Raw genomic sequence first — 51,574 nt, 5'->3', positions numbered from 1 at the left:
ACCAGGCGCTTTTGAAATAACTCCGGCAGGTTCATTCCGATTAATTTTGAGCACTAAAGGGAGAAAATCAAATTAATCGGCCAGTTTTATCTTGATTTTCATACTTGTTCAAGATAAGAAATTGCTTCGCTGGGATCTATGGGTAGTGATCAAGAGGAGGAAGTCAGGGAACCGTAACGCTCAATGACATGGAAGGTAGGCATGGATAAATTCCACGACCAAAGCAATCTGACTCACATGACACCTTGTGTTCACGCTTTATAAGGACTAGTACGAATACAAGATTCGTCCCTACACAATTATGGGATCGAAAAATTGTTGTCGTAGAGACGCATAACAATGCGTCTCTACATTAGTTACGTCGTCCGGAGAATAGAAAGGCTACTTGAACGAATATAGTTAGGAAAGTGCTTGCATAGCAAACATAAAAAGTACAACCCGATTAAAAAAATGTTCTTATCTGTCTAAAAGCCTTCTTTTACAGGAACGGATTTATTGCTTTCTAATTATTTTGGACAGCAGCAAGTCTCTATTTTACTTTAAAACCTCTCACCCCTAGAATATAATTGAAACACCATGAAAAAGAATAGAGAGATTGCCGAGATATTCGAGAGAATAGCGGACATACTCGACCTACTCGAAGAAAACCCGTTCAGGATTAGGGCCTACAGAAATGCGGCGCGGAGCATATCCGACCTTAGCAGTGACATCGAGGATATGGCCAGGAGGGACGAGCTTTCCAAGATCCCCGGGGTGGGAAGCGACCTCGCCGGAAAGATCAAAGAATACATAGAGCATGGAAAGATACGCGATTATGAGGAACTGAAAAAGAAAGTACCCGATGGGCTGGTAGAACTTTTAGGCATTCAGGGGCTCGGCCCGAAGACCCTCTCTAAGTTAAACAAGGAACTCGGTATTAAAAACCTGGACGACCTCAGGGCAGCCTTGGATGGAGAGGAGATTTTGAAGCTTCGGGGCATGGGCGAGAAGAAGGTTCAGGATATAAAACGGGGAATCGAGATCTTCCAGCAAAGCACGGAAAGAATACTCCTGGGAATAGCGCTCCCACTGGCAGAAGAAATAATTGAGGAGATCAGCAAGATTCCGGGGACTGAAGGAACCATTGCCGCCGGTTCGTTGAGACGGATGAGAGAAACTATAGGAGACATCGACATACTGACCATGGCCGACGACGGAGAGAAGGTGGTGAAGGCATTTACTCAACTCACCCTGGTCAAAAACGTGCTGGCGGCGGGCGATACCAAGGGGAGTATAATCACCAAGGATGGGATCCAAGTTGACCTTCGCGTCGTCGCACCCGAATCCTACGGAGCCGCGCTTCAATACTTCACCGGGTCAAAAGCACACAACGTGAAATTGAGGACCATAGCCCTCCGTAAGGGTTTTAAGATAAACGAGTATGGCTTATTCCGGGGCGAAGAAAGAGTAGCCGGTGAAACTGAAGAGGAGATTTATAAGATACTGGGCATGCCCTGGATTCCACCGGAAATTAGAGAGGATAACGGAGAGATAGAAGCAGCTTTGAATAAAACCCTGCCAGACCTGGTGGAGCTGGATGATATAAAAGGAGACCTCCAGATGCATTCCAAGTGGAGCGACGGCAAAACCGGCGTCGAGGAGATGGCTCTTCGGGCAAAAGAGCTTGGATATCAATACATCGCCATAACCGACCACTCCCCTTCCTCCCGGATTGCCAGGGGGCTTTCTATAGAAAGACTATACGAGGAGAAAAAAGAAGTTGAGCAAATAAACAAAAAACTTAAAGGAATCAGGATACTCATGGGAGCGGAGGTGGACATAAAGAGCGACGGCTCTCTCGACTATCCCGACGAGGTTCTAAAGGATTTAGATATGGTGCTGGTATCGGTGCACAGCGGTTTTAAGATGGATAGAAATTCCATGACCAAGCGGATAACAACGGCACTAAAGAATCCCCTCGTACATATACTCGGCCACCCAACCGGAAGGTTGATCGGAGAGAGAGACCCCTATGAAGTGGATATAGATGAGGTCATTAAAACGGCTAAGGCTTACGGTAAGGCAATCGAGGTGAATGCCTCCTACTTCCGGCTTGATTTAAACGATATCAACGCCAGAAAGGCGGCCGACTCCGGGGTTAAAATAGTTATTTCGACCGACGCCCACCACCCGGACCAGCTCTACGCCATGAGATTTGGCGTGGGTACTGCCAGGAGGGGTTGGGTGGAAAAGAAAGACGTTATAAATTCTCTTGGTTTAAATCAACTAATGGGTTGGTTGAGTAAGGTCAGAAACAAGTGAAGCTCCCTGCGGCACGCGCAGGGTATCCGAAAATTTCCCTCCCTTGATGGGAGGGGGTTCAGCCCATGAGATATGATTTATCTCACGGGCTAAAGGGGAGGGTGAATAATGCGATTTTATCACCCCCACCTTAATCCTCCCCCATCAAGGGGGAGGATTGTGTTATGTTAGGACGGGGACCTTTTATTATTACTCCTGAAACTCGTTTCCGAACCTTTCAATTAGGAATCCAGAATAGTATGAACATGGATTCCCGCGTCCGCGGGAATGACAGGTAGCGAGCTACAGAACTAAGCTGGTTCCGTCAAGGAATGAAATACCTGTTCATAAAATGGTTTTCTTTTTTGATTGGGAATTATCGCTACGATTTAACCATCATCGAGTCATTGTTATCATGCATCACTTCACTTCCACCCATCCTCCCCGGCGGTAATGGAAGGTTTGGCGGTCATGAGAGTTAAGAACCCGATCTTCGTCAGTCAAGACGCTCAACAGTTTTTCTATTATCTTTTTGGAGCCTTCTTTCAGGCTTTTTTGATTCTTCGACTTGATCTTGAATTCGAACGACCTAGTGCCACCCTCAAAAACAAAAATTAAGGAGGGTGTTTCTTTAGAGTTAGCACTGATGAAGGCGTTGAAGAAATCGTTGCTGCTCACCGAATCGCTGAGGTCTTCGCCAAGCGCAGTAAACAATATCTCCGGGATCACACCCTTGGTCAGCTTTATGTAGATTAACGTCTCCGGAGAATCGGGTTTAAATATTATCTCAAGATCCTCATTCTGTGTGGTAATGAAGTTCTTGTTAAAAATCCTTTCCATTATGTCGATCTGCTCTGCCGGATAATTGGCTTTGTCGGTAATAAAAGTTATCTCTATCATGCGACACCCCCAAAATCTTTATCCATCCTGCTGCTTAATTCAAACCAGATAGCCACCCAGCCATCTTCCGTGAATTCTCTGATAAGACCAAATCCGGCTTCTTTAAAGCCAGATATAGCCTTCTCTCTCTTTAGCTCCGATATGCCGGAGACAACCAGAACACCATTTTCCTTCATTACCTTTTTAATCCCCTCGGCCAACCTCAAAAGCTCGTCGGTAACTATATTTGCCATGACCAGGTCATATCTTTCTTTAGCCCCCTCCAACGATGCCCGTAGAACTCTAACCTTTGTACTTACCCCATTTCTCTCCACGTTCTTTATGGCCTCTTCAACCGCTATCGGGTCGATGTCCATAGCCAGGACGCTGTCCGCACCTAATGCTGCGGCAGAGATTGCCAGTATACCGCTGCCACATCCCAAGTCCAAAACCTTTTCCATCTTCCCCGCCTTTAGTACTTCTTCGATCGCCCTCAGGCAAAGACGCGTCGTATTGTGGTTGGAGCCGAACGAGGTCCCCGGGGCTATTTCTATAAACCTTTCCTCTCCTTCGGGGAACCGCAGAAGAATTCTGGATGGAGAAGTGCGATATTCGATGTATGGTTCGGGATAAGCCATGGCAATGCTAAGAACCATAATATATAAATTAACGATGATCCAGGGGTTGGTTTAAAACATCTTATATCCCGGCGACTATCGTCTCTTGAGGTAAAGCTCGGAAAACCGATCAATGTCCGCTAATGGTTTGGGCAAGGCTCGAATACAAACAACTCAAGCTAATAGAACGTGCTTATGAACAATTGGTCAAGACGCCGGCTCGTCTTTGATCAAAGACCGGATATTATCTTTCATCTCCGGTGTTACTTTCTCTACCTTATGATCCCACATTATGTGCTGTATAGCCTTCATCAAGACTTCGCCTTCGTTGTAGCCGGTGAATTTCCTCTTACAGTCCTCGTTCCCCAGCTCCTTACAGGTTAATAACTTTCTGGCCATAGAACTTTACGCAATTAATCGCCACGACTGAACTCGCTGCCCTGAGCTCCTGTCTGCCGAGAGATTGCGCTTCCTCCTTGCTCGAATGATTTTGGTAATACTATACACGAACCCGGAAAGGTTACAATTACAGGACCGGGGGAAAAGTAGATTTATTTTAAGCTTGGTTGCTTTGACCGGGGCAGCCTAACTAACGTAGACTGCCCTTGATGCGCTAGCTTAATCGGTTCTCTCCGGGAGACCGGCCATCCTAGAGAGCATGTTAATCTCTTGCAGGCGTTCGGGCGTCAGCGAAGCCTCGGGTTGAAGCATCTTCAATTCCTTCAGCATCTCTACCGCCTTAGGGTCGCTCTTGAAAGGAACGCCATATTTGTCTTTGAAGTAGATTTGCTCGAATGGTTTACGCTTTCTCTGTCCGCCGGTTAATGGGTCTTCTGCCGGATAACCAATTGCCATACCCCAGACAAAACGACAATGGTCGGGAAGGCCGAAGATCTCCGCTATCTTTGGTCCAACTCCGGCAAATGAACAAACCCCCAAGCCCAGTGCAACTGCGGTCAATTGAGCCTGAGCCATGGCCATACCAGATTCGCAAGACAACATAAAATCTACTACCTCGGTTGGGAAACTGGTGAGACGGGGTTTGGCTGAGTTTTGGATGAACTCTACGCTCCAGCCGTGGGACGGATTAACCGCGCCCCACTTGTACAGGTCAGTGAGATGGTCGGCAATCTCTTTATACCAGGCATCTCTCTCGATAAACCAAATGAGGATAACCGGAGCCATCTCTATGAAGGCCACGTTAAAGGTAGAAACTACCGGTTTGAGCTTCTCCTTTAACTCTTTATCGGTGAACACTATAGCCTGTACCGCATTTACATTTCCCATGTGTGAAGCAATGCGAGCCGCTTGAAGGATTGCTTCCAGCTTCTCCGGCTCTACCGGCTTCCAAGGTTTGAAATACCTTATGGAACGTCTGCTTCCCACAACCTCAAAAAAGTCTCTCCGTGCTATATCGAGCATAATTCATACCCTCCTTTTATTATATAACTTCTAATTGTGGACTTAATCTTTGAAGCTGATGTTAAACTTGAGCATATTGAGATATAATATGATTTCAAACTATAATATTCTGATAATTTTGTCAATATCGATTTTAACGGTTTCAAAAATGACGGTAATGATTCTTACTCCTGATGGGTCGGAACATCTATGATACAGACTGACCCAAATAATAACCGCAAGTCATGTCTTTGAAGAAAACTGAATCCGTAACCATAGGCATACTTGGAGGAGGCCAGCTAGCCCGGATGACCGCAAATGCCGCCTACAAGCTCGGCCTTAAAATAGCGATTCTAGACCCGGAGCCGGACAGCCCGGCACAGCAGATTACCAACCTTAGGGTAGTAGGCTCTTTAAACGATGTGCGCTCCCTGGAAAACCTAGCCCAGATATCCGATTTAATAACCCTGGAGAACGAGTTTGTCGATGCGCCGTTATTAGAACATCTGGAGTCCAAGGGGATGACGGTGTATCCAACGGCAAAAACAGTTGGCCTTGTACAGGATAAGCTACTTCAAAAGCAATTGCTTCGGGCAAATGGAATAGGGGTTCCCCCCTTCGCTGCTGTTTCTCGTAGCGAAGATATACTGGAAGCCGCGGAGAATTTTGGCTGGCCACTTGTATTGAAAGCCCGGCGAAACGGCTACGACGGTCGAGGAAACGCACTGGTTGAGGGGTCTAATGATGTTCTACCGGCCTGGAGAAAACTTAGGGGTGAGGAACAGGGCCTGATGGTCGAGGGATATGTTGAATTCAGGAAAGAGCTTGCGGTGATGGTGGTAAGAAGCACTAGGGGAGAGGTGGTCACCTACCCGGTAGTAGAGACGGTACAAAAGGACCACATATGCCACACGGTAAAGGCACCGGCTGAGGTGAACTCCGCAGTCAAAGAAGAGGCATCCCAAATAGCCAGAGGGTGTATAGAAACCTTTGACGGCGTGGGGATATTCGGTATAGAAATGTTCCTACTCCGCGATAACCGCGTACTGGTTAATGAGCTTGCCCCCCGTCCCCATAACTCCGGGCATTATACGATCGAAGCCTGCATAACATCGCAGTTCGAGAACCACCTCCGAGCAATCCTGGGCTATCCCCTGGGCTCAAGCTCCATGGTTCTTCCGGCAGCGGTGATGGTCAACCTGCTTGGCAATAGAAGCGACGTTGCAACCGTCCGCGGGGTGGAAAAAGCACTGAGCATCCCTGGGGTGAACCTGCACCTCTACGGCAAGAAACTCACCCGTCCCAGCCGCAAGATGGGGCATATCACCGTTTTGGGCAAGACCATGGAGGAAGCCCTAGAGAAAGCGGTAGAAGCGGCAGGTTCTATTTCATTCTAATGCAATAAGCCGGAGGTAAACAATGACCAAACCCTTAATCGGAATAATCATGGGAAGCGATTCCGACCTGCCCACTATGAAAGCCGCTGCCGAGGTATGCGCGGAATTTGGAGTGCCTTACGAAATTAGCATCGTCTCTGCTCACCGCACCCCTTTAGACATGACCAATTATGGACAGGAGGCACATAAACGGGGATTGCGGGTGATCATTGCCGGAGCGGGAGGGGCGGCGCACCTCCCCGGAATGATTGCGGCCAACACCCCGCTTCCGGTAATCGGCGTGCCCGTCCGCACCGAGTCTCTAAGCGGGTTGGATTCCCTCTTGTCCATCGTACAAATGCCTCCCGGCGTGCCGGTGGCCACGGTAGCAATAGGCGGGGCTAAAAACGCAGCCATACTGGCTGTAGAAATCCTGGCCGCAACCGACCCATCTCTCTTGGAGAAGGTTATAAGTTATAAGGAAAAAATGGCCACGGAATCACGTGAAAAAAATAAAGGTTTAATGGAAAAGCTTCGTGAGAAGTGAAGCCCACAAAAAACCTGGTTTTCTGGCTTGAATCAACCTAAAAAAGAGAACAGAGCCAAATGACCACCACTCAAAAGAAGACTTCCCCGGAAAAGGCAAAGAAAAGAATCGAAGAGCTCAAGCGGGAGATCGAGCGCCACGATTATCTCTACTACATAGAAAGCAGGCCGGAAATCTCCGATGCCGAGTACGATGCGCTCATGCAAGAGCTGAAGAGACTCGAATCCGAGCACCCGGAGCTGGTCACTTCGGATTCTCCCACTCAACGTGTAGGCGGCCTTATAGCGGAAGGCTTCAGACCGGTGGAGCACCGGACCCCCATGATGAGTATAGATAACATCCTGACCGAGGAGGAGGCATTAGAATTCGACAAAAGGGTAAAGAGATTTCTCGGAATCGCAGAGGATATCGAGTACACGGCGGAGCCCAAGTTTGACGGGGTCTCCGCTTCCATTACCTACGAGAACGGGGTACTGACCCAAGGTGCAACCCGCGGCGACGGCCGGGTTGGGGAGGACGTTACCGCGAATATCAAGACGGTGAAAGCCATACCGCTCAAGTTTCGGGCTTCTGACGGAATCCCAAAGAGAATCGAGGTAAGGGGAGAGGTGATAATGCCGAAAGAGGCGTTCCGAAAGCTGAATAAAGAGCTGGGCGAGGCGGGCGAGCCTATATTCGCCAACCCCAGAAACGCAACCTCCGGCTCGCTCCGGCAACTGGACTCCGGGATTACCGCCAGGCGGCAGCTCGACTTTTATGCCTGGGGGGTTGGAGAGGTCGTTGGATACGAATTTAAAACCGAATGGGAGGTCATGCAGAAATTGAAAGCATGGGGATTCAAGATAGAGAAAAGGATGATGCATTGCCAGGGCATCAACCAAGCTATTTCCTACCATCACGAGATGGAATCGGTACGGGATGAGCTCCCTTATGAAGCCGACGGCGTGGTGATAAAAGTGGACAGGAGAGATTACCAGAGGGAGCTGGGAACAACGGCCAAGTATCCCCGCTGGAGCGTGGCGTACAAATTCAAGCCCCGCCAGGCTACTACCAAAATACGGGATATAGTGGTCCAGGTGGGAAGGATGGGGCTTCTCACGCCGGTGGCGAATCTCGACCCGGTCAAAATAGGGGGGGTCACCGTCAGCCGGGCCACCCTGCACACCGAGGACATAATAAAGGAAAAAGACCTAAGAATAGGAGACATCGTCCTGGTGGAGAGAGCGGGAGACGTCATTCCCGAGGTCGTCCAGCCCATAGTGGAGAAAAGAACCGGGGAGGAAAAACCCTTTGTCATGCCGGATAAATGCCCGGTATGCTCGACTCAAGTGGAAAGAGAGGGGTCTTACTACTACTGTCCAAATCTTTCCTGCCCGGCCCAGTTGAAGGGAAGAATAAAGCACCTGGCATCGAGAAGGGCATTCGATATCCGGGGACTCGGAGAAAAGATAGTAGACCAACTGATGAAGGAAGGGCTACTCAAAGACCTCTCCGATGTTTTTTACCTCAAGAAGAGCGACCTGGTTAACCTGGAGAGGTTCGCCGACAAATCGGCGTCTAACCTGGAAGAGGAAATAGAGAAGAGTAAAAAGATTCCGTTTGACCGTTTCATAAATGCCCTGAGCATCCGCCACGTTGGCGAGAGGATGGCTCAAATACTAGCCGAGAATTTCACCGATATCGACGATTTGGCCGGGGCTACAGAAGAAAGGTTAATGGATATACCCACCGTAGGACCAGAGGTGGCAAAGAGCATCACCCGGTTTTTCAGAGAAAGAAAGAATAGAGAGACCATGAAAAAAATTCTTTCTTCAGGCGTTAATATCGAATATAAGGCTTCGGTTAAAAAGAGCGACAAACTGAAGGGGCAAACCTTTGTCTTCACCGGCGCCCTCAAGTCATTTACCCGGGACGAGGCAAAGAGACTGGTGGAGGAGCATGGCGGTGTTGTTTCCTCTTCGGTAACCAAAAAGACTACCTACGTCGTGGCCGGAGACGACCCCGGCACGAAGCTGGACAAGGCCCGGTCGCTGGGGATAAAAATTTTGGATGAGGATGAATTTAAAAGGCTTATTTATCAGGCCACAACTTGATGCAAATGTTTAAGTGTTCACGAGTTGACGAGTTAACACGCAAACACGCTATCTCGGTAACAGAATTTACTTGTGCTCATTCCTGGCTAATATTTTGAATTGACCTCCTCTGCCTCATCACCTCATAGATGATTATCCCGGCGGCGACCGAGGCGTTTAGGGAGGATACCTCTCCCACACCAGGGATGGATACAAGGAAATCGCACTCCTCCCTCACCAGCCTTCCCAACCCCTTGCCCTCGCTTCCGATTACCAGGGCCAAATCCAGCTTTCCCAAATTCTCCTCAAAAACCGCTTTAGGAGCCGATTGGTCTGCGCCCACTATCCAGAGCCCATTTTTCTTGAGTTCTTTCATCACCGAGACGATGTTTATCACCCGGGCAACCGGAATAAAACTGGTAGCCCCGGCGGAGGCTTTTATCACGGCAGGGGTTACCGAAGCCGACCGGTCCTTGGGAATTACAACGCCGTGTGCCCCCAGGACATTGACCGTTCTTATCATCGCCCCGAGATTCTGGGGGTCTTCTATGTGGTCCAGTATCAAGAGAAGAGGCTTTTCCCCTTTCCCTTTTGCTCTACCGAGGATTTGGTCAAGAGGCGCGTACTCAAAGTCTCGAATCCTGGCTAGGACCCCTTGATGACCCGGTGTGTCCGAGATTTTGGACAAGGCTTTTTGGGGTAGGAACGAGATTTTTACCTTGTTCTCCCGGGCCAGTTTTATGATTTCTGAATACCTTTCCCCTTTTCCCTCTTGAGAGATTAAAACCTCTTCTACCTTGGACGGCATCCCCAAGAGAGCCTCGATCACCGGATTCTTTCCGTAGATAATCATTTTGTTATTGCAGGAAGAAGGTTATTAGATCCATAATCACAATGGCCCACAACCCACAGTATTTCCATATTTAAGCGATCTTATATGCCATTGGTAGTCACGCATTGCCTGCAAAATAAATTTCATGGGTGCGTATATCATTTTTTTTATTGTAGTAAGGAACGCATATATGCGTTCCTTACATTTAATGAGGCACCCCACGGCAGCCGAAGGTATTCTATAATTCCCCTCCATTGATTGGAGGGGATTCATGGTAGGGTGAAAACATGATTCTACCACCCTAACTTCTTATTTCCATTTGATCCAGATAGTTTCCTAAAAACCTCTGTTTCTTCAACATAACTAGATGAGAGTAAAACCATTCAATAATCCCAGCGTTCGTCCTTAGCCTAGTCGAAGGGCGAACACCTTTTGCTTTAAATCATCCTTCGACCCTGCTCAGGATGAGCGGAATTGCATCCGCTGGAAAAAACAATTAACAAACCGGTCATTCCAACGGAGTTCCTTAGACTCCGCTTACGACAAGTTTGATATCTGACTGGATCGGGGATACCTCAGATCCACCGAACATCAAAGATCATTCCCCATCAAGGGAAGAATTGTTGAAGGAAATTATTGAATCAACAGTTATAGTGTGCATCTAGCTTATTTTTTTACGCATTAATTCTTAGCCTTTTCCGGTTCGTTGCCAGCTGAGGTGCTGGTTTGTTTTGCCCCTGCACCAAACTCAACCTTCACCTCGTTTATCTTGTTCATGATGTTATCGTTTATCCACTTCTCATCCCACCACTCCACCGGACGGACGGGAACACCGTAGATATAGACGCCGTAATGCAGATGGTCGCCCGCGGCCAAGCCGGTTTCGCCGGTCCGGCCGATTATCTGCTTTTTTTGGATCATGTCTCCGACGTTAACCTCGATGGTACTAAGGTGTCCATAAAGGGAATTTAGCCCGTAGCCGTGGTCGATTATGACTGCGTTTCCGTAAATCCCCAGGTCGCCGGCAAACACCACTACCCCATCATTAGCCGCCTCCACCGGATACCTCCTGGTCACGGCCAGGTCGTAGCCCAGATGATACTGATGGTCTATTTCCTCGCCCTGATAAATGTACGTTCGGGCATCGGCAAAGTTAGCCTCCACCTTAGAGTTGGTCAGTTGATGGAATGCTCCGTTCCAAAGTATTTGGCCTTGAGACTTCTCCCCTATTCTCTTGATCTGGGCGTCGTTCTTCTTTCTCAAGTCGCTATTGACCTTGAGGAAAACCTCCTTTAAGGCGGTACCCGGCGAGTATTCCTCGCCCAGTATCGGAACCATCTTCCGGTCGATGAAGTCATCTCCTATATCCAGCGTGCTTTTTCTGTAAGGAACGTATTTCACCCTGTAAAAAAAACTGGTTTCTCTGGAATTACCCGCCGCATCCTCCGCCATGACCATTATATTTTCATCAGCGCCCAGGTTATAGGGATAGGCAAAAAAGGCCATATAGACTTCCGGGTCCTGAAAGTAGCCCTTCTTCCCGGGGAAAAAATAATTCCCGACCTTGACCCCGCTCTTAGCCGTATCCTCGGACGACTTATAAATGACCAAACCGGAGCCGCCGTGGTTTATGTAATGTTCCCGGCTTAACACCTCTATCCGGGGAGGGGTGACATCTATGGTCACCTTCTTGACTGCCGTGGTCTTATTTCCCACAAAAAGCTTGAGGCGGGACCGGTCCTCGGCCATAACCCTAATTTCGGCCGGGCCTCCCTTTATGCCCAGTTTTTTGGGGTCGAGCTTTATCTGGACTTTTTCCTCGTTGACCGTTGAATCGTACTCTTTGTCAAAAAGAGGGGATTCGCCGTGCTGGTCGGCAAGGACGATGGAAACCTTCTTGAGCCCCTTACCCCGGTCCCTTATCTCCACGTCGAAGGGGCGAAGCCCCACGTACTCGGTGTCGAGCTTTATGTCGACGGTAGGAGAATGCCATTCAAATTGAGGGATGATGTAAAAGATCGTCCCGAGGACCAGCGCAATGATGATTATGTAAAAAAACTTCTTTATTCCTCTCATTAAAGAATCTCCTTATCAGAGGTAATTTTTTATATCCTCTTCATATTCGGGGAAGTAGTAAGCTATTTTTTCCAGATTGAATCTTCTCAGGATGGATTCTTTGGGTTCCCTCCTGAGTAGAAATGAGAAGGATTTTTCCACCAGTTCGGCCGGTGTCACCTTCCCGCCGGTTAGCCTTTCATAATAGGTCCTGTCCACCTCTACGGTGTGAACTGTTTTGCTGTCCCCTTCCACTACTTCGACGTTAAAAATGAATGCTTCACTGCTTTCCGATTTGCCCTCCACGCTGACCTTAGCCACCGGGTCGCCCCCTTTTCGTCATGAGTTATGATGAACACCGCTCAATACAGTACCCTCTCCTGCTCAGCCATGCACCGCATACATGTTCGGATTTTGCAACCTTACCGCTTGAAGCCTCTGCTGGATGACGTAAGCAAACCGCTTCATCAGCTCGTAGCCCAGGTCATGGTCTTCTTCGCATTTTTTCCGGAGGAATTTTCCATCGAGCATAATAGCCTGAGTGGGTACAATAGCTTTGGCGTCGAAACGCCAGCGATAAGGTGGAAAGAGCCAAGACCAGCCCAGCACGTCGTCTTCGTCCAGAATCTGGATGGTTAATGGTTCCCTGTCCGGTGCCAGGACCGATTCCAGGGCCACCCTACCCTCCCGGATTATGTAAAAACGGTCGGCTTCCTGGCCTTCCCGAAATATAAAATCCTTGGTGTCGAACTTTACGTTAGAGGCGCATCCGACGATTAGGTCGAGGTGCTTTTGGCCGAGGCCGTCAAACAAAAAGTGCTTCGACAATATTGTTTTAATCCTTTTTTGCATTTACTTCCTCCTTATTCTCTGAGATGGTCGCAGCGGTATAACTTTAACTAACAACGCCAGGTAACAACCTCACCTCTCATTTAACAGGATTATTATCCCATTTAACGTATGAGCTATCAAGGAGAATTTGTAAAGTTGGCGGGTTTGCGGGCTTACCTGTTTGCGGGTTTGACCCTAGTCCCCTCTTTAGACCTGCCCTGAGCCTCGCCGAATGAGGGGATTTAGGGGTGTGTGTTTGCGGAGCTGCCTGTTGGCGGGCTGTCTACGTAAACAAGCTAACACGCCAACAAGAAGAACCAACTGTGACGAATGTAGTCAACCCTGCCGTTGACCGGGGCCAAATTAGCGGTTGCAAACCCCTCTTGCAAATACTAAAATCTGGTTATGCAAGGGTTGAGGCCCCTAAGGTTAATTCAAATCTGTCACGAAATTAAATCGAATCCTAAACGCCAGCCCAAGGAGCTTTATAAAGCCCTGGGTATATCTAAACAACAGTTTTACAAAGATAAAACACTCCTTGAGAAACTGGGGTTCAAGTTTACCTACTCCCCCAAGAAGAAATCCTTGATTATAGAGCAAGACTCCCTCATCAACATCTACGATCTGACCCTGAACGAAATTTTCGCCTTGGTGATGTCCGTAAGACAGCTTTCTTCAATTGGAGACTACAACCTTACCCAGGATGCGCTGAGCGGGATAAGAAGGATTATCAATCAAGCCCCTCTTCAAGCAAGAGGAATTCTACAGGGCGCCCTCGACGACATAGTTTTCAAAGAAGGCTTTGGCTGTGATCCCAAAATAATAGAAACCCTGACCGAGGCGATAAAGGAAAATGTAAGACGGGTAATCATCACCTACGATAACTACAAAAGAGGCGAAATCGTAAAATACGAATTCGACCCGTACACCATATTTCCAAGAAAAAACGGTCTCTATGTCGAGGGTTACTCCTTCACGCATAAAGAGATTCGGATGTTCAGGATAAACCGAATCAAGGATATCCGTTTCACCCAATTTACCGTGCCAAGAAGAAGCGACTATTCATTCAAGGAAAGGCATAAGGATAGTTTTGGGGTTTTTACCGGAAACGAGACAACTACCGTAAGAATCAAGTTCTCCAAAAACGTAGCAAAATACATCGAAGAGCCTCCCTGGGTATCGCGAGGGGAGATTACCAAGCTTACCAACGGCAACATCCTATATGAAATCAACACCTCCTATCCCCAGGAAGCTCTGTGGTGGGTACTCCAATGGGGAGCCGAAGCCGAGATTCTAGAGCCAGAGTGGCTGAGGGGGGAGATGGTAAAGACAGTTCGGAAAATGTTCGAAGTATATTCTAAAATGGAGGATGGTTAACAGAATGAACGAATTAGGTGAGCTAGAGAAATTAAAAATTCTAGCTAGCTTCAATGTACACTGTGAGAAAGAAGGGAAAAAAGCAGATTCTACTTGGATCCAAACCTGTGAGTGGGCAATAGCTCAAGAAAAGTTAGATGAAATTAAAATTATTTTATCTTCCTTCGGAAAATCGGCATTACCTATAATTAGAACACTATGCTTTCTGCGTTTCTCATCCTCACCTCAACATGGGCCTCCAAAATTGGAAATCAATCAACAAAAGGTTATAAATGAGAAAGGACAGATACTAGGTCGAGTTTATCATCTCTACAAGCGACCCTTGCCCAATGAGCTTCAAATGAGAATTGCCTATGAAAATATGATGCAAGAATATCTCTCATATCTCCAAAGATCGTGTGAAATAGTAGTTCTGAGAGAAAGCGATCAAACAGTATGGCTTTTTGTTCCAGATGACCAAGTTCCTGATTGGAAAAGTTATTGGAAAAGTTTTGTTAAGTGGCGTTTTGATATGGAGTATCTAGTAAAAACTTTTGTTCTTCTCGTAAATTCGGTGAGACTGGCTAACAGAGGTTTAAGTTCGGTTCCGGAGATACCTATTATTACCAATGCCCAGCGTTGGTTGATAGCTGGTTTCTATTACGCAACCTTGCGTCAGACACCAAATCTTTACAAAGAACAGTTGAATGAATTAGAAAAGGACATCAAGAACAAAAAAGATTTAAAAGTGTTACTTTTGATTAATTCCAGTTATTACAATCGCAACGCTAGTACACAAGTTATAGAAAAAATGGGAAAAGGTAAAAAATTAGTAGAGCGTATAAAGCAGTTAATTCAAATGAAAGAGAGCGAATTTCATAAATTAGATACTTTACTAAAGGATCAGCCCCATTTTTCTTTTAGTAGAACTGCTGGGGATAGGGCTAATAATTTTTGTTACTCTTGTGGTTGTGGACTTAATGAAACAGAACCTAAATTAACAGCCAATAAATTTATCTTTAGCTCACCAAGCCAACGAAGCCAATCTAATAGTAGTGAAGGTCAGCCAAATATTTGCTATGACTGTGCCGTTATCGGCTTTGCCTCTCCTGTTAAACTGGTTGACGAGGGATTTATTGCTACCTTCCAAAAAGAAAACGAATCTGACAGGTATCGTGTGGAAAACTATATACGCCAATATACTTTAGCAGAGTTAAACCTGATAGCTGGTCAACGAATTGTCTTACCTTGTCCCTATAATGAGCATATTCCCCAAAAGGGTTCTTTGAACAAAATTATGGGTACAGTGCAGTATGCTCTTTATAAATTGGCAACCTTATTTCCTATTGAGGTTTTTGAAACTTTCGATGTCCTTGTAAGTTTTGGAGGAACAGGTGGTGATTGTGAGGTAAAGCTTCCTAAAAGACATCTTGTAACTCTAAAGCTACTCCTTCAGAGGTTTGGCAACCCAAGTGCAATAACATTTGAGAAAGGCAGAAAAAAGCTAAACGATGCGGTTGCCGATGCAATACGTTATATTCAAGCAGATCAAGTTACCTTTGCTGAGTACGTTTTGGCTAAGGAGTATTCTGAGAAAGCTGGAAAACAAGAATATCTTGCTGATGACTTACATCAAAAGTTTACCGAATTGCTAAGGGAGGAGGTGAAACCATGATTTTAAAACCTAAGGAGAAAGCTGAGCGTTATGAACTTGCAAATGCAATTGCTGGCATGTGCTACGCTTTCATAAGCTTTGCTGAAAATGAGCTTAAGGAAAAAGGTTCTGACCAAAAAGCTCTTAAACTAGAAATAACTAAACTCATTGGAGATGTAGACGAAGCTTCACACTTTGGCTATTCTGTCGCTCCAATTATAGAAAGGAACTCAGCAAGGCTTTATTGGAACCAAGGCAGGAGTTTCATGTATGAACAGACAAAGAATTTATTTCAGAGACTTGGGCTGACTGATAGGGAGAAGAGTGAGGATAACAGTCGCTATCTTGAAATAGAATATGATGATCTTGAAAGAGCACGAGTATACTTGCTTAAGGAAAAAGAACTTAATGACCGTGATTGGCGACAATTTGTATATGAAGTCCGTCTAATGCTTTCAGCTAGATTCCCCAAATATTTACCTAAACCTACCGAGGAGTAAAAACAATTTATCAGAGGAGGAATTAAAATGGCAAGAAAGAAAAAGAAAGAAGAAATACAGACACAGGAAGACAGGGCAACCCAAGTAACAAAGGTCAGAGGAGAATATTCAGGACTGGCTAATAACGCTGATCCTCACTGGCACTTTGATATTTATGCGCTTTTGATTGGGCCTCAGGAGCTTTACTTCGGACATGAAGTTCAAGTGAACGTCAATATAGTTGAGACAGTTAAAATAGCCACAGATAGTGGAGAAATTGAGAAATGTTATATCTCTCCAACCAAACGACGTGGTGTCGAGAGACGGACTCTACTCTGGGCTCCTGCTAAAGATACAAGTAAAGGTCCCTTACTAACTGACTCATTGGAATGTGGTATCCCACTAACCTGTATGGAAGATAATTGCCCAATATGCAGAATCTTTGGCGGATTGGAAACAGGTGAGAAAACTTTTATTGGACGGTATATACATGCTGGCGGAGTAGCCATTCAGCTTCAACTCCCCGAAGAAAAGCAAAGGGCAATGCATCCCTCACAAATGAATAATAATCCAAGAGAGAACTCGCCACAGCCATTTAAGCGCGAGTATAATGAGCCAGGATTACTTTACTCAATATCTAATCATGCCTTTTCGGTTACAGAGAAAGAGTTTAGTGCCGCTGCTTATGCTTTCATCAACTCTCTTATACGCTTAGGTGCAGGAAATCCTAAAGGGTTATGGTTCTATGAAGAGTCGGATTTTCTTGATAATACAAGGCAGCCTTGGTTAGTTGTTGACAAATACTGGGTTCCCAAAGGCAGAAGACCAGTGGTTCCTCCTTACATAGATAACATTAAAGAAGCAGAGGAAATTTTCAAAACAAATGCTCAGATTGTAAACGGTGGACAAGTTCAAAACGGAGTTGCAACCGCTCAATATTTCACCAGGTATTTAGGACAAAAAGCTCTGGAGCAACTTCAAGAATGGGCTGATATATTTGCAAAAGAGTATTTAGACCAGGCTTCTACTTAAGTAAGAATGAGGAATAAAGAATGTACGCAATGAGATTACACATTAAACCAACTAGCACTCTAACCTTTAGAGTTCTACCAGGCTCTATGTTGCACATTTCTACATACCCTTTTGTTCCTCCCTCAACGCTTTCAGGTTTTCTAAAAAGGCTTGCTCTTTTAACAACACAAAAAGATAATCCGAACGAACGTGGTGTATATCCTGAAACCGACGTTGAACGAGGTAGAGGAAGAACTAAGAGAAATCCACCCTACTATACCTTGCCAACATCGTTTATCTCCGTAGGGGCTTATCCACGATTAATGCAATACCCAGATAAACCCAGTCGTAACTTTCGTATCCATCAATCCTATCGACATGGTCCAAGAGAATTCAGTCATAGTGATTTCTCAAAGATGCGGAAGGAGGGAAAAGTTCACAACCTTCAATTACATACATGGGAGTATCTTTTTACCGATTACTTGGTAGGGTACGTTCTTGCTGAAGATGAAGATTCTTTATCGTGCTTTAAAGAACTGGTAGGCTACGGCACAAAACTTGGCAAAGAAGGTTATGCGTATCTCGAAGCTGTAGATGATCCTTTTCCTTTAGATATAAATAAAATCGAAGCTCCATCATCCTCGCTTGTTCCTTTAGAAAGTGCCAACGTAGTTCTAAATGCTACAACCTATCAAATTTATTACCACCGCTGGCAACAAGGGCAAGCCTCTCCAGCGATTTTTGAAAATTCACCTTCACCAGTTGATGGCTTTAATAGTATCTTGGCTGTTTTTGTATCCGACCTAAATCAGACTATTAAAACAGAGTACTACCTTAATGGAAATGAGCTTTACATTTCAAAAGGATTAGTAGACAAATTAAAAGATGGATTTAGGGGAGTATAAATACATGGAAAAGGTAAACTTGGAAGGAATCGGAAGGATTTTCTTCAAGTATGATTCTACGGGTCTTCCGACTCGTGCAATAATCCACACTTTGAGTTCGCATCAAGCAAACACCAGATTCCTTATTGAGTCTTTCCAATCGGTGCAAAAAGAACTTGTTAAATGGAAGGAAAACCTGGCAAGAGCAGCGGAAATCCATGATTGCGGTAAGATAGATACCTTTGATTTAAGACTAGATAAAAAAGATGGAAAATATATTCTAATTTACTCCTTTCGTGGACATCCTTATAGACAGATTGTTAATGAACTGGCCAGCCCAGATACAGAGTCTTTGGTAAATCAGTTAATAAAGAATCATCACAAATACTCCGTGGAATCAATAGTTCAAGCTGTAAACCTTCTTAGAAGGCAGGGTGAGAATCCCGATACCCTATTTGAGTACCCTGAGCTTCTTTATAGTCTTGAACTCGCCGATCAAATTGAAGCAGAGTCAGCCACATGGGCAATTGATGGAGATGCTTCATCGCGCACTTTTATGGATGTTGAGCTTAGACCGGAAAAGCGATCAAACGGTGAGATTTATCTGCATGTTCACCCATGGGCGTTTGTCTTCGACATCGTTAGAAGAGATATAATAGGATTGGAAATCGAATTAGAGGATAAATTTCGCATTAATAAATGGTGGGAAGAGACAAACAACCTGAAAAACCACATAGAGGAAAAGCTAAGAGAGGCTATACAAATAGGGAGATTCCAGCCTGTTCATAGCTATTATCTTAAAAAGCCTCCAGAAGTATCATATACATTTATAGATGGATTACTAAAAAAAGATAATGTGGATGATACCTACCGTCTTATTGGCGGGGATACCTTCAAACCAAATGCTTTGCAGAGAGAAGCTTTTGATCTTTTTGCAGATGATGATATTTCAAGTTTAATTCTAGCTCCAACAGGTTCTGGAAAGACTGAGGCAATTTTGTTTCCAGCACTCAGCTTTAATAAGAGACTTATTTTAGTCTTACCAGCACGTAGCCTTGTTGATGACCAGAGAAAGCGAATAGATAGATACCTGAAACACCTGTCAGGACAAATTAAAGACCAGCAGTTTAGCTGTATTGTTGACACTGGTAGTCAAATAGAACACGTGATTTATCGAGGTGGTCAACCCCAAAAAGCAGTTCATAAGCCAGACCGTCACTTCTATTCGGCTAATATAATCCTGACAACCCTTGATAAATTCATATATAGGTTCTTTGGATATGGAGCGGAAAATAAAGCATATATTTATCCTCGCCGTATTCATAGAGATATCAAAAAGAAAAAGACTGTGGTGGTATTTGATGAAGCCCACAGTTATGAGGATGTTGCCTTTACAAACTTCTTGCTACTTGTTGAGTCTCTTTATACAAACGGAGTTGGCATAGTAGTAATGACAGCCACTATGCCGAAAAAGACAGTCAAAGAACTTACATTCTTACAATCACAAATAGATTTCACCTCTTCTGGAAAGCTTGCCCTGCTTAACCGAAAATCAGGAGATAAAACCCTCAAATACATATCTGCTAAGCTCGCTACTACGGACGAGGAAACTAAAACAGAAAACTTAATCATTAATCTCACATTAAAAGAGGTTTTAAGCCGATATACCAGCGAAAAACATATAATCGTCGTGTTTGAAAAAGTCGAAGATGCCGCTGAGGTCTATAAAAAGCTCGAAGTAAGTGGGGAAATAGATGCAAAGAATCTTATTCTTTATCATGGAAGACTACCAGATGAGGAGAGAAAGGATCGTTATAGTAAGCTGAAAGAACTCAATGAAAGTAATCGGGGTTATGTACTTGTTACTACTAGCGCTATTGAAGTTGGATGTGACTTGGATGCTCATGTACTTATAACTCAACTTCCACTTCCCGAAAATCTCATTCAGCGTGCAGGACGGTGTAACAGAAAAGATAAAAAAGGAGAATACGAATTGATAGTAATAGGAAACGAAATACCCAAATTCTTACGTCCGCAGTGGGATGAAGAGACTTATAAGGAGTGGTTTAAAAATTATATTGATGAACTTAATCATCAGGATGGTGGAATATTTAATGTTCAAAGGATAAAGGAGCATATAAAAACAGAACCTTTATTCGACTACAGGATCGAAATGCTCTTTGGACTTCTTTATGACTATGTTTATAACTTCAATATTCTAAATTCCTATCTTCACAAGCAGGGTTTTATAATTACACGTAGTTGGGAACCTAGAGTTACTCTTACAACAACTCGATTAGAACCACATACTAAAGCAACAGAAAATCTCAAAAATGCAATTGAAGTTGGAATTGAAAGCTTGGCTATATCGAAGACTAGATGGGATAAATTATCTGTTGATGAACAGAGAGAATTGATTGCCCAAGCTAATCCGATTTTTGAGAAAGTATACAACTATGATAAAGGTGGATGGTACTGGGAAAGAGCCAGAAGCGGAAGAGTCTACTTCAAAGAGCTAATCATTGTTGTCTCGGAAAGTAGCTATGATGAAAAGATTGGACATGTTAAATTACCAAAAATATTTGTCTCTAACACTTGGCGAAATAGTTATACCCGAGAGTTCAATCCTGTAATGGATCTCTTGCCGAGAGATGAAACCTCTGAAAAATCCAAAAAGGGAAAAGCAAAAAACTCTAAGCAGGCTAGGAGTTTTACTTATTCGGTTGGTATTCCGCTGGCTCGATCCAGTGGAGAGGAAGCGAGTGAATCCGAATTCGATGAAGGAGCGATTATAGCTTAGATGCAAGGATTTGAACTAACTCTGGCTTTTGATCAAGCCTTACCCAAGGGAGTCGAATGGGGCCGGGCTTTGCATGGACTCTTCTTTAAGAAAATACTAAAAACGAAAACTGCTGACCTACTTCGGTCTAGTTTATCGTTTAAACCTTATACTCTGCGGTATAAATCTGTTTCTCAAGGTGCTCAGATGAAGCTTAGAGTTAATCTTCTATTAGAGAGCTTTAAAGATACTCTGGCTGAAGAATTACCACAAAAAGTTGGTTATAAATTTAATCTCGACTCTTGGGATGGGCATATAGCTTTTGTTAACAGTTTTCCCTTTCCGACCTATTCTGACATCTTGTTAGGGGCTAATTCTTCTGAGTATTTCAGTTTAAGTTTTCGTAAGACTACTTTCAAAAGAGGTGATTATGACTATCCTCTGCCTGATCCTATTTTAATTTTTGGCAATTTATGTACTCGCTGGCATAGCTTTTCTCCCATCAAAATGTCTGAAGATCTACCCACTATCTGGGAAAAGAGCAGGCTATTAATTCTTGATTCTAGTAGGGTAAGTACCATTGTTATAGGTCTCAATCAAGAGGAAATTCATGCTTTCAACGGAACAGTGATCTTTAGAATTGCCGAGCGCAATAAAGTTCTTCGTCAACAAATACATGCCCTCGCTCGATATGCAACTATCGCGGGCATCGGGGCAAAGACAACTATGGGGTTAGGTATGGCAAGATATGAACCTATCTTTGCAGGCACGGGAAGGAAAACTACGCACGGGATGGGAATGACGCGAAGAGTCGTTAGTAGAAAAAGTCGTTAGTCGTTAGTCGTTAGTCCTTGGTCCTTGGACAAAAACAGTCGAAGGACGAAGGACTAATAGCCAAAGGCGGGAATGTGGGAAGGAGTTGGTCGTTGGTCTTTGGTCGTTAGACAAAGAATCGAAAGACTAATAGCTAAAGACGAGATTATAGAAGAGTCGTTGGACGTTAGTCGTTTGTCCTTGGACAATAAAACAGTCTAAGGACTAAAGATAAATAGCTAAAGACGGGAGTGCTGGAAGAACGTTAGTCTTTAGATAAAAATGTATAGGAAGAAAATGAAAACCAAGATAATAAAAACCATTGCACCTTATTTTCAAGAATACGATTTTTCATCTCTGGATACAGAAAAAGATGTGGAGCTTATAATCGGAAGAACGCTCGAGTTCGGTACAAGAGAAGAGCTTAAATGGCTCTTTAAAACATACGGTGCTCAAAGAATCAAGGAGTTTGTGAGAGCACGAGGGTACAGGGTTCTTTCCAAACGCGGGTTTAATTACTGGCGGATCGTGCTCAAGATAAGACGATACAAAAAGCCTGATTGGCTGACCGATAAATACCCTTTATGGAGATACTGATGAAAGAGAACCTTCATACCGAAGCTCTGACAAAAGGGGCAAGATCCGTTTACAAAATCCTGCATGAGCAATCCTTTCTCAAAGACTTCTATCTAGCTGGTGGAACAGGACTTGCCCTTCAAATCGGGCACCGTGTCTCCCAAGATTTTGATTTTTTCTCAAATAGAGAAGAACTTAAAAGAAATTCAAGAGAAAAAATCATCCGCTGTTTATCCAAGGCAGGAAAGGTAGAGGTTGAACTAGAAGAGCAGGGAACCTTAAGAATTTACCTAGGCCGTGTAGGTATGAGCTTTTTTCACTACGAATATCCCCTAGTGTCTCCTCTGATTGATTTTGGAAATCTACGGATAGCCTCTTTCTCAGATATCGGATTAATGAAAATCGCTGCCATTGTCGGGCGGGGCAGCAAAAAAGATTTTATAGACCTATATTTTATCGCTAACTTTCATACATCTCTTAAAAGCCTTTTGAGGCTGAGCAGTAAAAAATTCCCCAGAGTAAGAGACTTCCCGATGCAGGCCTTGAGAGCCCTTGTATATTTTGAAGATGCCGAAAGAGAAAAGATGCCCAGGATGATTCAAAAATTGCAGTGGACAGAGGTAAAAGAATTTTTCTCTTATGAAGTAGAAGAGATGAGCAAAGAGTGGATTGATGTTTAAGATAGCTATTGGTCTTTTGTCGTTAGTCGTTAGTCGTTAGTCGTTAGATAAAAAGTCTTTGGTCCTTCGTCATTAGTCGTTAGACAAAAACAGTCGAAAGACTAAAGACAAACAGCTAAAGACGAGGGTGCGGGAAGAACGTTCAGGTATACGATTTCTGGAGATACCAATGTAGATGAAATTAGCAGGTACTCAGTCATGTCTAAAGACCAAAGACAAGAGATTAACGACTATATATTTATCTCAGCGCTTAACCACTATGAGTACTGTCCCACCCGGTGCTACTGGATTTATGTGGCCGGCGAGTTCAAGGATAACGAATACACGGTGGAAGGCGATATCATCCACGAGAACGTGCACAAAACCATGAAAACTACCCGGGGAGACCTGGTGCAACTCAGAAGAGTGCACGTATATTCAAAGAAATACGGTCTTATAGGATTTGCAGATTTAATAGAGGAAAAGGCAGGAGAAATCTATCCGGTGGAATACAAGAGGGGAAGGCGCGGGGATTGGAAAAACGACAAGCTCCAGCTCTGCGCCCAGGCACTATGCATCGAGGAAATGCTTAGCCCGTCTACCGGCGAGCCGTCTTTAGTCGTTAGTCGTTCGCCCTTCGACGAAGAGTCGTTGGTCGTTGGTCATTCGTCTTTAGACGAGAAAACTCCAAGGACCAAAGACCGAGGACTAACGACGAGAATCCCGAAGGGATTCATTTATTATGCTTCGTCTGGGAGAAGGGTTGAAGTGATTCTCGATGAGGAACTCAGGAAATACACGGTTGAGATGATAGAGAAGGTCCGGGAGCTTATGAGAAGCGGGGTTAAGCCTCCTGCGTTCTACAAGGGTAAATGCGCCGGTTGCAGTCTTTACCCTGTATGCCTGCCGAAAGAGGAGGAAAAGGCAAGAAGAGTAAAACTGGACTTTGGACTTTAGTCATTAGTCGTTTGTCGTTAGACAAAGAATCAAAGGACCAGGGACTAATAGCCAAAGACAGGAGTGTGGGAAGGAGTTGGTCGTTAGTCGTTCGTCCTTGGACAAAAACAATCGAAGGACTAAAGACTGATAGCCAAAGACGGGGATGTGGGAAGGAGTTGGTCGTTAGTCGTTTGTCCTTGGTCGTTGGATAAGGACAGTCTAAAGACTAATGGCTAATAACCAACGACGGATGTGCGGGAGGCAAGGATGTATAGATTTGAAAGGCTAAAAGCCTGGCAAGAAGGGATGAATCTGGTAGAAGAGATTTATAAGCTTACGACTAGTTTCCCCAAAAACGAATCCTTCGTATTAGTGGATCAGTTAAGGAGAGCAGTGTCATCAGTGCCCCTGAATATAGCCGAAGGAAGCGGTTGTAATACTGATAAGGAATTTATTCAGTTTCTAACTATTGCAAGGAGGTCTCTTTACGAGGTTGTTACTGCAGTCAAGATTGCAGAAAGACTTGGCTATGTAAATGAAGAGGAGGTAATTCAAACTATAACCAGATGTGATAAAGTCGGTACGCTAATTAATGGCTTAGTAAACTCTTTAAGAAAAAGTCGTTAGCCGTTGGAAGAAATGTCGTTGGTCCTTGGTCTTTGGTCATTCGATAAAAACAGTCGAAGGACTAAAGACTAATAGCTAATGACGGGATTACAGAAGAGTCGTTAGTCGTTGGCTGTTAGTCGTTGGATAAAAACAGTCTAAAGACCAAGGACTAATAGCTAAAGACGGGGATGTGGGAAGGAGTTGGCCGTTTGTCGTTAGACTAAATCTAATGACTAAAGACTAAAAGCTAACGACGGGGATGAGGAGGTAGGATGAGTACGTTGCACATAACCCGTGACGGTTCGGTGCTTAGAAAGGTTGACGAGCGTCTCAAAGTCACGATCGAGAAAGAAACAATAATCGACGTTCCCCTGATAAAAGTAGACCATGTTGTGGTCTGGGGAAGGGTGACAGTTACACCTTTAACCGTCAGGTCCCTGCTAGAACACGGAATAGAGATTGTTTATCTAACTACCTTTGGAAAATACATAGGGCGGTTACAGCCGGAGTTTTCAAAGAACTCTATTCTGAGAAAGGCTCAGTATAAAGCATCCGACGACAAGGGTAAGACAGAAGCTATCAGTAAAGCCCTGGTTTACGGCAAACTTGCAAATATACGTACAATTCTGCTCAGGGCAGGGCGTGCGCAAAGTCCCGAAGATAAGGTTGATGAGGTAAGCTCCAATATCTCAGGAAATAGAATCGAAGAGGCCATAGAAAGAATAAAGGTTACGATTAGAAAACTTAAAGACGCTACATCCGTGGATGAAATACGAGGACATGAGGGAGCCGGAACCGCCGCTTATTTCGGTGTTTTTGGAGAACTCATAAAAGCGGACGGCTTTAGTTTTGATGGAAGAGAGAGAAGACCGCCTACCGACCCCGTAAACGCTCTTCTCTCATTGGGCTATGTTCTTCTTACAAACGACGTGCACACCGTGTGCAATATTGTTGGATTCGACCCCTACATCGGGTTTCTCCATTCGGACAAATACGGAAAGCCATCCCTGGCGTTGGACTTGGTAGAAGAGTTTAGACCGGTGATTGTCGACTCCCTGGTGCTTTCTTTGATAAACAAAAAGGTTATACAGATTGATGATTTCGATTTAGAACTAGGAAAGGTTTACAAGCTTAAAGACAGCGCATTCAAAAAATTCCTACAGCATTACGAGGAGAAAAAGCGAGCCGAGATAAAGCATCCTCTGTTTGATTACAAAGCAACGTACTTCAAGAGCTTTGAGCTTCAGGCTAGGCTTTTGGGCAAGTTTATCTCCGGTGAGATAGAGGAGTATATACCGTTTCTGATTAAATAAAGTCGTTAGTCGTTAGTCCTTGGTCCTTGGACAAAGACAGTCGAAGGACTAAAGACTAATAGCTAATGACGGGATTATAGAAGAGTCGTTGGACGTTTGTCGTTCGTCCTTGGACAAAAACAGTCGAAGGACTAAAGACTAATAGCTAATGACGGGAGTGCGGGTAGCTCATGTTCGTTGTGGTATCTTATGACATTAAAGATGACCGCCGCCGTGGAAAGATTTTTAAAACCCTCAAGAACTTTGGACAGTGGGTCCAATTCAGCGTGTTTGAATGTGATATAACCAAAGTGGATTACCTCAGAATGAGAGATAGATTGGAGAAGCAAATAAAAGCCGAAGAGGGAGATAGCATCAGGTTTTATTTTCTGTGTGAAAATGACATTGAGAAGATAGAGAGAATCGGCGGGATCGAGCCCCTGCCTGAGGATGCCATAGTTTTATAAAGAACATCTGTGTGATCTTATTAGAGATAATGTATGTATCAAAAAGAAGACCAAGTAAGAAAGTAGTTTTAGCTGATTATAGTCGTAGTTTCTAAAACCGTTTAGACTTAAAGGGCGAGATATATGTCCGAAGAATCTGAAAAGAACGTAAAGACTCTTGAAGAGAAGAAATTTGAGGAATTAGGGGATTATTACAATCATCCAGACAATAGACCGGGGGTTCAAGAGTTATTTGGTAATATTGTTGCTGAACTGCCGTCGCTCGAGAAGCTACTCGAGGAGTGTAACAACCATTGGGTGTACGAGGATAAGGTTTATCGTTTCTATCGTCAGAGTTACAAAGTTTATAAACTTCAGTCCTATACTCAAGAAATCGTTGAAAAGCTTCGGTTGTTAGCCCCCAATCGTACTTTAAATGAATGTTTCATGACCATTATTCGAGAAGGAACGGGCAAGCAATTCAAAGTAGAGGATAACCAAAATTGGCTCGCTGCTACCCGATCCATCTTAGAGGCATTTTTCCATGCGCGCTATTTTCTGGAGATGATTGTCAAGTATGGAAAAGAACTAGAAGCTCCGCCACTAATGATGCCGAGTGGATGGGCATCGGTCCTCTACCTCTACGACTTGAGGTACTAAACATAAAATCATGAAAATTGAACTTTCAACCCTTTTCAAACTGCGTCGAAGCTCATAATGAAAACCCGATGATCGGAGCTTACATGAAATTCCCTGAAGATGCTCGGAAATCAAAAAGACTTGACATCAAGGCAGGTTATATGCCAAACTTGAAGCAAGTAACATCGTTCTTTGACAACTTAATAGCCGAGAATAGAGGAGATTCTCGGAAAAACATTATAAAACTCTTGATTATGAAGGGGTTGGGAAGACTAAGGTAGAAAAACCTCTTACTCCCTGAAAGGGATTGAAACATATCCTCTTCGTTGGCTGTAGATAACTTTCTCTTAGGTAGAAAAACCTCTTACTCCCTGAAAGGGATTGAAACTGGGGCGTCCCGGCCTCCATGCTTCGAGATATTGGGAAGTAGAAAAACCTCTTACTCCCTGAAAGGGATTGAAACAAAGTCTCCGTTCAATCCTACCGATTCTAAAGGCAGAGGTAGAAAAACCTCTTACTCCCTGAAAGGGATTGAAACTTTGAGAATAAAAAATTTAAGAAAGACCGAGAAGCTGGGTAGAAAAACCTCTTACTCCCTGAAAGGGATTGAAACCCAGGTAGCATTAGTCCATTCAATCTTGCTCTTCGAGTAGAAAAACCTCTTACTCCCTGAAAGGGATTGAAACCAGGCCGTTACTGTCGGGATCGATCCCGGTAGCAAGGTAGAAAAACCTCTTACTCCCTGAAAGGGATTGAAACTTTGTATCCCACAGCTACTTTGCAGAAAGCTGTCGAGTAGAAAAACCTCTTACTCCCTGAAAGGGATTGAAACTTCCACAACAAAGGACTCGATTGGATAGACCCTTGCGTAGAAAAACCTCTTACTCCCTGAAAGGGATTGAAACATACGCAAGCCAGTGGTGCTATTACTGTGGCTTGTAGTAGAAAAACCTCTTACTCCCTGAAAGGGATTGAAACTTCTTAGCGTGTGCTTATTCAGGCCGAATTCCTCCGGTAGAAAAACCTCTTACTCCCTGAAAGGGATTGAAACTTGTCTAAAAAAGTAAAAGCCCGAAGAGGGACTTTTGTAGAAAAACCTCTTACTCCCTGAAAGGGATTGAAACTCGTAAATTTTTTTAGCTAAGTTGATTGCCCTAAAGTAGAAAAACCTCTTACTCCCTGAAAGGGATTGAAACCAGCCGGATGAACAAAATGGGAAAGAGTAATATAGAGTAGAAAAACCTCTTACTCCCTGAAAGGGATTGAAACAAGAGAATTTGCAAATCATCTATAGAAACTGAAAAAGTAGAAAAACCTCTTACTCCCTGAAAGGGATTGAAACTTACCCCTTATATAATCTCTACTGGATTACCTCAAAGTAGAAAAACCTCTTACTCCCTGAAAGGGATTGAAACCGAGCAAAGCGGACACCACTGCCAGAATTTTCGCAAGTAGAAAAACCTCTTACTCCCTGAAAGGGATTGAAACAAGCCTAAGCAGTGGGAAAAAATCGTAGCGCTCTTTGTAGAAAAACCTCTTACTCCCTGAAAGGGATTGAAACGCTGCTCTATGTGGCTTCATGTGATTGGGGAGTAGGGGTAGAAAAACCTCTTACTCCCTGAAAGGGATTGAAACTTTATATCAAGAAGTTCTTCCCTATCTCCGATTCTAGTAGAAAAACCTCTTACTCCCTGAAAGGGATTGAAACCTCCTTACAAAAATCTTTCATTTTCTAATGCATCAGTAGAAAAACCTCTTACTCCCTGAAAGGGATTGAAACACTAATGGCTGAAGAGTATCAAGTACCTCTTTTGGGTAGAAAAACCTCTTACTCCCTGAAAGGGATTGAAACTTATTTCTGCTAATCCTTTAGAAAAAATAGTTGAATGTAGAAAAACCTCTTACTCCCTGAAAGGGATTGAAACTGCGTATGGAGTGCCAGAATTGGTATCCCACTCAAGTAGAAAAACCTCTTACTCCCTGAAAGGGATTGAAACTTAAATTGTTTAATGCCTGTTCAAAAATCTGGACTCTTGGTAGAAAAACCTCTTACTCCCTGAAAGGGATTGAAACATATCACCTATGATGGAGATGGAGATGGTGAAGATGTAGAAAAACCTCTTACTCCCTGAAAGGGATTGAAACTCAATAGAAACTATTAAAGACCATATGAATACCTAGGTAGAAAAACCTCTTACTCCCTGAAAGGGATTGAAACTCAGAAAAAAGAGAGAAATACACATACACTTATGAGTAGAAAAACCTCTTACTCCCTGAAAGGGATTGAAACACCGTTGCACCCCCGGCATAATCAGATTTCACTTTAAGTAGAAAAACCTCTTACTCCCTGAAAGGGATTGAAACTGTCGGGTTAAGTGTTATGATATTAAGGAGTTAATGTAGAAAAACCTCTTACTCCCTGAAAGGGATTGAAACAAAATATTTAAAATGCGTCACTTCCCAGGGTCTTAGGTAGAAAAACCTCTTACTCCCTGAAAGGGATTGAAACTCACAAATACTTTCACACCTGCGGACCGGCATTGGTGTAGAAAAACCTCTTACTCCCTGAAAGGGATTGAAACAAGTTTGGGGTCTTCCCGTTTGTTTAGCAAGCTTTGTAGAAAAACCTCTTACTCCCTGAAAGGGATTGAAACATATCACCTATGATGGAGATGGAGATGGTGAAGATGTAGAAAAACCTCTTACTCCCTGAAAGGGATTGAAACTGTCAAGATGGAAATTTACCAGTGAAGAAAATTCCTAGTAGAAAAACCTCTTACTCCCTGAAAGGGATTGAAACTTGCACGTTAAACATCAATTACGCCCGGTAAGCAAGTAGAAAAACCTCTTACTCCCTGAAAGGGATTGAAACTACGGCTCGGAAGAACGGCGAAGAGCATACGCTCTGGTAGAAAAACCTCTTACTCCCTGAAAGGGATTGAAACCTTCAAAGACATAGTGCAGCTAGTTGAAGACAATCAGTAGAAAAACCTCTTACTCCCTGAAAGGGATTGAAACAGAATAATCTCGAGGGCGGAGACACGGAGTACGAGGTAGAAAAACCTCTTACTCCCTGAAAGGGATTGAAACCTCTTTCTGAAACTCGGCTAGTCTTTTTTCCTCTTGTAGAAAAACCTCTTACTCCCTGAAAGGGATTGAAACTCGTTAACTGCTACGGCTCCGGCAAATGCGGCAAGAGGTAGAAAAACCTCTTACTCCCTGAAAGGGATTGAAACTTACACGAACTAGTACCAACCGAGGAAGTGCGGGAACGTAGAAAAACCTCTTACTCCCTGAAAGGGATTGAAACATGTATTTGAGGAAACGTTATCTGGTATGAACGACAATGTAGAAAAACCTCTTACTCCCTGAAAGGGATTGAAACCTACTAAGAAGGGGAGCACAATTAGATGTCCAGTTAGGGTAGAAAAACCTCTTACTCCCTGAAAGGGATTGAAACAGAGGAAGATGCATTGATAGCAGAAATGATAAAGGGTAGAAAAACCTCTTACTCCCTGAAAGGGATTGAAACCAAGACAACACAATTTCAATGGTGATGCTCACGTAAGTAGAAAAACCTCTTACTCCCTGAAAGGGATTGAAACGCATCAATGGGAGACACTACAAATACCGCAGCGTTTGGGTAGAAAAACCTCTTACTCCCTGAAAGGGATTGAAACAGAGTCGAGCAAGTCGATGATAAAGGACGGGTACGAGTAGAAAAACCTCTTACTCCCTGAAAGGGATTGAAACTTGCCGTTCGTGTCCAGCTAAATATAACGCCGCTTCAGTAGAAAAACCTCTTACTCCCTGAAAGGGATTGAAACCCGGGATTAGCTACAATTATTCTTGACCGATTCGCCTGTAGAAAAACCTCTTACTCCCTGAAAGGGATTGAAACGCCATTTTTATGTACCTCCGTTTTTAAATTTATGTGTAGAAAAACCTCTTACTCCCTGAAAGGGATTGAAACTATGGAATTTTGCGGATGATTATGGCGTAGTTAAAGGAAGGTAGAAAAACCTCTTACTCCCTGAAAGGGATTGAAACGACTCCTGGGCTTCTAATTATGCCGATGCTAAAAGTAGAAAAACCTCTTACTCCCTGAAAGGGATTGAAACAAACCACGTTTCCCGACGAGTTGGGTCATTCTTGTAGGTAGAAAAACCTCTTACTCCCTGAAAGGGATTGAAACAGATGATGGCGCGTTGATCAACTTTGACGGTACTAGTAGAAAAACCTCTTACTCCCTGAAAGGGATTGAAACTTATTATCAACTCAAGCTCTTTTTCACGAAGTGGAGTAGAAAAACCTCTTACTCCCTGAAAGGGATTGAAACATGACAAAACAGAATTTGTCATGACAATTTTGCTGTGGTAGAAAAACCTCTTACTCCCTGAAAGGGATTGAAACACACGGTTATCGTAGGATAACCGTGCTCACGTAGGTAGAAAAACCTCTTACTCCCTGAAAGGGATTGAAACTGGTATGAGACTGGTGACATAGTCAAAAGTCTTCAAAGTAGAAAAACCTCTTACTCCCTGAAAGGGATTGAAACGTACGCCTTGCCATTCTTTGTTTGTGGCATTTTTTCTGTAGAAAAACCTCTTACTCCCTGAAAGGGATTGAAACTGAACCGGCAGATAACAAGCGGGATGATCGGTTGAGTAGAAAAACCTCTTACTCCCTGAAAGGGATTGAAACTCATTAAGATTAACCGGAGAATCCGGCACATCGAGGTAGAAAAACCTCTTACTCCCTGAAAGGGATTGAAACACTGGTTTACCTTGGTCATCTTGGTATACTCTCCAATGGTAGAAAAACCTCTTACTCCCTGAAAGGGATTGAAACACCACAGTGAACGGAGTGTCCTACGATGCCGGACTGGTAGAAAAACCTCTTACTCCCTGAAAGGGATTGAAACAATTAGCTTACTACCTTCTTTAGATTCGGCGAATCGGTAGAAAAACCTCTTACTCCCTGAAAGGGATTGAAACTTTACCGTTAGCAAATAGCGAACGAATCTACAAAGTAGAAAAACCTCTTACTCCCTGAAAGGGATTGAAACTCTAAAGGTTCTTCGTACCAATAGTAGCGACAGCGAGTAGAAAAACCTCTTACTCCCTGAAAGGGATTGAAACTCCACGCTTACTCATACTAGGCCTCTTCGCATCATACGGTAGAAAAACCTCTTACTCCCTGAAAGGGATTGAAACTCGGCGACTATTATATGTGGATTCTTTGCCGATCCTGTAGAAAAACCTCTTACTCCCTGAAAGGGATTGAAACTTTTCGCGCTTCAGCCTCTCTTATTCGTACCCGTTCGTAGAAAAACCTCTTACTCCCTGAAAGGGATTGAAACCTTTCTACTTCCTCTATTTGCCCTTCTCTCGAATACTGGTAGAAAAACCTCTTACTCCCTGAAAGGGATTGAAACCCACTGACATTTTCACCAGTGAAATCACGTATCCATAGTAGAAAAACCTCTTACTCCCTGAAAGGGATTGAAACCCCAAAGCGGTCAATTCGGTTCTCAAACCCTACTTTCGCGTAGAAAAACCTCTTACTCCCTGAAAGGGATTGAAACTAGCTATTTTTAAGCTCAAATCAAGTCTCTTCCCTGTAGAAAAACCTCTTACTCCCTGAAAGGGATTGAAACCACGATGAACAGCCGCTTGAGCTTGAGCAGACCTAGTAGAAAAACCTCTTACTCCCTGAAAGGGATTGAAACAAATCTTTAAAGTTGATAACGGCATTGATATTCGCGTAGAAAAACCTCTTACTCCCTGAAAGGGATTGAAACCTGGCCTCCATGGAGGTGGAGCCGCTCAGGCGCCTGGTAGAAAAACCTCTTACTCCCTGAAAGGGATTGAAACTGGATATGTGCATCAGATAATTCTTCGCGCTCCAGTAGAAAAACCTCTTACTCCCTGAAAGGGATTGAAACTCTTCTCATGCACTTTGATGTAATGCGATATTTCTGTAGAAAAACCTCTTACTCCCTGAAAGGGATTGAAACTTGTGGGCGTGCAACTCGTCAATAATGCCACAGTGAGTAGAAAAACCTCTTACTCCCTGAAAGGGATTGAAACTTCATGTATCCTTCAGCTGTATCGCAAGCTCCACTTTGTAGAAAAACCTCTTACTCCCTGAAAGGGATTGAAACGTGGTCTGTTAAAAGGTTCACGGGTTGGCGGGTTTGCGGGTTAGAAATACTGACCTCCGGGAATAAATGGACTCTGCAGATTCAAGGTTCTACAACCTCTCTCAAACTCATTTTCTCCCCAGCGAGATCGGTAAATTCACTTCTTAGTTGTTTTATCTAGCACGTAAACAAGCGAACACGACAACACGCTAACAATTCATTTCATTACCTATGAGGGATTGAAACGAGGTCTGTTAAAAGGTTCACGGGTTGGCGGGTTTGCGGGTTAGAAATACTGACCTCCAGGAATAAATGGACTCTGCAGATTCAAGGTTCACGAGTTCGCGGGTTGAAAAGATATACATACAGCAATACACTTTCGATCATTGATATAAATATATGACTCCAATCAAGTTAACATACAAAAAATAAACGGATATGAAAACTGTAAAGAGGTTCGAGGACCTAGAAATTTGGCAAGAGGCTAGAGCCCTTGCTGTTAACATCTATCGTGCCACAAACAAAGAGAAATTTGTTAAAGACTTTGGACTTAAAGATCAGATCGAAAGAGCTGCAGTATCAATAGCTTCAAATATAGCGGAGGGATTTGAGAGAAAGACGAGAAAAGATTTCATTAAATTTCTGCACTATGCAAAAGGTTCGACCGGAGAAGTAAGAACACAATTACATATCGCCAGAGACCTTGAGTACTTATCCTATCAAGATTTTAATGAGTTAGTTATCAAAACCAATCTCCTCTCCGCTAAGATAGGTAAACTTATCTCGTACTTAGCACATTCAACACTTAAACAAGTGAACACGACAACACGCTAACGGGTGCAACCGCCTACCTATGAGGAATTGAAATGTGGTCTGTTAAAAGCTTCACGGGTTGGCGGGTTTACGGGTTAACGGGTTTACAGATAATTTTAAGTTATTGACAAGGCTACTCAGATACTTTTACAATGTTGTCAAAGTAAAATGTATCCGTACTGAAGGCGAAAAACCGGAGAGAGGCGATTAGCCATGGCAAAACCCAAGGGTAAGCTTAGAGCCAAGAAAAAATCAACACTGAAAAAGAAGGTTACGCTTGAAGTTATTTTCGAGGATATGAAGAAGATTCACAAAAAGCTCGATAATATGGAGAGAGAGATACTGGCCATCCAAAGAGTTATAGAGCACCAAGCGCCTCCTTCCAAGGAGGAGGATGAGACAGACCTCGAAGTCAAGTTTGGGTTCCTTACTTCCATTTAAACTACGTTATCTTGAAAAGAAGCTACCTAGGTCAAACCAGCTATAAAAAAATAGACTATCCTTCTCTTTGCCAATATAGGTAAAAACTTATCCAGTATTTGACACATTCAACGTATGAACACGCTGACACGCTAACATTAGTCCTGTCGCACCAGCCTGACCTCCGGCAGGAGTACTATAAACTTCTCATCGGGCGGTTTCCCGAAGTGTCTTTCGATGGCGGCAGTATAGCGACCAAGCTGTTCCTTGAATTCATCTATTCCGTTGCGGTCGCTTATGTGCTTATAGTCGAATAAGCTTACTTTTTCTCTTTCCTGTAAAACCAAGTCTATCTTTCCCCTATCCGGACTACCGTTGATTTCCACGTAAAAAGGGACCTCCTTAAACATCACTTCTGCCTTCTTTAATCTATCCATAAGCTCGGAATTCAGAAAATTACTGGCTAACTGGCGCAACTCTTTATTCAATGAATCGTCCCACATAAAAGCCTCGTTCATAACAAACTTAACAGTGGAATTTATGCTTTCATCCTTAAAATCCCAGACCTCAAGGAATCTGTGCATTAATGTCCCGATTGCCAAAGAAGAAGGTTTACCCGTTAACTTTTGGCACCGAGGTTTACCTTTTTTCGTTAGAATCGGCAGGTCAGCAATTTTTTCGAATATTTTCTCTATGTCGCCCACATCAACCGACGTTGATAAGGTTTCGATACTATTTTCTATTGGTTTTGGCTTGGGCTCGCTGGTGCATTTCCAAACCGGTATATCGATATCTCCCAATGAGATCTTGTCATGGGTTTCGCAGTCCTCCGGGAATCCTATTATAGAATCCAAAAAACCGGCAAATGTTTCTTTTTGTAAAGATAATTTATTATCACTTTTTCTTTTTGTTCCTCCCAGAGCAATAATCAACAATTCCTTCGCCCGAGTTTTTGCTACGTAAAGTATCCGCTTTTCCTCTTCTAGCCTGTCCATACTATCCTGCCCGGCCAGTCCTTCCCAGAGGCTTGACTCAGTACCTTCATATCTTACCAGAAACCCGGATTCTCTTCTGGCCATGATGTTTTCCTTGCCCTTGGGAGAGCCGTGGTTTAAATCTGCCAGGAATACCACCTTAAATTCCAACCCCTTTGCTTTGTGCACCGTGAGAATCTTGACCGAATCCTCACCCTCGATTTCGGATAAAGCCAGAGGCTCGGAGTCCCCTTCCGAGCCTGATTCCAGATAATCCAGAATATCCGTGATATTCAAGCCCAAAGCTTCCATACGCCCAACAATTTGAATTAATTTGTTTAAATTAACGTATTTGGCCTTTCCGTCAGGGAGAGCCAGGAGGGAGGAAGAATAGCCGGTCTTTTCTATTACCCACTCTACCAATTCAAGAGGAGTAAGCAACAACGACTCCTTCCTAAGTTTGCTCACAAAAGTCCTAAAATCTGAGATTCTATTAACTGCTTCTTTCCGTGAATAGAATGAAAGGAGTTCATCATCCGAAGCGCCCAAAAACGGTGACCGAAGCACGCACGCTTCTGCTATTTTATCTTTCGGATAAATCAGATATCTGAGAAATAAGGCAAAATCTCTTATTTCCTGTCGTGAGAAGAACCCGCCTCCGCTAGCAGAATAATAGGGAATGCCTGCCTCACGAAGGGCGTTTTCATATATGTGCATATAACCTCTTGATCGCATGAGTATGGCTATATCTTTAAGCTGATATCCCCTACTCAGAAGCTCGTGTATTCTATTCGAGATTCTCCGAGATTCCTCCCGTCTCCACTCATCCGCACCAGCGCCCGCTGTTAATATGAATTCCACGCTCCTAAGCCCGGGCAAAGCCTTTTTGGCTGATTTCATCTGCACATAGCTTTGGCCAAATAGCCTCCCGAAGAATAGGTTGAAGTAATCAACGAGCTCCTTCCCGGACCTATGATTTTTGACGAGCCTCCTTAATCTTTTTTCTCTGTCCTTAATGCCTAGAAAAACACCGGGGTCGCCGCCCCTGAATCCGAAAATTGACTGGTTTGGATCCCCGACTATGAATAGATTTGCTCCGCCGCCTTCACAGAGGAGATTTATTATCTCGAATTGCAGGCTGTCCGTATCCTGGAACTCATCTACCAAGATGAATTTAAATTTGTTCCGGTAGCGGTCTCGGAGAGCACGGTTATTCTTCAACAGATCCCTGGCCTTAATAAGCAGGTCTTCATAATCGAGGGAGAAAGATTCCATTTTTCTATCTTGGAGATATTTATAAGCTTTTTCAGCGAGGCTCAAATAAATCCAGGTTAATCTTGTATCATAGTAGTTTAAGATATTATTTACCGGATTGAGAATCTGATTGGCAATATCTTTATCCTCTTTTGAGGCTCGGTTTAGCTGGTGAATAATATCATTTAATTCTTTTTTTACCCCTTGCACGAGTTTAGCCTTTAGAGATTTCTTTTTGGTAATAGAGAGTTGACCGGAAAGATTCTTTATTCTATCAATTCTAGTTTGCACACTATTATTGGATGAATCCTTTAATTTACCTTCGATAGTGGTCAGTAGATCTCTTATTAATGCATTCTCATCTTGTACGTAGGATTCACCCCCGGAGAACGTTTTCCATGGCTGTTCAAGGTGCAAGGTCCTGGAAAGCGATATTATCCGAATTATCTTTTCCCTTAGTTTATTGCGGTCAAAGCCCTCTTCCGAAAGTACTTCTCCGAGAACATCTCTCTCCCCCTCGTTATCAGACTCCCAGAGCTTAAGCAGGAATTCATCTATCACCTCTTTAACGAATAACTCCTCCTCAACGCCCTCTATAAGCGAAAAATCAGGTTTTAACCCGCATTCTAATGGGTTCTCTTGGAGAATTCTGTGAGCAAAACCATGGATTGTGCTTATCGGGGCGTTCGTTAATTTCTTGATTGCCTCCCCGCGTAAAAAATTCACTTCGCCGCCTTTAGATATACACTCATCGATATCTTTAATTATTCTCTCTCTCATCTCAGCCGCGGCATTCTCGGTGAAGGTTATTGCCACTATTCCATCAACGTCCGCCCTCCCCTCCCTGAGTACCTGGAGATACCTGGCCACAAGCGCCCGGGTTTTACCCGACCCCGCTGCTGCCTCCACAACGTGCTCCGTATCTAGTTCTAATGCTACCTCTTGCTCTTGGTTAAGACTCATGGATTCTTACGGTTCCTCCCTGAACCCGGCACAAGTCCCTAAATTCACACCACTTGCATGAACCGTGGTCGTCCTTCCTGAGTTCAATCTCTACCTTCTCAAACCCCGGTTCCTTTTTCTCGATCACCGGTGCGAAAAATCCCTCTTTCATGAGATTTGAATACATCTCCACCTGAATCTTTGAGGACTCCAGAAGGTCAGAAATGTCAACCTTGCCATGGGCATATTTTCCCCTCACCTCGTCCGGTTTTTCCACAAAGCGATAATAACCTCCAAAAGGTTTAAGACCCTTGGTTTCAAGGCCTACAAGGTAAAGTGGTAGCTGTAGGCTCTTGTAGGTGAAAAAATCCTTTCCGGATGAAGACCGAAGCTTGTAATCTATAACCAATGCCCCCATAGCACCAACATCGACCCTGTCCACTACCCCACTGATTTTTAAATCCCCGATATTGAATTCGAGTCGCTCTTCAAAATGTGCCGGGAAGAATCCCCTATCATTCCATTCCCTTATCCTCCTTGCTTCTGCCAGGATAAATTGGGGAAGAGTTTCTTCGAAGACCCTTATCCTGACCAGTTCCCCTATACCGGATGAAAGTCCTTTGAATACGTCATCAAAACCGGATGCCTTGAGAACTTCATTCAATTTATACAGCAATTCCTCATCAGTCATGTCCCTCAAATCAACCCGTCCTCCCTTTTCTTGGGCAATCAACTCAAAGTACGTTTTGAGGAGTTTGTGATAAAAAGTTCCAAGATCCAGCACCGAAACCTCATCTTCAACCTCATCTAACTGCTTGAGTCCCAGGATTTCCCAAGCAAAGTATTTAAAAGGGCAATCCCCGTATTTTTCAAGGCTAGTCGGTGAAAATTCCGCAAATGATGGGAGAAGGTCCTTTCTGCTAACAATTCCCTCGAACTGGCAATAAGTTCCAGATGGAGTTAATCTCAACCTTTCTGCCTCTATTCCGCTCACGACCCAACTGTAGGGATTCCATTTTTGTCTCAGCAGCTCTGGTATAGCCCCTTTCTTATATACCCCGTGGTAAAAGACATACCTGGCAAGATCATCCCTGGTATATATATTTTCCGTCTCCAATAAACCTTCCCAGGTAGAAATCCTTTTTACTTCCAACTTTTCTTTCTTTGTTAAATCTGATACTAAATACGAAGGAAGCTTGGTTCGCTCTTTCTGGTCAAGGTAAGAATAGGTGATGTAGAGTTTTCTCTGGGCAGAGTTACAAATGAGCTTAAACAGTAACTCCTCGGCCTGGTAATGGTAATTTTCAACGCTAAGAGAATTTTTACCCAGGAATGAGGCGATTATTTCTCTTTCATTGTTCTTAAGAATAGGGTCTTTCGCCGGTGGATAAGGAAAACTTTTTTCACACATATCCAGAATAAAAACTATCGGAAATGATGCACCGATGGCTTCGAGTGCTCCTATTAGCTGTGTTTTCCCTCCATTTGATTCAGAGACTGAGGAGAACCCCTCTTCAGACATCAAATCCTCGAGGAGAAATACAAAATCCTCGACCCCTTCCAGACTTTTCTTAAACCTGATTCTTGAAAGAAATAAAAGCTCCCTTAGAAAGCCGCTAAACTTTTCCCAGGCAGGACCATAAGAATTAGATATTATGGACAAATCTTCTACAGCCTTGTATATCAGAAGGCCGTCAAGAACATCGCTTAAATCTTCTATAAGCTCTTCCAGCACGTTGGATTTAAAGCTCTTATCTACCTTATCTATGATTCCTCCAACCCTCCTGGCAAATTCTTTGTTTGTTAAACCCTCGAGTATCTCTCTCCACTCCCTTATTCCACCAAGAACTCTTCTTTTTCTTGATTCGAGATCGAGACCAGATATAAGCTCATCGTAGTTGTCGACTCCTCTAAAATACTCCGATAATAAAGGACTCCTCAAGAAATGGATAAAGAGCCCCCTCTCCAAATCAGAAAATTTAATCCGGAGTAAATCCAGGACAAACTGTCCCACAGTACTCGTCCTCAAGTTGTTAGCTCCGGGCATAGAGTATGGAATCCCAAGCTTCTCAAAGGCCCTAATCACATAATTTTGTTTTCCAGAATAGGACCTAGCCATAACCCCGATTTCATCGGGTTTGACCTCACCAACGAGAGTCAACTTTTTTATCTCTCTAGCAGCAAACTCCGCTTCCTCCATGAATGACCGGAAGGAAAGTATTTCAATCTCCTTTTTCTTTACCGGGGATGGTGATAATTGCTCTATTTTGATGTCTTTAAAATATTCTTTTAACCTGCTTATAAATTCTATTTTTAGCCTTGTCGATTCGAAGAATGATGGGATATAAATAAGAAGCTTGTAGCCCGAATCGTCGATGCTCTTAAGAACATCCAGTTGTGAATACGTAAAATCAAAAAATCCAAAAACCACAAAGGTCCGAGCTTCCGGAAAGATGGTTTTTAGTTCACCGTTTCTGATATTGTCCGAGAGTAGTTTTAGTCTGTCTATATCATCTACCAGGCCCTCCTCCCGCAGTTTTCGTTGATAAAGCTCAAATATAAGAGCTATATCATTCAGTTTTTCATTCAGATTGTTTTCTTTTACCTTCTTGGCTAATTCAACAAGGTCTTTAGGGTAGACCTTGGCGTGCTTCAGCTCGGCTATGAGACGGAGAAAGGATTGGGAGAACCCTTTGATTGAAATTATCTGCCTGAAATACGTGAGATTGTCTTTTAGTTCGTTCACCACCTCTTCGATTAAAAAAAGTCTTCCCATCCTAGAAATCTCGATGAACCTGTCTTTGGATCTTAGGTTGGATATAGCGGCAAGCTTTCCGAAGGTGAGAAGCCTTTCCCCCCATAGCCCCTGACTCAAGAAAAGTTTTTCCATTTGAGATATGGCCGCAATCTCCGGAAGCAAAAAATAGGTCGAAGGGTCGTTCCGGTCTATTTGCGCCTTTTCCAGTACGCTTTGAATGCCGCTACCTGTGGGGATCTCGAAAATCTTCATTATGGACAATTTTAAACAATACACGATCAACCGGACAATTTCTGTCCAGTATAGCTACATGATTACACAAAAACCGGAGGGAAAAAGACATGCCCAAAAACCGGGCAACCGGACAAGCTAAGCTCCGGTAGCCCGGCCTTTCTCCAAGGGTTTCAAAAAGTCGGAGGTCTTAAGAATCCGGAGATTTTCATAGTTCTTAAGCCCGAACAAATCCCGGTCGCCGCTGAATTATGTTTCCACTTCCGGTAGTCCTTTACCTTGTGCCTAACCATAACGTAGGTCCTATATCCCTCCCACGTAAAAAATTTTCGTTCACATTATGGCCCAAGGACAGACCTATATCCCCTTAACCCAAATAACCGGAAAAGGAACCTCTGCGGTTTTACCCATCTTAAATGGCTTCAAGCGCTTTTTTACCCGATTCGGTCAGGACGTATTCCAGAACCCCTTGACCCCTTGCCCTTTCTTCGACGAACCCTTCTGATACCAGGTCCACCAGCTCATCGGTCAGCGAGCCCGCATCGCTATCTTCCTTCTCGATCTCATCATAGATGGATTGGAGGGTAGCCGGCTCCATCCTAGAAATTGCTCTCAGTATATCGTACTTACTCATCATCTTCCGCATACCCCCTTTATACCGAAACTCCAATTATTTTATTCTAAGCAGGCTGCCTGCTCAAGCGCACAAAAGCATGACAATCAGCCACATTAATTAAAAGAACGGATTCAAATCCCTTGGCTGGCCCTGGGCCGGTAAACCCGATTCCGCTGTGTAGACGCAGGGAATGTACTGGCAACGGAGAGGAAATCAAGTGTATACTAGGATACTCACCATCGGGGGTAACCCGTGAAAAAAGGCTTAGACGTTCTTTCCCTGACTCGCAAGCTATTATCCTTCAATACTATTAACCCTCCCGGTCGGGAACATGATTGTGCGAAATACCTCGGGAATCTCCTCGAAGACGGCGGGTTTAAAGCCGGTTACTACGAATTCGCAGAAGGGCGTACTAGTCTTATCGCCCGGATAGAGGGAAATGGCCATAAGGCTCCGATATGTTTTACCGGCCATATAGACACCGTGCCCCTTGGTGCCGCCAATTGGAAGAAAGACCCCTTTAGCGGTGAAGTCGACGGAAACAAAATCTACGGAAGGGGTTCATCCGACATGAAGGGCGCAGTGGCGGCGATGGCCGTCGCCGTTCTAACCCTGGCCAAATTACCCAACGGCAAAGCCGGAATAACCTTAGTCATTACTGCCGGGGAGGAGACCGGTTGTCAAGGCGCGCATCATTTGGCCGGGCTTGGTAATGTGCTGGGTAAGGCCGGTGCGATTGTAGTCGGCGAGCCCACCTCGAATTATCCGTTACTGGGGCATAAGGGGGCACTATGGTTGGAGGGTTGTACAAGCGGTGTTACCGCGCATGGCTCGATGCCGGAGAAGGGAGTCAACGCCATTTACAAAGCGGCTCGCGCAGTTGCTAAACTGGAGAAATACAATTTCAATGTCTCGCCCCACCCATTCCTGGGTTTACCAACTCTTAATGTTGGTACAATTTCAGGCGGCATGAATATAAATTCCGTCCCGGATAGGGCCGTTATCGGTATCGATATCCGTACTATACCCGGACAGGACAATAATAAACTTTATGAGGAGTTGCAGTCCTACCTGGGAGAAGAGGTTGAATTAAGGCGAATAGTCGATGTCGGCTGTATTTGCACCGACCCGGAGAATGATTGGATAAAAGAGGTTTTCGAAATCATGGAAAAATTTCTCGAAGATAGCCCCACGGTACGCGGAGCCACTTACTTCACCGATGCGTCGGTACTCACCCCTTCCTTTGATAATTGCCCAACCGTAATTTTAGGGCCGGGGGAACTGACCATGGCTCACCGGACAGACGAATTCTGTTACATCTCCAAGATTGAAGCCGCCGTCGAAGCATACACAGAAATTGCCCAAAAATGGTGCAATCTTTGACCGGGACATGACCACCTAGAGTGATCTCCTATTTACCCCACCTTACGATAATATGAACACCGAAATCGACCAAGGGTGCGGAGAAAAAAATTTGTAACAGCAGAATTCAATTTTGTGATATAATCAAAACTCAAAAAGCTTACGCATTTGAAGGAGGAAGGAAAAATGGCAAAGGCAAAGAAGGTAAAGCAACTGAGCTTCACCATGGCAAACCGGGCTGGGTTACTTTCCGAGGTTTCCTCTGCCCTTTCCGGTGCAAAGATAAATATCAACACCGTATGTGCGTACGAAATGGGGGACAGCGCCCATTTTATGTTAACCACGGATGGTAATGCCCGGGCCAGGAAAGCACTAGCCAAACTAGGGATTGAAAGCAAGGAAGAGGATGTGGTTGCCGTAGAAATGCCAAACAAGATAGGAGAACTGGAGAAGGTTGCAAAAAAGATTGCCGACGCAGGCATAAATATCGTTTATGTTTATGGAACGACCGGAACCGGCAAATCCTCGGCCTGCCTACTTCAAACATCGGACAATGCAAAAGCAATTAGGGTGATTAACAAGTAAGGACCTAAAAGCAGCCTTAGCTCACTTGCCCCTGGGCATTTGCTGATTGCCTAAAGTCTATATACCCTCTCCTTCCAGGTAACTCCCATACCACTTACAACCTTATAGACGGAGGAAAGTATAATAGCTATGTAAATCAGCACCCCTAAGAAAACGGTAAAGGAGTAGTAACCGGGGATAGCAAATAGCCTAACAGACTGCTGCCAGAAACTGTATATGACCAAAACTAGGAGAAAGGCGCTTTCGGCTAGAATCAGGAGTAAAGGAAGCGTTGGCGCTCCTAGAAATAACACTTTGACAAAAGACCAGGCAAAAAGGATTGGGGGAACAATCCCCAAGGCCAGGAGTATACCTACGGGAAATATAATCCGCCTCCATTTCCTTCCAAGCCCGAAGAAAAGGTTTTTTGTCCATCCTTCCCATATCTCACCAAAATTTGTGTACATCCTGGTCTTGATAAGAGTTTTTCCTCTCACAAAATGGAGCCGGTAGCCACGGTCTTTTACCAGACCGGCTAAGGCTACGTCCTCCACAATTCTGTCCTTTATGGCTGAGTGTCCGCCGACGGCTCTGTAGATGGATCGCCTTATCAGTATAAACTGACCGTTTGCCGCCGCCATTTTGCTTTTCGGGTCATTAATTCTCCTATAGGGAAAGGCATAGTAGATGAAAGAAAGAACAACCGGCTGGATTACCCGCTCCCAGAAGGTTTCTAGAACCTGAAAGGGGGAAATAGATAGCATATCTATTTCGTTCTCATCTACATATTTCACGACCGAGGTTAGCATGTAAGGATGAGAGGCGGTATCCGCATCGACAAAGAGAAGCCAATCCCCTTTTGCCCGTTCTACTCCCCGCCATAGAGCGTAGCTTTTCCCGACCCAGCCCTCAGGGAGAGGTTTGCTCTCTATAACCTCTAGGTTATTGTGTCCGGAGGCGAACTCCTTGAGTATGTTAAGAGTGTTATCTTTTGACGAATCATCTACGGCTATGACCTCGAAATTTGGATAATTTTGAAAAAGCAAACTCCCCATACAGCGTCTTACGTTCTTTTCTTCGTCACGCATAGGAACGATAATAGAGACCAGGGGAGGCCTTCCCCCCATATTTTCTACGACCGGCGGTTCGTAGCAGTCGTAACGGGTAATCATCCTTCGAAAGTTCAATAAAAATACGGTTAGAAGGATTGTAAATATGCTAATTATGCCCAGCACCAGCATAGTCTTTTCAAGGGTACTATAATACTCGGATATATTCTAACTCGTAATAATCTGAATTTGACCAAAGAGACACAGCCTTAGCAAATCGCACTAGACAGAGCAATTCCATTTGCCGATGTAACCGGGTTAAGCTTTTTCTACCGGGCTAGCCAGATTAATATCATGCTCTGTCACGCCACCCTCACTACCAGTCGAAGGCGTAAGGGTTACTTTCGATACGGTTTTACGATAAAATCTTAAATATAAAAGAGCGTAAAGGGGCTACGATGAGAGGAGAGGATATAGCACCGATAAACATCCAAAAGGTTATATGGAACAGTACCTTAATTCATATTCTCAGCTCTGCTTTAGAGCTTGGCATCTTTGACGCGATTAATAAGGGTGCACATGATTCAAAAGAAATAGCCGAGGGAATAAAAGCCTCCCAGAAGGGCACAAGGGTTCTTCTCGATGCGCTAGTGGTAATGGATTTTATAGGGAAAAAAGGCGGTAAATACTACCTCACACCGGAATCAGAATTTTTTTTGGTAAGCGGCAAACCTACCTGTCTTTCAGACTTTGTTACGCTACACAACGAAGGCATTTATAGTCATTGGCCCTATCTTAGTGAAGCGGTCAAATCGGGAATGGCTAAAAGAAATAACCAACCCGAAGAAAAAAGGGAGTTTTATTCACGGCTGGCCAGAGCACTTTTCACCCTAAATTACCCCCTCGGTCGACGGCTGGTTGAAATTATGGGGACGGATCGGGTGGCTCGATATATACGGATATTGGACGTTGCAGCGGGTTCGGCTCCCTGGAGCATAGCCATGGCTCAGGCAAATCACCGCTCTCTGGTGACGGCCGTGGATTTTCCAGAGGTGCTCGAAGTGGCAAAGGAATATGTAAAGCAACACGGGCTTGAGGGACAATTTAAATACATACCAGGCGACGTGAATGAACTAAGTTTTGGTGAAGGGAGTTATGATCTGGCCATTCTCGGGCACATCTGCCACTCCCAAGGCGAAGAATTCACGCAAAAGCTTCTTTCAAAAATTTATTCTAGTCTCGGGATGGGAGGAGAAATAATCATCATTGACACGATTCCAGATGAAGAAAGAAGCGGCCCTTTTTTCCCGGTGCTCTTTGCAGTATTGATGTTTCTTAACACCCCGCATGGGGATACATTTACCTTTAGCCAGTTTAAGGAGTACCTTCTTAGCGCCGGATTCGCTAATATAAGAAGACTCGATTTATCCCGGGAAACAAGTGCGGTAATGGCAACTAAGGGGTCTTCTTAAAGGCGCTCTTCGGTATAGCTTTTAATATACTGTGCATTAATCGTAAGCAAGGAGAACTTTATTCCAGATTCAAGACTCTACCCCTTTAATCATTCAATCGCTAGCCGATAACTCCCCTCTTCCCTAATTTTTATTAAAGAAGTAGAATAGAGTAGTTTTACAAAACCGTATGACTGTGTGAATTCCTCAGGGAAAGAGGCAAGGATGACTCGACGTACCACAATTATCACACTAGCCTTTTTTACCATCCTGAGCGCCCTCGAGGAGGCAAAGGCCAATGACTGGGCCATCCGGGACATCTACGGCGATACGCCTCCCATTTTTATACCGGATACGGATTCCATAGACCTGACATTGAAGAAGGAGTCACGCTCGCTGGGTCGTAAGAACAAGGAAAAATCTATAGGGTCAAATCTGGGTGAATTTACCAGAGATTCGTTCATTGGCTACGGAATCGTCTGGGCGGGGAGGACATACATCGCTCCAAAGAATGCCCAGGTTGTTATAACCGACTTCCTACCTAAATATTTAAGAAACCTGACCGGCTGGCAGGACTTCAACGGCGCCCGGTCGAGAAAATCTCTCTTGAGCCCTCCCCTTCTCGATGGTGACAGTTTCGAGACCAATTTCATAAAGCATCCCGTTGCCGGAATGTCCTTTTATTTCTACTACCGGGCGCTTGGATACGACAGGACCTCTTCGGCCCTAGGTTGTTTCCTACAGAGCACACTCTTTGAATACACCATAGAGGGATGGCAGCAGTCGCCCTCGCTTAACGACCTGATACTCACCCCCGCTCTGGGGATCCCGGTGGCTATTCTTCTCGAAGAGATTTCCGACTGGCTGGCGGAGAGGGACAATCAGGTCTTAAGGGCGCTGAGCTATGTAGTAAACCCGACAAGAATACTGGCGCCGGAGGGCGAGGTGACCTGGCAGAACTTCCGGGGCGTAGCGTTCAGGTTCAATTTGCATGATTGAAAACAGGTAAAGACAGGACGGAAACCAAAGGGGATTAAACAGTTCTCACCGAGGACAAACCTTAGAACTGCTATAATTCAAAGGATTTCATATGGCAAAGGTTAAAGACATACATACCCCCAAAGACATTGAGGCACGTAAAAGGAAGGCTGCCAGGGTTGTCAAAGAGCTAAAAAAACTCCTCCCCCACGCCAAGATCGCCCTCAATTATTCTAACAACTGGGAGCTTCTGGTGGCGGTGATGCTTTCCGCCCAGTGCACCGATAAGAAAGTCAACGAGGTAACCCGGGAGCTATTCAAAAAATACCGCACACTGGACGATTACGTGAACGCAGACCCCGGTGAATTCGAGAAGGATATTAAACCCACCGGTTTTTACCGGCAGAAAACCAAAAACGTTCTTGCCTGCGCCCGGATAATCAAAGAAAAATTCGGAGGGCAGGTACCTGGCACCATGGAGGAACTACTAACGCTTCCCGGTGTGGCCCGTAAGACCGCAAACATAGTCCTGGGAAACGCCTACGGCGTTGTCGAGGGAATTGCCGTGGATACCCATGTTAAGCGCCTTTCCAGGTTGCTTGGCCTTACCGGTGAGACCGACCCGGATAAAATCGAGAGAGACCTGATGAATATCCTTCCCAAAGAAGAGTGGTTTGATTTCACCTACAGGCTTATCGACTACGGCCGAAAATACTGTCCGGCAAGGCCTCACAACCACGCCGCCTGCCCACTTAGTAAAATAGATGATTAAAATAATCCGGCTATCATAGCGGGCCGCGGCCCCACGGTCCGGTAATAGCACAGGTCATCCCACTCCCCGGAGTGCCGTCGCCAAAGATATTCACGAATAGAACCTTGCCGTCTGGGCTGAAGCATGCACCGGCAAACTCGGAGTCATTGAGACGGTTGACTGCAAACTCAAAGGGTACTCCCTCCGGGGTGAGGCCTACGAGCCTGTTCACGTCGGTAATACCAGGAGCCAGTGGATGCGTATCCCCGTCGTTTGACCCGGCGTCGTCCTCGCACATGATCAGTCCTCCTCTCGGAGTGACACAAAGGTTATCCGGGGAGTCCAAAACACTCTGAGCAGTCGACTCAAAAACCAGCATCAACTCTCCGCCCCCTGGAGTAGGCCTATACTGCCAAATCTGTCCGTAACCCTCTTCAAAACCGTCCGAGTTTACATCTCCGTTTTTGGCATCCCCGCCGCTCGTGGCCGCAAAGAATACAGAATCCCCCTCCCCCCTGAAAATCCCCTCAAGCCGGTTAAACTTAGCACCGCCCTGGCCAAAACCCTGGTCAAACACGCTCGCTTCGCCGTTTTCCAGGTCAGGGTTAGGATCAGGTATGGTCACCCATTCGACGGGAAGAACTTGACCCTCGGTTTGTCCCTCGCGGGTGTCATACTGTGGAAGATTCTTTACCATCAATATCTGAAGGACTCCACCGGCAAGGAGGTCGAAGGGATCATTGGGCAGGTAGCGATAGAACCCGCTGCCGATCCCAGAACCTGCATCCTCGGTGAGGTAAACAATACCCGTTGAAGGATCAGCTACGCAGGCTTCGTGAGAAAAGCGGCCCATTGGAATAATAGGCACGGCTAGGACGGTCTCCTCCGCTGAGGCTGGAACAAGAAAGCAATATCCATGCTTTTTCATCCACCCGTTATTAGGTCCCTGTGTCGTCTCCTCGCAGGTGATCCAGCCGATGTCGCCAAAGGAATAACCGCCGGCGCAGTTCACAATTGTGCCGTTAAGGCTTACAAAATCCCTTACCACCCGGCGCCGGCGAGGGTCGTAATCGATGGTAACCGTACCACCTACCCCCAGAGGATCGTACCTAGTATCACCCGGGCCTCCTACTGCGCCGTTGGGGTCATTAGGAGCATTCCTTACCTCGTGGTTCCGGATTAGGCGCACCGTGCCGTGCGGGCCGGGGAAAGCGGCCATGCCGTCATGATTTCGTGGAGTAAGGTTTCCGTCAGACATAATCTCACCGATTTTGCCGAATGTTACATAATGAAATCCATGCGGAAGGGCCAGGATTTCATCTCCGTCCTGGTCACGTACCGGCGTGAGAGGTCCATAGCCTATGGCCTGGGGGCTATTTCCACGACCACCCTTACCTTGTTTTTTAGCCCATGTAGAGTGAGCCGTTATCATCTGTAGTGTTGAAGCGCCCAGTACAACGCCTCCGGCGACGACTGCAGAGTTCCTGAGGAAACTCCGTCTACTTAACTGCTTATCATTTGTTTTCATCTCATTCCTCCTTAATTTTTTTTCTACCTCCGGCTCATATGCATCGAATAAAAAGAGCAATGAACCAAGGCTAGAAAAAGATTTCCTATCTACATAAAGGCCTTATGAAAGGAAAATTAAATTGAGGTTAATCTGATGCCGAAGAACTCCGTGGTGAACTAAATAAAGAGAAACAAAGTCTTAAATATTGGAGAGAAAGAAAAATGAAATACCTTTCTGCTTTCACTCCCGTTGAATTCTTATTTTTCTCTAAACACCTTAAACAGGGTATTTTCCACAACTACTCATAACTGGCCGCTTTAGTTATAATATCTAACCTTATATGGCAGTTATCACTATTTCTTCCGAAAAAGAGGAAGGCCCGGCTCACGAGACAGCCTCAATTACCTCCCAAAGACTCGGCTTCCTTTTAGTAGACAGCACACTCATCGGCAGTAAGTTAAACAACCGGCAGGGCATAGACGGAGAGGGATTAATCAAGCGCGTACTTCGAGGGGAGGTTCCGCCAAAGCTGGTTAAAAGGCTGATGGTAGAAGAGGCCTTGGATAGTAATGTCATAATCCTTAACCTGGGAGGGGAAATACTCTTTCACGGTTTTCCCGGCACCCTTCACGTGAAGATTCACCTGCCTTCTGACAAGAAGAAACCCCACGGGTCAGCAAGGGAAAGAGAAAGAAACCAGAGGCGGTTTATTCATGAGCTTTATGGAAAGGAGAGACCGGGGAGCAATTATTATGACCTCCAGGTAAAGTTAGAGCATATGGATACGGACTTTGCCGTGAATTTAATCCTGAAGGCAGTGGAAATAAAGGGAATTACGGATAAGGCCGGTATAACCTGGAAGGCGCTTAAAAAGCTCAAAACAAACCTGGAGAGACTCGATTCAGCCGCCGGGGTGAATGACGAGTTCGAGCACCCGGGAGTGCCTACATTCGCCCATCCCAGCGAAAGGGATTTTGCCAGGGTTTTAGATTTTTACCGCATTAAATGGCAGTACGAACCGAGGAGCTTTCCTATCGAATGGGATGAAGAAGGAAATGTAAAGGAAGAATTCACGCCGGACTTTTACCTCCCCGATTTAGACCTCTATATCGAGCTAACCACGCTCAGGCAGAAGCTCGTAACAAAGAAAAACCGTAAAATCAGGAGGGTAAAAGAGCTTTACCCAAACATCGACATAAAGATATTCTATGGAAAGGATTACAAGAGATTACTGCAGAGGTTTGGCATAAAATAAAAGGCGACCCCAAGTGACTTCGTCCTCTTCGAAAACCTGGCCTCGACTCAGCTTCAGCCTTGTCTTTCCCTACTCGAGGGTTTTTATGACCTTTCGGTCTTCTTTCGGTACTTACTGGCCTCCGGTTTTCTATTCGTCCTCGGCCTCTTGGGATCGCTTATTATTATATTTACCAAATTCTCTTATCAATGTCAACAGAAAATTTTAGAAAACCTTTTGTTAAGGAGAAAATCGTTTATTTTTAATGCATTATAGCCATGCATTGTTTTTTCGAGTTTAAGCTTTCATTAAATCCGTGGTCTAATCTTATCCGACAACTACGAGTTAATTACTAAAACTGGGAGGGAATAAATTTTGGAAAATGACCTGGCTAAAATTCTGATTACAGAGGAAAGCATCAAAAAGCGGATTAAGGAATTAGGGAAGAGGATATCCGGTGATTATCGGGGAAAGTGTCCGGTGCTGGTTACCGTTCTTCGAGGGGGGTTTGTTTTTTTAGCCGATTTGATGAGGGAAATTTCCATTCCGGTCACCCTCGATTTTCTCTCCATCTCCAGCTACTCCGGGCAAACCCACACCGGCGTGGTGAGGATATTAAAAGACCTGGATAGGAGCATAGAGAACGAGCATGTAATCCTGGTCGAGGATATTATCGATACGGGCTTAACACTCAACTACATCCTTAGAACGCTCAAGGAGAGAGGACCGGCGGACATCCGTGTGTGTGCGCTTCTCGACAAAAAGACACGCCGGATCGCGAACATACCAATTGATTACCGGGGGTTTGAAATACCGGACGAGTTCGTGGTCGGTTATGGGATGGACTACGAGCAGAAATACCGGAATCTCCCCTATATCGCCGTGCTCAAGGAAGAGATTTTAGGGAGATAAGGAAAATGATTCCCGGTTTATTCCTTTTCCTCAGAAAAGGTTGCAGCGCTGGCTGTTCCTTATCTTTTATTTTTATAGGAACTGACCAGGGAAGAAAGAATATCGTGCACGGTCAATATGCCTACCAGCTTTCCCGAGTCTGAAAGTACGGGGAGGGCGTTGAATTTCTTCTGTTTAAATATCCTGACTGCATCAATTAAAGGGGCGTTTTCGTTAATGGTGATGACATCAGATGTTTTTATGTCTTTTATCTTGTATAAGTCGTTAATGCTGTAATATTCTTCCCAGTATTCGACCTCGCCCACGGGCTTGTCCCTAAACTGCGGCCTGCGAAAATCCCTGTCACTGACGATACCCACCAGTTTTCCCCGGTCCATCACCAGAAGTTGTTTAAAACCCTTTGTTTGTAGGATCCAGAAGCCCGTTTTAGCCCCCGTCTCGGAGGACACAACCGATGGGTTACGGGTCATATACGCCTTTACCGGCCCGGTCGGGTCGTAGGGCTTTATAACTTTCCTTTCGGGCCTAGCCGATTTTTTCTGCGCTGGTTTTCTAGTCCTTTTCATCCGTACATCCTTTCATTC

General features: G+C 44.5%; 41 protein-coding genes and 1 CRISPR repeat array. Of the genes, 27 read left to right on the top strand and 14 right to left on the bottom strand.

Going from position 1 to position 51,574, the window contains the following annotated elements; translation table 11 throughout:
• Positions 1-576: 576 nt before the first annotated feature.
• Complete coding sequence (gene polX, locus VNN20_05575) at positions 577-2,301, top strand: DNA polymerase/3'-5' exonuclease PolX (protein HWP91647.1); 1,725 nt, start codon at positions 577-579, stop codon at positions 2,299-2,301.
• A gap of 399 nt (positions 2,302-2,700) precedes the next feature.
• Here the strand turns inward: polX and VNN20_05570 are convergent, their stop codons facing one another.
• The 4 genes from VNN20_05570 to VNN20_05555 form a co-directional block, all read right to left on the bottom strand.
• Entirely contained in the window at positions 2,701-3,180 is a 480-nt protein-coding gene (locus VNN20_05570) for a hypothetical protein (GenBank protein ID HWP91646.1), read from the bottom strand.
• On the bottom strand, positions 3,177-3,797 hold the full coding sequence (locus VNN20_05565) for a 50S ribosomal protein L11 methyltransferase (protein ID HWP91645.1): 621 nt from the start codon (positions 3,795-3,797) through the stop codon (positions 3,177-3,179). Before VNN20_05565 ends, VNN20_05570 begins: the two co-directional genes overlap by 4 nt.
• A 186-nt stretch (positions 3,798-3,983) precedes the next feature.
• On the bottom strand, positions 3,984-4,175 hold the full coding sequence (locus VNN20_05560; protein ID HWP91644.1) for a DUF1059 domain-containing protein: 192 nt from the start codon (positions 4,173-4,175) through the stop codon (positions 3,984-3,986).
• A gap of 219 nt (positions 4,176-4,394) precedes the next feature.
• Positions 4,395-5,198: a nitroreductase family protein gene (locus VNN20_05555; protein ID HWP91643.1), complete on the bottom strand. Its 804-nt coding sequence runs from the start codon at positions 5,196-5,198 to the stop codon at positions 4,395-4,397.
• A 230-nt stretch (positions 5,199-5,428) separates the two neighbouring features.
• Between VNN20_05555 and purK the strand changes: the two genes are divergently transcribed.
• From purK to ligA, 3 genes are read left to right on the top strand one after another with little or no spacing between them, the layout of a single operon-like run.
• Positions 5,429-6,574, top strand: a complete 1,146-nt coding sequence (gene purK, locus VNN20_05550; protein ID HWP91642.1) for a 5-(carboxyamino)imidazole ribonucleotide synthase — start codon at positions 5,429-5,431, stop codon at positions 6,572-6,574.
• 22 nt (positions 6,575-6,596) lie between these two features.
• A complete protein-coding gene (gene purE, locus VNN20_05545) occupies positions 6,597-7,100 on the top strand; it encodes a 5-(carboxyamino)imidazole ribonucleotide mutase (protein HWP91641.1) in 504 nt (167 codons plus the stop codon).
• A 59-nt stretch (positions 7,101-7,159) separates the two neighbouring features.
• On the top strand, positions 7,160-9,193 hold the full coding sequence (gene ligA / locus VNN20_05540) for an NAD-dependent DNA ligase LigA (protein HWP91640.1): 2,034 nt from the start codon (positions 7,160-7,162) through the stop codon (positions 9,191-9,193).
• Positions 9,194-9,269: 76 nt separating this feature from the next.
• Here ligA and rlmB read toward each other — a convergent pair whose 3' ends face one another.
• From rlmB to VNN20_05520, 4 genes are all read right to left on the bottom strand, one after another.
• Positions 9,270-10,025, bottom strand: coding sequence for a 23S rRNA (guanosine(2251)-2'-O)-methyltransferase RlmB (rlmB, locus tag VNN20_05535; protein ID HWP91639.1), 756 nt, complete (start codon positions 10,023-10,025; stop codon positions 9,270-9,272).
• A 660-nt stretch (positions 10,026-10,685) separates the two neighbouring features.
• Entirely contained in the window at positions 10,686-12,080 is a 1,395-nt protein-coding gene (locus VNN20_05530; GenBank protein ID HWP91638.1) for a M23 family metallopeptidase, read from the bottom strand.
• Between the two features lie 15 nt (positions 12,081-12,095).
• Complete coding sequence (locus tag VNN20_05525; protein HWP91637.1) at positions 12,096-12,380, bottom strand: hypothetical protein; 285 nt, start codon at positions 12,378-12,380, stop codon at positions 12,096-12,098.
• 63 nt (positions 12,381-12,443) lie between these two features.
• On the bottom strand, positions 12,444-12,911 hold the full coding sequence (locus tag VNN20_05520; GenBank protein ID HWP91636.1) for a cyclic nucleotide-binding domain-containing protein: 468 nt from the start codon (positions 12,909-12,911) through the stop codon (positions 12,444-12,446).
• Positions 12,912-13,295: 384 nt separating this feature from the next.
• Between VNN20_05520 and VNN20_05515 the strand changes: the two genes are divergently transcribed.
• The 16 genes from VNN20_05515 to VNN20_05440 all read left to right on the top strand — a co-directional run bounded on the left by VNN20_05515 (position 13,296) and on the right by VNN20_05440 (position 34,425).
• The gene (locus VNN20_05515) at positions 13,296-14,267 is read left to right on the top strand and encodes a WYL domain-containing protein (protein HWP91635.1); all 972 of its coding nucleotides are present in this window, start codon (positions 13,296-13,298) and stop codon (positions 14,265-14,267) included.
• A gap of 4 nt (positions 14,268-14,271) precedes the next feature.
• Positions 14,272-15,921 (top strand): hypothetical protein, encoded by a 1,650-nt coding sequence (locus VNN20_05510; protein ID HWP91634.1) that lies wholly within the window; start codon positions 14,272-14,274, stop codon positions 15,919-15,921.
• The gene (locus tag VNN20_05505) at positions 15,918-16,400 is read left to right on the top strand and encodes a hypothetical protein (protein HWP91633.1); all 483 of its coding nucleotides are present in this window, start codon (positions 15,918-15,920) and stop codon (positions 16,398-16,400) included. Before VNN20_05510 ends, VNN20_05505 begins: the two co-directional genes overlap by 4 nt.
• Positions 16,401-16,427: 27 nt before the next feature.
• Positions 16,428-17,411 (top strand): hypothetical protein, encoded by a 984-nt coding sequence (locus tag VNN20_05500; GenBank protein HWP91632.1) that lies wholly within the window; start codon positions 16,428-16,430, stop codon positions 17,409-17,411.
• A 20-nt stretch (positions 17,412-17,431) separates the two neighbouring features.
• On the top strand, positions 17,432-18,295 hold the full coding sequence (locus VNN20_05495; protein HWP91631.1) for a hypothetical protein: 864 nt from the start codon (positions 17,432-17,434) through the stop codon (positions 18,293-18,295).
• 4 nt (positions 18,296-18,299) lie between these two features.
• Positions 18,300-21,074, top strand: a complete 2,775-nt coding sequence (cas3, locus tag VNN20_05490) for a CRISPR-associated helicase Cas3' (GenBank protein HWP91630.1) — start codon at positions 18,300-18,302, stop codon at positions 21,072-21,074.
• Positions 21,075-21,887, top strand: a complete 813-nt coding sequence (gene cas6, locus VNN20_05485; GenBank protein ID HWP91629.1) for a CRISPR system precrRNA processing endoribonuclease RAMP protein Cas6 — start codon at positions 21,075-21,077, stop codon at positions 21,885-21,887. It begins immediately after the preceding gene.
• Positions 21,888-22,163: 276 nt separating this feature from the next.
• The gene (locus VNN20_05480; GenBank protein ID HWP91628.1) at positions 22,164-22,463 is read left to right on the top strand and encodes a hypothetical protein; all 300 of its coding nucleotides are present in this window, start codon (positions 22,164-22,166) and stop codon (positions 22,461-22,463) included.
• Positions 22,463-23,122, top strand: a complete 660-nt coding sequence (locus VNN20_05475) for a nucleotidyl transferase AbiEii/AbiGii toxin family protein (protein ID HWP91627.1) — start codon at positions 22,463-22,465, stop codon at positions 23,120-23,122. The genes VNN20_05480 and VNN20_05475 overlap by 1 nt, the downstream gene beginning before the upstream one ends.
• A gap of 198 nt (positions 23,123-23,320) precedes the next feature.
• Positions 23,321-24,058, top strand: a complete 738-nt coding sequence (cas4, locus tag VNN20_05470) for a CRISPR-associated protein Cas4 (GenBank protein HWP91626.1) — start codon at positions 23,321-23,323, stop codon at positions 24,056-24,058.
• A 249-nt stretch (positions 24,059-24,307) separates the two neighbouring features.
• Positions 24,308-24,667 carry a four helix bundle protein gene (locus tag VNN20_05465; protein ID HWP91625.1) on the top strand — a complete coding sequence of 120 codons (360 nt, stop codon included), beginning with the start codon at positions 24,308-24,310 and terminating at the stop codon, positions 24,665-24,667.
• A gap of 254 nt (positions 24,668-24,921) precedes the next feature.
• Positions 24,922-25,962: a type I-D CRISPR-associated endonuclease Cas1d gene (gene cas1d / locus VNN20_05460; protein HWP91624.1), complete on the top strand. Its 1,041-nt coding sequence runs from the start codon at positions 24,922-24,924 to the stop codon at positions 25,960-25,962.
• Between the two features lie 170 nt (positions 25,963-26,132).
• Positions 26,133-26,408 carry a CRISPR-associated endonuclease Cas2 gene (gene cas2 / locus VNN20_05455; protein ID HWP91623.1) on the top strand — a complete coding sequence of 92 codons (276 nt, stop codon included), beginning with the start codon at positions 26,133-26,135 and terminating at the stop codon, positions 26,406-26,408.
• A 123-nt stretch (positions 26,409-26,531) separates the two neighbouring features.
• Entirely contained in the window at positions 26,532-27,047 is a 516-nt protein-coding gene (locus tag VNN20_05450; GenBank protein ID HWP91622.1) for a hypothetical protein, read from the top strand.
• A 256-nt stretch (positions 27,048-27,303) separates the two neighbouring features.
• A CRISPR array of direct repeats spans positions 27,304-33,192; the repeat unit is 37 nt; unit sequence GTAGAAAAACCTCTTACTCCCTGAAAGGGATTGAAAC.
• Positions 33,193-33,609: 417 nt separating this feature from the next.
• A complete protein-coding gene (locus VNN20_05445; GenBank protein HWP91621.1) occupies positions 33,610-34,005 on the top strand; it encodes a four helix bundle protein in 396 nt (131 codons plus the stop codon).
• A gap of 192 nt (positions 34,006-34,197) precedes the next feature.
• The gene (locus tag VNN20_05440) at positions 34,198-34,425 is read left to right on the top strand and encodes a hypothetical protein (GenBank protein HWP91620.1); all 228 of its coding nucleotides are present in this window, start codon (positions 34,198-34,200) and stop codon (positions 34,423-34,425) included.
• Between the two features lie 137 nt (positions 34,426-34,562).
• On the opposite strand, the gene VNN20_05435 is transcribed toward VNN20_05440, so the two are convergent.
• The 3 genes from VNN20_05435 to VNN20_05425 form a co-directional block, all read right to left on the bottom strand.
• The gene (locus VNN20_05435) at positions 34,563-37,595 is read right to left on the bottom strand and encodes a UvrD-helicase domain-containing protein (protein HWP91619.1); all 3,033 of its coding nucleotides are present in this window, start codon (positions 37,593-37,595) and stop codon (positions 34,563-34,565) included.
• Positions 37,585-40,584, bottom strand: coding sequence for a PD-(D/E)XK nuclease family protein (locus VNN20_05430; GenBank protein ID HWP91618.1), 3,000 nt, complete (start codon positions 40,582-40,584; stop codon positions 37,585-37,587). Before VNN20_05430 ends, VNN20_05435 begins: the two co-directional genes overlap by 11 nt.
• A gap of 391 nt (positions 40,585-40,975) precedes the next feature.
• The gene (locus tag VNN20_05425; protein HWP91617.1) at positions 40,976-41,200 is read right to left on the bottom strand and encodes a hypothetical protein; all 225 of its coding nucleotides are present in this window, start codon (positions 41,198-41,200) and stop codon (positions 40,976-40,978) included.
• Between the two features lie 231 nt (positions 41,201-41,431).
• Here VNN20_05425 and VNN20_05420 point away from each other — a divergent pair, with 231 nt between their 5' ends.
• Entirely contained in the window at positions 41,432-42,562 is a 1,131-nt protein-coding gene (locus VNN20_05420) for a M20 family metallopeptidase (GenBank protein HWP91616.1), read from the top strand.
• A gap of 165 nt (positions 42,563-42,727) precedes the next feature.
• Positions 42,728-43,126 (top strand): hypothetical protein, encoded by a 399-nt coding sequence (locus VNN20_05415; protein ID HWP91615.1) that lies wholly within the window; start codon positions 42,728-42,730, stop codon positions 43,124-43,126.
• 50 nt (positions 43,127-43,176) lie between these two features.
• Here the strand turns inward: VNN20_05415 and VNN20_05410 are convergent, their stop codons facing one another.
• Positions 43,177-44,277, bottom strand: a complete 1,101-nt coding sequence (locus VNN20_05410; protein ID HWP91614.1) for a glycosyltransferase family 2 protein — start codon at positions 44,275-44,277, stop codon at positions 43,177-43,179.
• A 335-nt stretch (positions 44,278-44,612) separates the two neighbouring features.
• On the opposite strand from VNN20_05410, the gene VNN20_05405 reads away from it, so the two are divergent.
• The 3 genes from VNN20_05405 (at position 44,613) to nth (ending at position 47,355) form a co-directional block, all read left to right on the top strand.
• Positions 44,613-45,626: a class I SAM-dependent methyltransferase gene (locus VNN20_05405; protein ID HWP91613.1), complete on the top strand. Its 1,014-nt coding sequence runs from the start codon at positions 44,613-44,615 to the stop codon at positions 45,624-45,626.
• Between the two features lie 204 nt (positions 45,627-45,830).
• Positions 45,831-46,604, top strand: coding sequence for a DUF3943 domain-containing protein (locus VNN20_05400; protein HWP91612.1), 774 nt, complete (start codon positions 45,831-45,833; stop codon positions 46,602-46,604).
• 91 nt (positions 46,605-46,695) lie between these two features.
• Positions 46,696-47,355 carry an endonuclease III gene (gene nth / locus VNN20_05395; GenBank protein ID HWP91611.1) on the top strand — a complete coding sequence of 220 codons (660 nt, stop codon included), beginning with the start codon at positions 46,696-46,698 and terminating at the stop codon, positions 47,353-47,355.
• Between the two features lie 13 nt (positions 47,356-47,368).
• Here nth and VNN20_05390 read toward each other — a convergent pair whose 3' ends face one another.
• Complete coding sequence (locus VNN20_05390) at positions 47,369-48,862, bottom strand: alkaline phosphatase PhoX (GenBank protein ID HWP91610.1); 1,494 nt, start codon at positions 48,860-48,862, stop codon at positions 47,369-47,371.
• 322 nt (positions 48,863-49,184) lie between these two features.
• Between VNN20_05390 and VNN20_05385 the strand changes: the two genes are divergently transcribed.
• Together VNN20_05385 and hpt are read left to right on the top strand one after the other, a co-directional pair.
• A complete protein-coding gene (locus VNN20_05385; protein HWP91609.1) occupies positions 49,185-50,099 on the top strand; it encodes a hypothetical protein in 915 nt (304 codons plus the stop codon).
• A gap of 354 nt (positions 50,100-50,453) precedes the next feature.
• Positions 50,454-50,990: a hypoxanthine phosphoribosyltransferase gene (hpt, locus tag VNN20_05380; GenBank protein ID HWP91608.1), complete on the top strand. Its 537-nt coding sequence runs from the start codon at positions 50,454-50,456 to the stop codon at positions 50,988-50,990.
• Positions 50,991-51,049: 59 nt separating this feature from the next.
• On the opposite strand, the gene VNN20_05375 is transcribed toward hpt, so the two are convergent.
• Complete coding sequence (locus tag VNN20_05375; protein HWP91607.1) at positions 51,050-51,556, bottom strand: CBS domain-containing protein; 507 nt, start codon at positions 51,554-51,556, stop codon at positions 51,050-51,052.
• Between the last annotated feature and the right edge of the window lie 18 nt (positions 51,557-51,574).

The sequence above is a fragment of the Thermodesulfobacteriota bacterium genome (assembly GCA_035559815.1).
In the GTDB taxonomy this organism is placed as follows: Bacteria; Desulfobacterota_D; UBA1144; order Nemesobacterales; family CSP1-2; genus DATMAT01.
This window is presented reverse-complemented; position numbering and strand designations above follow the sequence as displayed.

Excerpts from the sequence above, each read along its gene's own strand:
- polX (HWP91647.1), top strand. The coding sequence starts at position 577 with ATGAAAAAGAATAGAGAGATTGCCGAGATATTCGAGAGAATAGCGGAC.
- VNN20_05570 (HWP91646.1), bottom strand. The coding sequence starts at position 3,180 with ATGATAGAGATAACTTTTATTACCGACAAAGCCAATTATCCGGCAGAG.
- VNN20_05565 (HWP91645.1), bottom strand. The coding sequence starts at position 3,797 with ATGGCTTATCCCGAACCATACATCGAATATCGCACTTCTCCATCCAGA.
- VNN20_05560 (HWP91644.1), bottom strand. The coding sequence starts at position 4,175 with ATGGCCAGAAAGTTATTAACCTGTAAGGAGCTGGGGAACGAGGACTGT.
- VNN20_05555 (HWP91643.1), bottom strand. The coding sequence starts at position 5,198 with ATGCTCGATATAGCACGGAGAGACTTTTTTGAGGTTGTGGGAAGCAGA.
- purE (HWP91641.1), top strand. The coding sequence starts at position 6,597 with ATGACCAAACCCTTAATCGGAATAATCATGGGAAGCGATTCCGACCTG.
- ligA (HWP91640.1), top strand. The coding sequence starts at position 7,160 with ATGACCACCACTCAAAAGAAGACTTCCCCGGAAAAGGCAAAGAAAAGA.
- rlmB (HWP91639.1), bottom strand. The coding sequence starts at position 10,025 with ATGATTATCTACGGAAAGAATCCGGTGATCGAGGCTCTCTTGGGGATG.
- VNN20_05530 (HWP91638.1), bottom strand. The coding sequence starts at position 12,080 with ATGAGAGGAATAAAGAAGTTTTTTTACATAATCATCATTGCGCTGGTC.
- VNN20_05520 (HWP91636.1), bottom strand. The coding sequence starts at position 12,911 with ATGCAAAAAAGGATTAAAACAATATTGTCGAAGCACTTTTTGTTTGAC.
- VNN20_05515 (HWP91635.1), top strand. The coding sequence starts at position 13,296 with ATGCAAGGGTTGAGGCCCCTAAGGTTAATTCAAATCTGTCACGAAATT.
- VNN20_05510 (HWP91634.1), top strand. The coding sequence starts at position 14,272 with ATGAACGAATTAGGTGAGCTAGAGAAATTAAAAATTCTAGCTAGCTTC.
- VNN20_05505 (HWP91633.1), top strand. The coding sequence starts at position 15,918 with ATGATTTTAAAACCTAAGGAGAAAGCTGAGCGTTATGAACTTGCAAAT.
- VNN20_05500 (HWP91632.1), top strand. The coding sequence starts at position 16,428 with ATGGCAAGAAAGAAAAAGAAAGAAGAAATACAGACACAGGAAGACAGG.
- VNN20_05495 (HWP91631.1), top strand. The coding sequence starts at position 17,432 with ATGTACGCAATGAGATTACACATTAAACCAACTAGCACTCTAACCTTT.
- cas3 (HWP91630.1), top strand. The coding sequence starts at position 18,300 with ATGGAAAAGGTAAACTTGGAAGGAATCGGAAGGATTTTCTTCAAGTAT.
- cas6 (HWP91629.1), top strand. The coding sequence starts at position 21,075 with ATGCAAGGATTTGAACTAACTCTGGCTTTTGATCAAGCCTTACCCAAG.
- VNN20_05480 (HWP91628.1), top strand. The coding sequence starts at position 22,164 with ATGAAAACCAAGATAATAAAAACCATTGCACCTTATTTTCAAGAATAC.
- VNN20_05475 (HWP91627.1), top strand. The coding sequence starts at position 22,463 with ATGAAAGAGAACCTTCATACCGAAGCTCTGACAAAAGGGGCAAGATCC.
- cas4 (HWP91626.1), top strand. The coding sequence starts at position 23,321 with ATGTCTAAAGACCAAAGACAAGAGATTAACGACTATATATTTATCTCA.
- VNN20_05465 (HWP91625.1), top strand. The coding sequence starts at position 24,308 with ATGTATAGATTTGAAAGGCTAAAAGCCTGGCAAGAAGGGATGAATCTG.
- cas1d (HWP91624.1), top strand. The coding sequence starts at position 24,922 with ATGAGTACGTTGCACATAACCCGTGACGGTTCGGTGCTTAGAAAGGTT.
- cas2 (HWP91623.1), top strand. The coding sequence starts at position 26,133 with ATGTTCGTTGTGGTATCTTATGACATTAAAGATGACCGCCGCCGTGGA.
- VNN20_05450 (HWP91622.1), top strand. The coding sequence starts at position 26,532 with ATGTCCGAAGAATCTGAAAAGAACGTAAAGACTCTTGAAGAGAAGAAA.
- VNN20_05445 (HWP91621.1), top strand. The coding sequence starts at position 33,610 with ATGAAAACTGTAAAGAGGTTCGAGGACCTAGAAATTTGGCAAGAGGCT.
- VNN20_05440 (HWP91620.1), top strand. The coding sequence starts at position 34,198 with ATGGCAAAACCCAAGGGTAAGCTTAGAGCCAAGAAAAAATCAACACTG.
- VNN20_05435 (HWP91619.1), bottom strand. The coding sequence starts at position 37,595 with ATGAGTCTTAACCAAGAGCAAGAGGTAGCATTAGAACTAGATACGGAG.
- VNN20_05430 (HWP91618.1), bottom strand. The coding sequence starts at position 40,584 with ATGAAGATTTTCGAGATCCCCACAGGTAGCGGCATTCAAAGCGTACTG.
- VNN20_05425 (HWP91617.1), bottom strand. The coding sequence starts at position 41,200 with ATGATGAGTAAGTACGATATACTGAGAGCAATTTCTAGGATGGAGCCG.
- VNN20_05415 (HWP91615.1), top strand. The coding sequence starts at position 42,728 with ATGGCAAAGGCAAAGAAGGTAAAGCAACTGAGCTTCACCATGGCAAAC.
- VNN20_05410 (HWP91614.1), bottom strand. The coding sequence starts at position 44,277 with ATGATTACCCGTTACGACTGCTACGAACCGCCGGTCGTAGAAAATATG.
- VNN20_05405 (HWP91613.1), top strand. The coding sequence starts at position 44,613 with ATGAGAGGAGAGGATATAGCACCGATAAACATCCAAAAGGTTATATGG.
- VNN20_05400 (HWP91612.1), top strand. The coding sequence starts at position 45,831 with ATGACTCGACGTACCACAATTATCACACTAGCCTTTTTTACCATCCTG.
- nth (HWP91611.1), top strand. The coding sequence starts at position 46,696 with ATGGCAAAGGTTAAAGACATACATACCCCCAAAGACATTGAGGCACGT.
- VNN20_05390 (HWP91610.1), bottom strand. The coding sequence starts at position 48,862 with ATGAAAACAAATGATAAGCAGTTAAGTAGACGGAGTTTCCTCAGGAAC.
- VNN20_05385 (HWP91609.1), top strand. The coding sequence starts at position 49,185 with ATGGCAGTTATCACTATTTCTTCCGAAAAAGAGGAAGGCCCGGCTCAC.
- VNN20_05375 (HWP91607.1), bottom strand. The coding sequence starts at position 51,556 with ATGAAAAGGACTAGAAAACCAGCGCAGAAAAAATCGGCTAGGCCCGAA.